The sequence below is a fragment of the Veillonella parvula genome, from assembly GCF_945949885.1.
Taxonomy (GTDB): domain Bacteria; phylum Bacillota; class Negativicutes; order Veillonellales; family Veillonellaceae; genus Veillonella; species Veillonella parvula_B.
Genome location: NZ_CAMFFZ010000009.1, coordinates 1 through 57,671, shown reverse-complemented (window position 1 = coordinate 57,671; position 57,671 = coordinate 1). Strand labels below are relative to the sequence as shown.

The following is a 57,671-nucleotide window of genomic DNA, read 5'->3' as shown; positions in this document are numbered from 1 at the left end:
CTGCTGGTATCGGTGTTGCAGTTAACTTGCTTTCTAACAATACGATTGATATGATACAAGTGACTATTTTGGCTCCAGCTCTACTCTTAATGGGCTCCCAAATCCAATACATGGGTCGATTACTAGGTGTAGTTGAAGTACCTAAAAAGTATTGGCCAATGCTTATGACGATCAGCGTGGTAAATGCATTGATTTCCATGGTTATCATGAAAATATTTGTATAATATCAAGACCACAGAATACTTTAGCACTACTACAATAATTAAAACAAACCAAAAGGCAGTACTAATGTAAAATATAATAGTACTGCCTCTATTCTTTTAACAAGATACCGAATATCTATATCACTATTAATTTATAGAATATGTCTCACTCTCAACATTGCTTAATATGCATAATATACATATTGAATATTCATTCTACGTATGTTTTAATGAAGACAAATACCATTCGTTTATGAAAAATTAAATATTCATCCTTTATTAGAAAAATTCACTATATTTACACTACATAATAGTTCTTTACTACCATGCTTATATAAATCTTAAAACGCATCATGGTAGCTTTTTTATTACGTAAAGGAGTATAGATGTATGAGTAAGGAGAAATTAGAGTTTGTAGAACCAGTTGATACGAACACAGATAATGAGTATTCTAGAGAGCCTGTCCCGTTAGGAGCAAGGAAATCCTGCTTTTCTCTCACCATCGTTTGGACTGGGTTCGTTTTTCTTGTTACTAGTATGATGGCTGGAGGCGGATTAGCTGCGGGGCTGACTTTCAACGAATTACTATTGGCCATGATTCTAGGGAATATTTTCTTATGTATCATCGCAGGGCTAGTGAGTGTAATCGCCTATAAAACAGGCCTTACCTTTGCCCTTTTGACGAGATACAGCTTCGGTCAGGAAGGATCTAGAATTGCCTCTCTCTTCGTACCTATCGTCAATCTAGGTTGGTACACGATTCAAGCGGCTTTATATGGACATTTTATTGCTCAAGTATTCAACCTTTCCTACACAGGCGAAATCATTGCTATGATGCTCAGCGCCGTTATCATGGGTATCTTTGCAGTTCTCGGTATTAAATCACTTGCCGTATTCGGCTATATTGCGATTCCGTCCATCGTATTCCTCTCCCTAGGAACGGCGGCTCGCTCGGTTCAAACAATCGGTGGCTGGCAAGAACTATTTAACTATATGCCATTGCAACCTATCGATTTACTTTCAGGTATTACCATCGTTATCGGTACATGGATTCTTTCCACTGCTACATGTATCGCCGATATTATGCGTTATGGTAAAAGCAAGAAAGATGTTATTACAGCGAGCACAATCGGTCTATTGGGCGGCAATACGTTGATGATTAGCTGCGGCGCTATCGCAGGCGTTGCTATGAATGATGGTGACTTAATCAACGTACTATTAAGCTTTGGCCTCGTGTTCCCAAGCTTACTATTATTGACTACAAATATCTTTACCACAAATGGTGCGAACCTGTATTCCACATCATTGAACCTAGCAAATTCTTTCAAACTAAACAGAAATATTATGCTAGCCGTGCTCATTGCTATCTCTGCATTAGCAACAATGACACAGCCATATAAAATCGACTCCCTCTTTGTATTCTTAAGTACACTAGGCATCATCGTTCCGCCACTATGCGGTATTATCTTAGCAGACTTTTACCTGGTTCATCGCGGAAAATATATCGATTACCACAAAGCGACTTTCAAAAAATGGAATCTAGTTCCATGGATCACATGGGCCATCGCATTGATCTGTGTTAAATTCATATCATTCGGCCTAGCTTCGCTGAACGGGATTGTAATCGGTGCCCTACTGTACGCAGTCATTACGTATATTGTTAAACCTAATGTTGTTAGTGAAAGCAAAGGATGATTATCATGGCAATTCATAAACTATCTGCTATACTAGGCACAATCATTATGGGCATCGGATCCTTTATTACCTGTCTAGCCACAAGTGAAAGCGCCATTACCCTTGGTAACGGCATGCTTGTCGTGAGCATTATTATGATGGGATTTGGGTACTCTAAATGGCAACCTTAAATATAATTTAAACTAACAAAAAAAGAGGCCTACAACTTGTAGGTCTCTTTTTCATGAGGTTCGCGACACCTCATTTGTGCGTCAACCGTGGAGGCTATGCAATCATTTCTTTAGTTCAGAAATAGGAATTGGCCAGGCTTTTAAACCATAGTCTCTTGCCCATAACTTCTTGCCAGTTTTTTTATCAATCCGCCAAGCCCTAAAAATAACATTGCTTTTAAACTTTTGATTTGACAAGGTCAGTCCTCCTTTCATAATAAAATTATGACGGGGCCCCGCACCATTTAAATTATACCATATATAAATATCTCAAAAAATGCAAAAGAGGTCGTAGATTAATCTACGACCTCTAAGGCAAGGACAGAGAGTAAAGAACACAAATTATGTCTTTTAATCCTTATAAATTCCGCGAAAAATCTATAAGCCTCTAGTAACTGACCTAATCAAAAGTTCACCTTTACTATAAGATTAAAAAACATTAATGTCAATTAAAATGTTATCCACATTACAATATATAGTATTGTGGATAAGATTTTCTCTATATAAAGTATGATTATTGCTTATTCAGTATACTTAATAAAACAATAGAACTTTAACTCATAGGTAGTTTTATAAAAATAAACGACTTTATAGATATTAAATTATATCTATAAGTAGAAAACTAATATAAACTAACAATTTAATATCTAATCGATTAGTAATTAATAATGTCTCCAATCCAACGAATCCAAGCTCTTATCGTACCAGAACGTCTTTTGTAAGTTGCATTACTATATGGCAATCCTGTTTTAGGGTTGATAACACCAGCCCGTTTCATAAAACCTATAATATCACTATCAGAAAGTCTTTCTTTAGATTTACAAGAAGCTTTATATGCTAGATTAAAACTCTTATAAGATAAAATAGTTTCAATTAATTTTATCTGGCGTTGTTTATAGGACATAGAGAACAAAGATTTCCCTAATTTTGTCAATCTATAACAATCATGACCATCTAAATCTAATGATTTTTCTACAAGGCCTAAATATCTTGCTGCATCCAGATAATAAGAAGATTGGCGTGCATCAAATGAATACTCTTCTGTAATAAAGTTCTTTTCCACATCATTAATATAAAGTAATTCACAAATATTAATAACTCGTTCAAAAGAATTAGCCTGTGGGAATTGAATATTTGGCTCCTTATTAAACCGTATATTTCTCAACACTTTTCGTACATCTTCATTTGAAATATTTGTATCTTCTAGGCAATATCGTTTATGTTTCACTAATTCTAAGGAATTATAATGTTGCAAATCATTAAACCTATATTCATAAAGATAAAAAATACTATTTGTATAAATTAAAAATATTGGTCGTACTAACTTTCTATCCATTTTTTGATGCCATGTACGAAATGGATAATATAGTTGGCGAATCAAAAAATTATCGGTCAAATCTCGTTTAGCTTCCAGCAAGGCAAGACTATTAATACCTTCATAAGCTGCATCAATTTCAATTTGAGAGTTTTCAACTGTTACAGCTGAATCTTCACCAGTTTTAGCTTCACTAACAACATTCGCATAGAAGGCAAATGACTCAGAACTCATACGACCGGAAACGGTAGGTAATAAGTTTTCATCCTCCAAAAAATCCGCAAAAATGCCCGATATATATGCCATATTCAAAGCTTTGCTTTCACTATTAATAGTTCTTACATCTAGGCTTTTTATATGTTCAGGAGGACTTAAATATGTAATATCTGATGCATCTGATTCAAAATTATGATACGCATTTATATGAGAGATATAATAATCTCCTCGAGTAATTGGTAAAATTGATAAATTATTTTTTATAAATAACTCTGGTCGTGCATCAGAATGATCAAATTTAACGGCTAATCGTGCTTCTTGAAACTCTTTAATCTGATCTGCAGAGATTATAAAATATCCCTTATCATTAATAGCTTTAATAATATTATATTTATTATCTAAGTTGGTCCAAGTTAAATCTATTTTTCGTGCCTTTTTTGTTTTACTCATAATTTCTAACTACAACCTCATCTACACAGCCACGTTTTGATCCTACAGAATTAATAGCACGTTTTGCAGGAACAATAGTAATATTAAAATCACTATAAATATCCTGTATAAATTCTGTTGCAGAGTTCGAAAGCATAAATTTAATGCCAGCCGCATCAAGATTCCGACAACAATCACGTAATGCAATTTGATCTTCTCGACTAAATCCCCCAGCATTATAACCAGTAAAACTAGCTGTTACAGATATTGGATCATATGGGGGATCCAAATAAACAAAACTATTTTCTGGTAAACCTTGAACAGCTTCAAAATAGCTCGTATTCAATATTGTTACGTTAGCAGTTTTAAAGTATTTATTAACAGCACGAAGTGTACTTTCATTAACAATATTAGGTTTTTTATAGCGTCCAAAAGGAGTATTAAACTCACCTGCACTATTTACACGATACAAACCGTTATAGCAAGTCTTATTTAGAAATATAACACGCGCAGCCTTATCAATATCAGTTAATTCATTATAAACCGCTGCATTACGGTCCCAACCTCGGACATCATAAAAGCACTCTTTTGTGTTCTCAAACTGCTCCAACCTTTTAATTAATGCATCTACATTATCTTTAATAGCTTGATAAACCCCAATCAACTCGCTATTAATATCATTGATAATTACGTTCTCTGGTTGCAGTGCAAATAATACAGCACCACCACCAATAAATGGCTCGCAATAGCTCGTATAGGTGTCAGGAAATAGTGGCATTAATCGTTCTAATAACTGACGTTTACCACCAACCCACTTTACCACTGGTGACGCTAAGTCTATTTTCCTCATGCATGCAACCCCTTTCTAAATACTCATATTATTGTAACCTAAATGAGCAAATAAAATCTATAAATTTATGAAGAATAACATTATAATCATAAAAATAAACCCACCCCTGATAGAGGTGGGTTTGCATTAGTATCTACGTTTTATCTTTACTACTCCCGCAGTTTCGTTTATTTTCCTATACGCCTATCCTCCTTTTCCAGATTTCTCTCCACCCTCCTACTTGTACTTTCACCGTCCAACGATTTATCTCGTTAGGTCTCTCCATGCGATAAATAGTTCGGCCACGACTTGAGGGTTTTGGCTGAGTTTGATGCGGGCTAACATTTTTCGCACGTAGTTGCAGTGTTCTAGCATCGCTTCGTTCAGTTTGTGTTTGACATGACGTGGGGATTGGTACACCAAGATCGGTGCAAAGTCCGCCACATGAATATAGCTCGTATCCGGTTCCGGACCTTCCGTAACGATATATTCATAGGGTATAGCCACGTTAAAGAGGCCGTACACCACGTCCTTGCCGATAGGGCGGCGACATTTAATATGCGCAAAGGTTAGATGCGGACCATAGGTCTTAGGCGCGGTATAGCTGCTGCGTCGACCATCGCTGGTCATGATGTAGTTGGGTCTCAGCCCTTCCTGCATCGCCAGCTCTCGCGTAATCGTTCGCATCGGCAGATGGACCATTTCTTCGCGTCCATCCACAAAATAGCACTTCGTACTGTCCCCACCACTAGGTTGATAGGTAGGAATAAAACAAACAATGTGATTCTTTGGATTCGTGTAGATCAAATCCAAATCTTCTCCCTTAGATAGCCGAGCGGCCATCAAATCTGTTAGTTTATCATCTATTGCCATGGAATCCTCTCCAATCTGATCAGGAACATTCCTTTCAACAATACAATGAACACGTGTTCTGTGAAAGCAGATTAGCATGCTTTAATCTGCTGCTGACTTAATTGTATATCAGCCTGTATAATTTGTAAATATATATACAAAACTATAGAAGTTTACGTATAATTAAAGACTTTATGATCTTGTAAAAGTTATATATATCTTGATGTGTCATTATTTTCTCATTTAAATTGAGAATTGCATATTTTATGTATATTCGTTAATCGAGATTAAAAGAAATATGCAATATATAGGATATAAATAAGAAATTAAATTATAATAACTAATGTATATGCAAGTCTTCAAAGTCCGTACTCAAATATCTGCGCAGCTTCCGAATGGCTCGTTCGTGGCGCCGTTGAATGGCTTGGCGGCTGCAGTTCAACTCTTCACTAACCGATACCAAGCTTTGACACTCACCATAGACACGGCGCAGTAGGTCCCGTTGATCAGGAGATAGTCTGCCTAAAGCTCACACTAGACGAGCTCGCAGCCTATGCTCTTCGTCGGCACTCATCACCATATCCGCCACATTCTCGCCAGATGCGAAGATATCCATACCAAAGGCGACTTCTCCATCATCGGTGGTGCGATCTGGGATGTGAATTTCACGGCGATAACGCAATCGCTCCCGCTTCCAGTACCTCATATAACCGTACATGATGCCAGCTTTCACAAAGCCTGGGAACGGTACCGGCCCTTCCAAATCAAAGCTATAAATCGATTCTATGAGGATCGCCCAAAGATAGCTCTCTACGTCCTCGCGGAACTCGCGGTTTCCCATGCGATTCGTATAGTGCAAGATGAGCGGTCGATACCTGCGACAAAGCTCGATTTGTGCCGCATCATGACGAAGCTCGTCAACGGACCACGGCTGATACCCTACCGTCTGAATCCTCATATTCGGCTTTTGACAAATGGACACGAGACTCTTGTCCGACAAGGACGATAAGACCTGATGACCACAGACGAGAGTCTGTAATTTCAACTCCTCTGGAATACTTCGGCTAGACTCATCAGCTTTCGATAATAAAGAATGAGATGGTAATGCCTGTGTTTCTAATTTTTTTGACTGATAGTTGTCATGTTGTAAGTTTGCAGTTTTAATACATGTTCTTTGTACTAAAGGTTCTTCGTTTGTGTATAACATAAATCCCCTTTCCTGCCATGGCATAGCGCTTATGTACACAATACCGCGGAAAGAATTTTTTGACAAATCGGCAATTCCTTGGAATTCCCCTATATTCTGTTATATTTGAGCCTTAATTTCTATCCATAGTACAATATTAGTATGCGAGCAAAAGGGTAATTGCTGAAAATATATAATTACTAAAAATGACACCACATATGTAATGTGGTGTCATTTTAAGAGGAAATATATACTATCATTGGGTAATAGTATTCAATCTGAAATTGTCTGATTAAATCGCAATACACGCGGCTTGGACAAAGTCCTTTAGCTGCGGTTTTACATGATTATAATATACATCAGCGCCATAACCGCGCACGATGTCCCCCCAGTATTTATATACATAGCGGTACCAGAAATGGAACATACTGTTCGTGAAATGGTAATCCGCATACTTCGCATTCCCACGGCTACTTGCCTGAATGCGACCCACGAGCCCCATCGACATAAGATCGTTCAAACGGGATGTAAAGGTGCCACTTTTAATTTGGCTTTCTTGTAAAAGCTCCACGTAGTACGGTCTTTCCAAGCTAGCAAGACCCGTTAAAATAGCATTGGCACCGGTTATATTCTTCATATCTCGATGCAAAATATATTGTGTTTCTTCAAAGAAAGCTCCCGTTACTGAGAAGAACAAATTAATAATATTCGTATCGATGCTTTCACCATTATCAAAGTATTGCACATAAGCAGGTAACCCACCGGTTACGGCAAAGACGGTGCGCAAATCGTCCTTTGCATAGTGAAGGCCCAAGGATTTCATATCAACCAAGGAAAATGGTTTCACCTCGAGATATTCGGACACGAAAGGTCCGATAAGGCTGCGATTGCCAATGATGCGGCCATCGAGCTGTTCCATGCCATTAGCCATCAAAACGATGTTCAAACGACTCGTATCTTTATAAGTTTCTAACAAATCGCGCAAGTGAATTGGAAACTGAGATACAGCCTCTACCAAGGCAGGATAATCATCAATCACCACAGTTTGAGGTGTTTTCACACTACTTTCAAAAAGCCTTACGAAGCCCTCATGCAAGGTCTCTACAGGCTCAAACTTGTCCTGAGCATCAGCAGGAACAAAACGTGCCTCAAGAGCTCTATTTATATCAGCCACATGGACTGATTCATTAGCCATGCGCCCCGCCAAGTATACCGCCTTATGACGGCGTACAAGCTGCGAAGCCACATAGGATTTACCACTGCGATGAGGACCATATACAACACATAAGCTCATTCGGCCCATTGCAATTCGGGACTGGATACTCTCTATAATCTCAGCACGTCCCACAAAATTCATATACTCACCTCCAACTATTTACGGAAATTATTATATCATAATTTTAAATCATTATTAAACTTTTTTCATATAGTTAACATAGCTTTTTATTATGTTAATTTTTTATCCATAAATCAGAGCTTTCATGTGATACGTATTGCCTTACTATCATAAAAGGCCTTATGATTACTTTATTCTCATATACGTTTGATATCAACATATCCTATAAGACATAGTTATATAAGTTATATATGGTAAGCCATATATTTTAATCTATATATATTAAAAATGACGTGCTTACCAAAAGGTATAGCACGTCATTTGCATATAAAGTATATTAAATTGTTACTGAATGTTCTTATACTAAGCTTCTTAATAGTAAATATCTAATTCGTAAATTTCTGATTACATAATCTGATATATCTACATATTTTATGGTTCAATTTGAGTTTGCATTTTCATCAATAAAATGCGCTTAACTGATTCGTTGAGGCGCTCGGTCGTAATCGTTCCATCCGCCACCGCCTGGGTCAGCGCACGATGGACTTCATCGATATGAATCGTATCCGCATCAACAAGAATGAGGTCACTGCCTGCCAAAATAGAGGCCACAGCGTAATCACCTATCTTTTGGTTAGATTGCAAAGCACCCACATCGATACGGTCTGTCATAACGATACCTTTATAGCCAAGCTCCTTGCGAAGCCAACCATCAATAATCGCCTTAGAGGAGCTCGCCAAATTCTCGTTATCGATAGCGGGAATTTGAATATGGCTCATCACGAGCATATAGCTATTCGCCGTCGTCTGTGCAATGAGACGTTTAAAGACGGCTACATCATTATTGCTGAGATACGCTTTCGCCTCATTAGCAGATCCAAAGGACGCATCCCCTAAGGTCACCGCCGGAAAGTAGTTATAAGCGAACCACATATGATTAATTTGGTAACGCTCCACCATGGCAAGGTTTATATAGCCTGCCCACGTGGGATCGGATGTATAGGACATATTAGGTACACCAAGATTAGCATTAGGCCCAATAACTAGGTTAAAACCCATATCCCGCATTTCAATAGCAGATCGCGTGGCCAAGTTGATGATACGATCCATAGGCAATTGCCCCCACCGATTGGGCTTCGGCAACCGCAAGAAACTTTCATTCCCATACAATATGCGATCACGATGTACCCCGATATAGGGTGTCACCATGCTAGAGGTTATCGCCGTTTGCATAATATCGCTGGTGAAAGTTTTCACTTGGTTCTTATTAATAAGATTTTCATTCGTTAGCATAACGCCACTGACACGGTATTTTCGAATCACATCCTTTTGGGATTGTCCTATCGTACTGCCATGAAGGCTGATCATCATCAGCTGACCCACCTTGTCCTCTTGAGACATGGCCGCAATCCAAGTATCCACCTTTTCAGACACCGGTTTGTTGGACTCCATGACGGCACGGTACGATACGGTTCGTACCGTTTCTTGTTCTGTCTGACTCTCATGTTGGCATCCAGTTGTACCAACGACAGCAACTAGTAAGGCAAGGCCACTCAGGCCCCGCCGAAAAAACTGGTTCATCTCTCCTAAAAACTCCTTAATGCTTACGCAATATTATGAATATTATGGGCTTTTTATGTTGCTCTCCCAATGCAACACCCATAATTCCCCCTTTGATCCGTACAGTATATTTTTATATTATACACTAAATGATTCATCTTTTCCTCATAATAAAATAATTTTTTCGTACTGAATTATTATAATAAAGTTATACAGTAAAAATATGTGAATTTTAAATAATTATATAAAAAATCCTACGAATCGTTTAAAAAGTGACCGCACTGTAACAAAGGCTACGTGAGTATCAAGTCACTCATGACCCGTAGGATTCTAATTTTATGTTGTTGTACCCTAAAGCGCTAACTCTACTATGAATTTATAAGCATTTGATTACTTTAACCGCCTGCTGTTGTAAGTAATCGGCTATCATTAACCTTTAAATTTAGGGGATGTTGGACATGTTTCAGGTGTTACGTCTTTACGAGTACCAAGAACCGCGCTACGGTCTGTGTAGTGTGTGTGTAAAAGTTCGTGTGCCTTGTGCCCCAATGGTTCGCCTAAGAAATCTTTGTACAATGTTTGGATTTCTTCATTTTCATAGGACGCAACCCATTTATAGTTTTCGTCAGCTTCGTAAAGGCCGCCGATACGAGCTTCCTTAGTTTTAACCGCTTGAGGCAATTTAGTGCGCGGTTGACCACCGCCACCGATACAACCACCTGGGCACGCCATAACTTCAATGAAGTCATAATGTTTACCGTTTTCTTTCAAAGCATTCAAAAAGTCACGTGTGTTTTTACCACCGTGAACAACGGCAACCGACAATGTTACGTCGTCACCCAATTGAACAGTCGCCTCTTTTACGCCTTCCATACCGCGAACGTCCTCGAGGTGAGTCAACGCATATGGAGGTGGCTCTTTATCAGTGATGAGCTTGTAAGCCGTACGCATCGCTGCTTCCATAACACCACCTGTGTTACCGAAGATGATGGATGCACCAGTTTCCATACCGATTAAATCATCAAATTTAGAATCTTCAATGGCATTGAAATCGAGGTTTTCCTCTTGGATCCAACGGATGAACTCACGAGTTGTGATGGAAATATCTGTATCCATGCCAAGGGAGTCATCATTATGATAACGAGCCGCTGCATTTTCTTCTTCTCGTTTTGTTTCTGCTTTTTTAGCAGTACAAGGGTTTACAGATACGGACACAATGTTGCGAGGATCGATGCCTTTTTTCTCTGCAAAGTACGTTTTAATCATAGCCGCTTCCATAGCGATACAAGAACGTGTAGAAGACAAGTTAGGAATCAACTCAGGGAAATAGATTTCCGCAAAGCGTACCCACGCTGGGCAGCAGCTGGTAAACTGAGGAATTTGACCGCCGTTTTTAAGGCGTTCCACAAGCTCGGATGCTTCCTCCATAATGGTTAAGTCCGCACCAAAGTTAGTATCTACTACATAGTCTGCACCAAGTGCACGCAAGGCACCGACCATTTTGCCTTCCAAGAATGTGCCAGGTTCATAACCGAAGCCTTCACCAATGGCTACACGAACAGCCGGAGCCGTTTGGATAACAACGATTTTCTCAGGATCAGCAAGGGCTGCTTTTACCTTTTCAAGCTCGGATTTAGCATGCATAGAGTCGAATGGGCATGCTGCCGCACATTGACCGCAATGGATACATACAGGCACATCGCCATTTGCATCAAGGTCGTAGTAATCAAGTACGCTCATTACATCCGCACAAGCGCGACGGCATAACGTACAGTTTTTACACTTGGAAATGTCGTGATAAATGGATGGATTGTCTAGTGCAATCGGCACGCGTTTATCGATAAATTCGTATTGAGACATGAGGACCTCCTCTAACAAACTATAACTACCAAACCTATTGGGGCGAAATATGCCAAACTACGGAGCACTGCGCCCAAGCCATACTTCTGCATCTTACCTATAGTATACGCTATAGTGAAAGTTTATACTATGTAGAATTGTTACACTTTTGCACAAAATCTCCGAAAAGTGTAGTTTAAATCACATTTTACCACGAATAGCTAAATAATTCACCTATTTTAAAGGAATTAAAAGCCCGTGAACAGAAACTAACTCCATATAACACAACATATGTTAGGTAAATATAATATATTCCAATGAAAATATAAAAAACGCACGTCCTCCATAGGAGAACGTGCGCAAGTAAAGCTTTCACAAAATCATTCAATCCAAACAAGCCTGTACTGATCAAGAGTGTCTCGTCTGTAGGATTCAATTATTTACCGCCCCAAATAAGTTGGAATACAGCGTACGCAGGCGTACCTGGCTCAACTTTACGGCTATCTTTATTAACTTGTTCCTCTTTCACAACATAACCTTGTGGGTTATAAAGAGTCACCTTAAGATCCTTAACTTCCCGTTTTTTGTGATTGAACTCTTCAGTCACGATGTAGTGGTAACCTTCGTAGTCCATAGCCTTAATGTCCATTACCGCTTTTTTATCGTCTTTTTTAACAGAATCATTGTCGATAGACCAAGTAACACCATTGCTATCAGTGCCTACTGTATACCAATTAGCCGCATCAACACTACCAATACCGCCGATTAATAATGCGCCTGCTGCCAAAACAGCTGCCAATGTTTTTTTCATAATAATACCTCTCAAAGAAAATACAAAAATATACAAACTAGTATATAAGGGAAAACTAAATGTTATATGAAAACTATCTCTATCAACCCACAACATGGTAATTCATCTTCTCTTAATTTCGAAAGAAGCGATAGAAATTTGGCATAAGTTGAGTAACTAACTCTGTCGGTTCATATAAAACAAACTTCTTCACTTTTCTTGCTTTCAATAACTTTGCATCTTTTAAAATTTGTAAGTGTCTCGATACACTTGAATCAGTCATTAATAAAATTTGTGCTAAAGACTGCGTCGTACATGGTTTCTCCAAAATATAGTTCATAATTTGTAGCCGCACTGAATCACTCAAAGCTTTAAAAATAGTAACTAATTCCTCCGGCGTGGAGTTATAGTAACTTGGTTGCTCCATAATATCATAAGTAATAGCAATTCCTTGATTAAAAGGTTCAACAAACAGATGTGGCCAAATAAAATAGCTTGGTAACAATATAATAGAATCGCTATCCTTTAAATGAATCTCTTGGTCAAAAGGTTTAATAATGGATAAGGCATCTTTTTCCCAATGGATTCGATCAATTTGTAAATGATTAAACATCTCTATAAAACCTTTTTCCCTCAAAAATGAAGATTGCTTTTGTATTTCAATTAAAAGCTTTTGCTCAATTGATTTTTCTTTCCAAGTATCATCAAAAATTGATTTTCTATACCAATCAATAAAAGAAAAAAGTCTCCTGTAAACACTTGTAGCATTTCGTCTCAAATCTTTAAGCAATTGATCATTTTCATTTAAAGAAAAATCTTTCCACTCTAGTCCTTTAGCTAATGTTGGAATAAAGGCATTTTCTCTATCATCTACTATTCTCTCCAAATACTCAATTAATCGAATAGTTGAATAATTAGCAAGAAATTCCTTTAAATTTTGTATTTCCTCTTCAATCGTTGTCATATGAGAGCGAAAATTACAAAGCAAAATAGGAGAGACCCCAAGTTCATAAAAAAGTTGGAAATAATGAAGATTCTCATAAAATTCTTCAGTAAGTTTATCTTGTATCTCAATCACCCAGTCAATATTAGTTCCATGATGGCGAGGATTTAGAAGAACATGTAAACTTCTAAAAAGTTCATTTAGAGGGGAATACACAAATTGTATTCTTTGTATCAACGTTTCATTTGTTTTCAAAGCATAATCGCTAAACCGAATTCTAATAGCCATAAACATCCTCCTGAACGATTCGATATTTTTTGAATCGTTTGATTATAGACTTTAGACTTATTATATTATACTTAATAGTTTTAAAGAAAAGGAGAAATCTTTATGAATAAACAATTGCAAGATTTACTCATAACAATTGTTGCAGGTATGGGAATGTTATTATCCACTCTTGATACAGGAATTATCAATATAGCATTACCCTTTTTAAAAGAACAGTTTCAAACTTCAACTGATATTGCAGCCTTCACAATAACTGGTTATACTTTAGCTTTAGCTATCTCTATCCTACCTTTAGGCGTATTAAGCGATAAATTTGGAAAATTAAAAATTTCTTATTTAGGATTCATGCTTTTTGGTCTGAGTTCTCTATTTTGTGGATTAATTAACAATATCAGTTTATTGATTATTGGACGAATTTTTCAAGGCATAGGAGCCGCTGCTTTACAAGCTACTTCTGCCGCACTAATTACAACTTTAGTGTCTGAAAAACGTAAAAATAGCTCTATTGGTATTCTAGGAATTATGATTGGTCTAGGACCCATCCTAGGGCCTTCTTTAGGCGGGATTATACTTTCTTTAAGTTTCTGGCAACTTATTTTTTTGATAAATATTCCTTTTGTAATTCTCGGAATTGCATGTAATAATTTTCTTCTCAATAAACTCTCCGAAAAAAACAACAAACGACAATTAGATATGCTTGGAATTACTATAAACACTCTCATGTTAGTTTCTCTCTTATTAGGATTATCTTTATTAAACAAATCACATCTATTTGTAATTGGTATAATCCTGATACTATCCAGCTTGTTGCTCGGAATTATATTTTACTATGTGGAACTTAATAACAAACACGCACTTATCGATATCAAAGGATTAAAAAATAATCCTCAAGTAATCTCTTACCTCTTTCAAACAGTTACTTTCGGTTTTGCCTCCGCAATGATCTTTTTACTTCCCCCCTTCATTTTTGAACAATCATATCATCTAGAAGTTGGGCAAACTGGATTTCTTGTTCTAGGAGCTCCTACAGGGCTGGTGCTTTTTTCAAGAATATCCAGTAAAATCAATAACGGCAATAAAAATAAGCTATTCAGCCATATTGGTCTAAGTATTATTCTCATATCCTTGATTTTTCTCTTACTAATCAATCCTAACTGGCCTTATCAACTCTTAACATTAGGATTATTCATCTACGGTATTGGTGGAGGATACTTTCAACCTGCTAATATTGCCAGTATTATGCAAGCCAGTCCCATGGAAATCCAAGGAAGTACAGGAGCTTTGCAGCGAATGCTGCAAAATATTGCGATTTCAATCGGTTCAGCTGTTGGTGCAACTTGCTTAAATCTTTGGTCAAATGATTTATTATTAGCAACTCGAATTGGTTGGGGAATTACACTAATTCTGGTTATTATAAGCTTAAAAGAAGTAATTAAATTTTCCCATCATAATAGTTAATACAATCTAATCCAGAGGCTGTAATTAAAACTTAGTTTTAATTACAGCCTCTTTGTCATATCTATTCAATAACACACCTACCTAAAACAAAAGCACACTCACCTTGGAATATTCCCTCTGTATGGAAAAAATGAATCTGACACGATTTAATATGGATATTCGCCCTGTAAGAACACTAATAATATAGAAAGCCCCGAACTATTCTGAAAACGACTTAGGTCACTATGGAGGCTTTCAGGATAGTTCGGGGCTACTTATACGTTCTGAGTATCTAAATAGACAGAGCGAATATCAGCTTCTATTAAATTGTTAGATTATTTTCCCCATAGGGCCTGCATAACTTCCGCCCCCATGGTGTCCGGTTCAATTTTCGTAGGTTTTTGTTTTTCTTTACTGGATAGCAATGCTATACCGGCATTGCTATATACTGTTGTATCAAGTTCTGTCCATGTTTTTTCTTTGCGATCGATCCGTACTGTGTAGATATATGTAAAGCCTTCTACATTGTTGATTTTAACAAGTACTGTGGCCGCATCATCTGTTTTATATACAGAAGAGTTGTCAATAAACCATGCCGCATCGTCAGCATCAGCATCGATATAGTACCAGTCAGCAGCACTAGCTTGACCAAAGCCACCTACAAAGAAAACTCCTGCTGCAAACATAGCAGCTAACCATTTTTTCATTTTTAAACTCCCCAACACTAGAGGCGACCATCTTAGATGGTCGCCCATGGTTACTCAATAGTTAATATAGTGTTTTATATTATTCTACTTCTTCTTCGATTTCAGCGCCTGGAATAACAGCAATACTAGCTACCTTATCGCCTTCGTCGAGGTTTTGTGTTTTCACACCAGAAATAGCTTTGCCTTTCTTCACAGCGATATCGTTCATGTTGAAGCGGATGATTTTGCCTTGCTCAGAAATAAGCATAACTTCATCATCATTATGAACAACCTCTACGGCTACTACGTCGCCTGTTTTGTTCGTAATCTTGAAGTTCTTAGAGCCTTTACCACCGCGTTTTTGCAATGTGTAAGCTTCCGCATCATTGCGTTTACCAAAACCTTCTTCAGAGATAGTAAACACTTGTGCTTCACTTTCATCAGTATTAAGAACACCAGCGCCTACAACTACGTCGCCTGCATTCAATTTAATGCCACGCACGCCGTGAGCCGCCCGTTTCATGAGGCGCACATCATGCTCGCTAAAGCGAATAGCGATACCTAATTTAGTACCAATCAAGATATCTTGGTTACCAGTCGTTACATTAACGGAAATCAAGCGATCGCCTTCGTCGAGATTAATCGCATTGAGCCCTGAACGACGGATATTACGGTATTCTTCAATAGCCGTGCGTTTTACAACGCCAAATTCAGTGACCATAAATAAATTTACATCTTCATGGACACGTTCAAGGTCGATCATAGTCGTAACGGATTCGCCTACCGCGAGTGGCAATACGTTAACCATAGCGGTACCGCGAGAGTTGCGGGAGCCTGCTTCCGGCACTTCGTATGCCTTGAGGCGATATGCACGGCCTGTAGATGTGAAGAACAACAATGTATTATGGGTCCGCACATGCATAATTTGCGTTACATAATCGTCTTCCTTCGTCTTCATGCCGATAACGCCAGCGCCGCCTTTATGTTGGTTGCGATATACGTTCGCGTTCATGCGTTTGATGTAACCTTGCTTAGTCAAAGTAACAACCATCTCTTCATCAGCAATGAGGTCTTCTACATCAAGGTCGGACGTATCGATTGTGATTTCAGAACGACGAGGGTCGCCGTATTTTTTCTTCATATCATCGAGTTCGTCTTTGACGATTTGACGTTGACGCACTTCGCTAGCCAAGATAGCTTTCAAGTCTTCGATCAATGCCAACAATTCCTTGTATTCGTCTTCGATCTTCTCGCGTTCCAAGCCTGTTAAACGGCGTAAACGCATGTCGAGGATGGCTACCGCTTGTTTCTCTGAAAGCCCGAATTTTTGCATTAATGCGTTGCGTGCAATTTCGTCAGTTTGAGAACTGCGGATTGTGGCAATCACTTCATCGATATGGTCGAGAGCAATCAACAAGCCTTCCAAGATGTGTGCACGCGCTTCGGCTTTGTTAAGCTCGAATTGAGTACGGCGTACGATAACGTCTAGACGATGATCTAAGTAGTAACCCAATACTTCTTTCAAATTCAATACGCGAGGATGTCCATCTACGAGAGCTAGCATAATCACGCCAAATGTTTCTTGAAGTTGAGTGTGTTTATATAATTTATTAAGTACGATATCCGGTTGCACATCGGCGCGCAATTCGATAACGATGCGCAAGCCTTGGCGGTCAGATTCATCGCGAAGCGCTGTAATGCCATCGATTACCTTATCACGGCTCAAGTTCGCAATTGTTTCAATTACGCGAGCCTTATTCACTTGGTAAGGAATCTCAGTCACTACGATCTTATGCTTGCCCTTGGACATCTCTTCGATGGTTGCACGAGCACGCATTTTAACGCTACCACGACCTGTGGAATACGCTTTTTTGATGCCGTCTCGGCCCAAAATGAGCGCTCCAGTCGGGAAGTCTGGACCTTTAATAGCGGTCATCAATTCATCTACAGTCACATCCGGATTGTCGATGAGCATCGCTAGGCCATTACATACCTCGTTGAGGTTATGTGGTGGAATATTTGTCGCCATCCCTACGGCGATACCACTGGAACCATTGATGAGAAGATTTGGAATCTTCGCTGGCAATACAGTTGGTTCTTGCAAGCTTTCATCATAGTTCGGCATGAAATCAACAGTTTCCTTGTCGATATCGGCAAGCATTTCCGTTGTAATCTTCGCCATACGTACTTCGGTATAACGCATCGCAGCGGCACTATCGCCGTCAATGGAACCGAAGTTACCGTGACCGTCAACCAAGAGGTAGCGCGTATTGAAATCTTGCGCCAAGCGAACCGTCGCGTCATAAACGGAGCTATCACCATGTGGATGATACTTACCGAGTACGTCACCGACGATACGAGCGGATTTCTTGTACGGTTTATTTGGCGTCATGCCTGTTTCGTGCATCGCATACAAAATACGACGATGTACTGGTTTCAAGCCATCGCGCACATCTGGAAGCGCACGCATAACGATTACAGACATTGCATAATCGATATACGCGTTCTTCATTTCTTTATCAATCTGAACGGGATGAATATTCCCGTGGGACCATTGTTGGTCTGCCACAATCTCACCTCATTTTACTAACACTGATACTAATTCATCATATAATTATAGCATTTTTGCGTATATAACGCTATATTTTGTAAAAGTTTCTTCCCATTACATAGCTCAATTACCCAACTGTTGCACAACTGTAATTAATTCTATAGAATTTACTTTAAAAAGCTCTCCATTCTCTTAGACATCGTTATTGTTGCCTTTGAGGCTACATTAGTTGTCATCGCGTTCATTATGCAAGAAACACAAAAGAAACATCCTATAGTATTGAACGAAAAATAAAATAGCTCATATATGCAAAAGACGTGTAGCTGATACTACACGTCTTTTGCATATATTGTTAATTTCAATCTTAATAATACAGTCGAGATTTACTTATTAACAATGGATACGTACTAAACAATAACTGCTATTTACTTACCCCCCGCTTGTAAACTACTGGCTAGATTACGTTCCAACTGTTGTGTATCCATACTTTCACTACCATAATTTTCTAACAATGTCTCTCGCCAATTTTTGTTTTTACCGAGGAATCGAAACCCTTTTATATACTGGGCCTTCGTTTTATCTACCTCACCTTTAGGTAAGTAATAGAAGGTAACCTTGCGACCATACGAAGCGCTCAATAAGCGTTTATCATTATTTGGCGAGTAGAGATTATAAATCCCCTTTAACACTGCTACCATATCAGCACCCTTCACGGTATCATCTACAAATATAAATTCTCCTTCATCAAATAAAGATACCTCACTCTGTCCAGCACGTCGTTTTAATTTAGAATCCATTAGCATATGCTGCTCATCAACCGTAGCCGTTTGCATACCATACTGTTTAGTTAAATCGCTAACCCTACCATTCAAATGATTCAAATATGCATCAGCATACGCAAAGTCCGTATTAGTTTTTCGCTCGCCACCAGGGGCCGGCAAGGTTGGCCACTTTACTACAGAATTTGTAGTAAAGGAAAAACCATTACTTTCATCATAAAACACATACACATTTCGCTGGAATGGCTTCTCCTTCTCTACCACAGACGACTGGAGAACAAGATTCGGATGCACAACCGAAAACTCCTTCTCCACACTAGACTTGATATCCTCTGGTGTAGCAGGATCACCATTCTCCGTCGTCCAAATGAAAGAACAACCACTCAACACAACACTACAAACACACACCAAAACCAACAACACAAACCTAACAAACAAAGGCATACACAACCACACCTCTCTCCAAATATTCCATGTGTATCAAATAATTCTATCAAATATGTAGCCACAATTATTGATAAAATCAGCTGATTGTTGATACTCTACTTCACTGCCTTTTCCCAATCAGGGGCCTCGCCCCATGCGAAAGGAATAGGGCTTTTGTTGTTAATGGTCGAAGCAACTAGTTAATAGAAAACATAGTTATGGATGGGACAAATTCACATATAACGTTATAAAAAAGGGATTCCCTTATTGATGAGCGACTTAGCTCGCTTTGGAGCGAAGAGATAAGGGACTCCCTTTTTTAACAATCTAGCATATTTGTATTCGGGCCCCATCCATACTATTTTCGGTTATTCGCCATTAACAACAATCACTTAACTAGCGCATCCAATGTATTCATTCGGAAGTCTTCTATTACATCCATAAACGCTTTGTTATGAATAGGATTTTCCGTCATCCCAAATAGGTGGCTTTTACAGTCACAGTCAGAGGATCCAAATTTAGGCACGTCCCATTCGGCAACGCCACGCACCGCATCAGCGAGAGCACATTCTACGTCAATTTTAGTTAAATCTACATCTGCGCTTTCACGAGCAGCCGAGTCATCGTCAGAGAGTTTACCTTTACGCCGTTTCTGAGCAGAAATTGTCATAGCCTGCGGCCGCCCACTAGTACGAATCGGCAAACCCGCTATCATTTCACAGTGTCCGCGGAAGTAATCTAAATGCCAGTGCATTTTCTTCCGTTTTCGTTTATGGCGTTCAATACGTTTCGTTAAATTTGCCTTCGCAGAACCAACGTACATATAGTACCCTGCCTTGAAATGCATCATCCCTTTAGAACCGATTTCGAGATCTAGATCGTGATCGAGGTACATGACCATCACATACACGCCACTATCATGAGCCTCTGTATCGAGAATGCTACTAGGATAGGAACATTCGTGTGTCACCGTAGGCATGGTGAAAGTCTCATCCCACGCCACAGCAACGGCTTTCCAATCTAACGAAGGTGCCACCTCTTTAAAGGTTTTGGCAAATTCCAAATCCGTATGATAATCTGGCAAGAACCACTGCGCTTGGTCCCATTGTACGAGGAATAGAACGCCTGTGTGATAGCCTTCGTTTTGTAATTCTTTCAGATGCAATAAATGCTTGCGGCCTCGCTCTGTAATCGCATCAGGGAACATGGCACCCGTCTTGGAAAACAAGGTGCAGGACTTAACCTCTAGTAAGAACTCATCGCCCTTATCATTAGTGAGGAGTAAGTCAAAACGGGAAGATGTACCGTGTAGTTTAACCGTATACTCTCGTCTTACTACACGCCATATCTCCCAACCAGGGATCAGTTTATTTTCGATTAAATGCTGTGCCACATCGTTGCTGTAGTTTGTATCGAGCATAATCACAACACCCTCACGCTCGATGCCTACCACGCGGTATTTCGTTTTCGCATCCGGCTTGTCGTGAGGCACGATGTACATCGTTACACCAGTGAATAAGAGCTCCCACATGCGTCCTGGGTTAGGCAAATGAGCAAGCACACTTTCACCATTCAAATCTAAAGTCACCACAAAACGATTCGGGCGACCTATATATGTTGCTTTTAAAATAGTATCGTAAAGGACTTTCATCGTTTCTCCTACATCAAAAACATTCTATGTGTCTATTATACGATATGTTACCCTTGGCTTTCATCTATAAACAGTATCATATATAATTATAGTTAGTAACAATCAATAATTAATATTAAAAAGTTCTATTTTTGTAGCTTGGGTTACATTATTGTTTGTTAAAATGGTTTATACTAAGAGCGTCGGGTCAGTATTCTAAATACCCATACTGATCATTACGCCGGGTTTTGATGAGGCATCGCCTAGTTGATCTCATCCCACTTATCCGTATATATGTGCGAAGCTTTCACAAAACCCTAGGGCGTAAATAATTAATATATAAAGAGTTTTATAGATTAACTAAGTAGTTTTAGCCACTATTCTCCGCAGAGAGGGCTCGAGAAAGGATTTAATATGGCACAAATTGCAGCAAATTTACAACGCATAAAAAACGGTCAACGCCGTTATGCAATTACACCTCGCATTCCAGCAGGTTTCATTCAACCAGATCAATTACAAAAATATATCGACGTAGCGAATGAGTTCGGCGCTGTTCTTAAATTAACTGGCAGCCAACGCATTATGATTACGAATTTAAAAGCAGAAGACGTAGATAAAGCATGGGAGATGCTTGGCATGGAGCCAGCATACACTGTATCCAACCGCGTACGCAGCGTAAAAATCTGCCCAGGTACTACCTTCTGTAAACGCGCTAAACAAGACAGCGTACATCTTGGCATGCAAATTGAACGCAAGTACTTGTCCCTTGAAATGCCAAGCAAAATGAAAATCGGCGTATCCGGTTGTCCAAACTCTTGTACTGAAAGCCGTATGAAAGATGTGGGCGTTATCGGTACTGTAGACGGTTGGAATGTATACGCTGGCGGTAGCGGCGGTGCGCATCCTCGCATCGGCGACCTCATCGCAGAAGTTAAAACTGAAAAAGAAGCTCTTGCATTAGTTGATCGAATCATCGCATACTATAAAGAAAACGCACAAATCGAACGCATGGGCGAATTCATCGACCGCATTGGTTTAGAGGCTTTCAAAGCAGCTGTATTGGGCGACCTCGAAGGTGCACCAGCTGAAAGTAAGTCCGAAGAACCAGCTGTGTTCTTGCCTGGTCAAGGTAATGATCCTGAAGTGGAAGCATCACGTCTCGAAGCAGGTTCCCCTATCACTCCAGACACAATTATTCGCGACATCGTTGAAACCTACCCACATGTTGTACCTGTATTACAAGGTATTGGTATGGGTTGCCTAGGTTGCCCATCTGCAACAGCTGAGCCATTATGGCAAGCCGCAGAAATCCACGGTTTTAATGTATACGATTTAGTAGAGAAATTAGAAACAGCACGAAAAGGAGCTTAATATGTCCGCATTCTTAGGTCACATCCATTACTGGTTATATCGCAAAATTCAATTGCTCGTTGAGCGTGAAAATTTGATTTTAGAAAAAACTTCTAAAGTTGTTGATGATTTGGCGGAGGAACTACACTCTATCTCCGTAGATACATACGGCGAACCAATTAATCCAAGCATTCCTTTGGAAAACATCATCGACCACGGCAATATTCACGGCTGGTTAGCTAACCAAATCAACATTGCTTCCGTTCGCGAAGCGGCTTTCATCAAAGACATGCTCGACACAAATTCTGGCGATGAAGCAGTACACGTAGTAACCGCTATCCTCGATGCCTTTGCAGTACAAGGCCAAGCATGTGGCGTTGTGGCTCAAGACAGCCTTGAAGAACACACTGCACCTGCGATTTACAATGCGTTACAAAACTTCTACGTAAATGGCATGCCTTGCGATGGTGGTGACCAAGTGGTTTCTGAAAGCCCAGAAGAATTTACCTGGGTTGGCGACCACAGATTACAAGCAGGCTACTGGCGTACAGCGGGCGTTGACCCTAAATTCATGGCATTAGCCTACCAAACATGGTTCGAAGCTTTTGTGAAAGCTATCGATCCAGCCTTTGAACTTGTAACAACAGAAGAAAACGGTACACGTTTATATACAATTAAGAAATAATAAATACATAACATTTCGTTTGTTTAGGGACTATAAACGAACGAAAACGGACAAAAAAGCGAACGTAAAACTTTACGTTCGCTTTTTATCTTATTATTTATATTCTATAATTACTTAAGAGTATATGTAGTACCACGTCCTAAACCTTGTTTTCTTAAAAAACCTGATTTCACTAATTTATTAACAATTTGTAATACCTTCGTTTTTCCAAATCCAGTATACTCTACTAATTTTCCTGAAGGCAAAGCCTTAAATTGTAGAATATCATATATTTTCTTTTCATCAGCTGTTAATTTATCCAAATTTTGTTCAATGACAGGTAAAATGATTCTTATCGAGTTTTCTGAAATATCAAATTGTGGTTTTATAACACTATTTCTATAAGCCTCTTGAATACGTTGTATACCAGTACCATAACGCTCAATAATGTCTAATCGAAAAAACACATTCCCAATGATAGGATTTCTAAGGGTAGAAATTTGCCCTTCTAAATATTGAGATTCTCCTAATCCTTTTGGTAAACCTCCATGCGATACAATTTCAATATAATCATCAAACATAGAAATTTTAGTATGAGCTGGTATATCCCAAGCACGATGAACCAATGCATTAGCAATAGCCTCTCTAAATGCCGTCTCAGGTATACGTTCATATTGATTACGAGATGATCCTTTTATTTCACTATATTGATAGTAACGTCGATACATGATTAATGCTTCATTATAATAGTTTAATAATGATGTATGTTCAATTGTATTTCTTTCCAAGAAAACACTTATAGACTCACCGAAACGAGCCATATCTATACCAGAGAATGAATTTTCATCCGCTAATAGCTCACCAGCAATAGTATATCCTTCATTCAACCGATATAATTCTAAGGTAATTAGTAGATCTCGAGTTAAAGCAGATATCCCTATAATAGATTTACAAGCATCTTCTAGTACAGTAAATTGTAAATCTTGACGTTTAGAAACTAAACTATCAAATGAAAGATTCTCTCCCTCCATAACTAATCGCTTCAATTCAATTGTATCTACTGGTATTGAAGCACTATCACCACGTCTATATGATTTTCCATTATAAAAATAAGGTGTATCCTTACCTTTTTCCACAGTCAAAGTTATAACATTAGTAGTTTCATCAATATCGAAACTAAAATTAGGAATTGGTATAATACTATCATTAATTTTGTTTTCAATAGATAAACATGCTTCTTTTGGATTATCTATACCAACAATATCCCCATTATCTTTTATTCCAAACCGGATTATTCCTGTTCCATAATTTGCATAAGCACTTACAGTTTTTAAAAATGTATTAGTAACTGATTCTTTAAATTCTAAGGTTTTAGTTTCACGCATATTATCACCCACCTTCTTATATACTATATCATAAAACGGGCGTAAAAACGAACGAAAATATTTTCGTTCGTTTTTACGCCCGTTTTAAATCTATATTATATATATTTCTTTCAAAACTGTAGCTATAGGCACAGCATTGATAAGTAATATCATTTATAATACAATCATAAGGTAATTACACAATGTAAAATTAAGTGTTAGCGTAAGCTTTCAGAACATAAAAAGCTAGAATTAGGAGGTCTATTATGGCAGGCACAGTTAATCAAGAATTAGGTTTATTATTCCAAGGTCCTAACTATGTAATCGTAAAAAAAGGCGGCAAAGCTGGTGAAAAAGTTGAAAAACACAACCACCCAGAAGCTAATGTCATTTTTACAATAGTAAAAGGTAAAGTACAAGTACTTCTTAACGAAACGGAAGAACATGTACTCGTACCAGGCCAAGTATTGGAATTCAACGGCGATAACTACATCCAAGCAACACTTGTAGAAGACAGCGAATTCGTTGTAAACCTCATTCACAAACCTGAATAAAATACCAAAGGACAGTTAATACAAGCAACTGTCCTTTTTATATGGTGTATGTATTAAAAAGAAATAATATAGTTATTAGGTTTTATATAGCTATCTAGTGGTTCAGTTATATCCATAGTTATTAAATACCCACAAGATGGTGCATTAAAGTGACCATTTGTGCAGCCTTTTAGTTTGTTTAAGCTCTCTTCAGTATTTAATACAAGCAGTCTTTGCGGCTGGTAGTTATGAGCCGTAGGTGCTAATCTAGCTACTTCTAACAAAATATCTACCTTCTCTTGCTCCACTGGTCGAGTATCGAATTTTCGAACCGAATACCGCTCTGTGGCTAATGCTTTAAATTCTTTCATTAAATCTCACTCCTTTATCGAATTTATCAAAATATATTTTAAACAGTAAGTATCCCATACAATAAACTACCCCCTATCTGATTACTCAGTTAGGGGGTTTTGTGCTTATTATTTTTTAAGACGGCTAATTACTTCGTTAGTAATGTTTTCGATTTTGCTGTTTGCGTCAGCAGCACGAATTGTGTATGGATCATCCAATACTACGTCCATTTGTTTTTCAACACGGATAGCTTCAACAGTGTTATGAATTGCTTGCATCATAGGTTGAGCAATTTTATTGATTTCTTCGTTTTCTTTTTGAAGCAATGGAGCTACAGTTTTGTTGAATTCTGCTTCTGCTTGTGCAGCGTCTTTAATCTTTTCAATTTCTTGTACTTTTTTTTCAATTTGTGGACGGTATTGAGCGTCTACTTGTTGCATTTTCATATCTAATGCACCATAGCCAGGGTAGCTATTTACTACTTGGCTCATATTTACTAAGCCAATGTTAGCAGCACTTGCTACTGCAGCAGTAGCAGATATAGCACCAACGATAGCTAAGGTAGTCAATTTTTTAGATAATTTCATCTGAAATCCTCCTCGATTAAAAGTGTCACTATACAATCCAATAGTGTACTATTTTTACTATAACAAATCTTGCTAACTTTCACAAGACTATGATAAATAGCATAATAAAGACCTATGAACTACTTATGAAAGTGAGAACTTAAAATAACACCCACAAGCATACTCTGAAACCCTTAAAGCAGTCGATACAGACATATTCAGAACACACATGTGGGCATTTCGGCTTTCACCAATTATTTATAATTTATCATCAAATAATGGTTGATTATTCACCGAATTATTGTTCATCATTTAAATAGATGTATTTATCGGATTTCAATTTAGATACAAGATCAGGCACCAACCCGATAAGGCGATCAAAGCTGCTGCTGTAAGGGTTGCCCTTAATGTTGAACAATTCGATGCGGTCACCTTTAATAACAAGGATTGCACTTGGTTCCATTTTGGCACCACCGCCACCGCCACCACATTCTTGATTTTTATTAGCTGTACTATGGTTCGTACCAGTACCAAAACCAAAGGTTACGTCAACGAATGGAACGAGCGTGGTATCTCCGATTTGCACAGCTTCACCAACTACAGTTTCCACTTTAATCATATTTTTAAACTTCTCAAATAGGACTTCCAAATTCTCTTTTACATTACTGTTCTCCATCACAGTACCTCCGCTTTTTGTGAAAGTATCATAGCTATAATAATACAGCTCATATACTCAATTGACATAATATATCCTTACGCTGTTTGGCCTTGTGCGGTTTTTAGCTTTTCTAGTTGCTTTGCTTCCTTCCGTTTAACCCAGAAGACACGAGCACTTTCACCCAATAGGGAACGCATAGGTTTAGATACCAAAAATCTAGTACCATACCACGCCAATACGGCAAGAATCATACGACCTTTGATATAACCACTGCCTTCAGCTACCCAGTTCACATAATCTATCTCAATAGACTCTGCTTGCTCAGGCCAAATGCTATACAACATAGATGCAATAAGCCCCATCCGATACGGATCGCCAATACCAAATCGGCCCTCTATAGCCATATCACGTGGTTTAGAGTGGTTATAGCATCGTTTCGACACAAGGAATATCTGACGCCACAACTCTGTATTTCTCAAGTGTTTCATGAACCAGAATGTAGGAATTTCAGACTTGAATGATGCTACCGGATCATTAGGATCAGGCTTTCCAAAACGTTGTTTCACAGTCGTTTTAATATCATTTACCTTCGTAAATACCTTTTCCTTGATAGATCCGTCACTATTAAAAGTAACACGACTTACTACTTCATCATCATCTTGAATGTGAGCCGTTGGATCTTGTTGAATCGAGTCATATCGATCAGCACGAGCTTGTGCATCCATATCCTTAGATGCCGCATCAGGTCGTTCAATACGTTCCTTTGGACTAGGTGAAATACCCGCCCCTGGTGATTCATCATCACCAAAGGTTGTACTAGAACCTCGAGAGCTCTTCAAATCATCAAAGCTTGTGCCGCTAGAGCTTGCTGACGGACCTTCTCCGCCTCCTTGCATAGCCTTTGCGAAGACTTCTCCCATGTCGCCATCGTCGTCCATTACCTTATGGTATTCTTCGTCTACTCGATTTTCAAGCCATTGTTCATAATCTTTCACAGGACCGATCTTAAGTACACCTAAAACGTATAATTCCTTAAAAAATGGTTTATTTTGAATGTACGCTAAGTGGAGTGAAAATACGCGCCACAGCCATTTGATGCGCAGCTCGCCACGATACGGTGTACGTCCATCAATTTCGATGCTATATGTGATTGGTGTCAGTAGGATAATTAAGATGAGTGCTACAATAATGGCCAGGATACTGAGGGCCACAATAGCCACTGTACTCAACCACATCACCTCCTTAGGTGTTCCTATGATTAGTTTTCAATACCTTTTCGAGCCATTACGCCTTGAAGGTAGTAATGTTTTATCTCTTTCATTTCCGTTACAAGATCTGCCTCATCGATCAACTCTTGAGGAGCCCCTCGGCCCGTAAATACGAGTTCCGTTTCTGGATGGCGAGCATCGAGTAAAGCTTTAGTTTTATCCCATGTAATGAGTTCAAAGAAGAGAGCCATATTGTACTCATCAAGTACAACGAGATCGTACTCACCACTGCTAATCGCAGCGAGTGCACGTTCATAGCCTTTTTCAATGAGAGCTACATAATCCTTCGGAGGATTACCAGACTCAAAGACAACGACTTCATCGCCCCATTTAGCAAGTTCATCCTTACTCTTCATCCCTTCTTTGATGATAAAGAATGGCTTGCCCACCGTTTCTAACGTTAAATTTGTTAAGGTAGGTAAAATAGTATGTTCACTATATACTTTAGATTTCATAAATTGTAAGAAGAGGACGTTCTTGCCAGCGCCGATAGCACGAATAGCTAGGCCAATTGCGGCAGTCGTTTTGCCCTTGCCTTCACCGGTATAAACTTGTACATAGGCCTTCATAGATATACCTCCGTTCATATACTTTTATTTTACAATATATATATACAAAAAGAAAGAAAAAGAACTTGCTATTAGTGCATTTACACGCATAGCAAGTTCTTTTTTATTAAAATGTATTAGATTATTTACCTCACAATTAGAAAATTGTATAACCATCAATTACAACGCAAGCTTATATTGTGGCTAATGGGGATACAATCATAAGGTCACTAGTTGCTAATTGGCAAGAAAATCATAGGATCTACAGGCGCACTATTGAGGCGTACCTCGTAGTGAACGTGGGCACCTGTACTTTTACCAGTACTACCCATCAAGGCTATGGTTTGACCTTGTTTCACGCTCATCCCTACCGTTACCAATACGGCACTATTATGGCCATAACGAGTAACAAAGCCATTGCCATGGTCGATTTCAACGAGGTTACCATAACCGCCGTTTGTATAACCCGCAAAGGTTACCACCCCTGCCGCAGTAGCTACGATTTGGGAACCATAGTCATCGGCAATATCGATACCTTCATGGAATGCACCAATAGCACCCGTAACAGGATCAACACGGCTACCAAATGGAGATGTAATAACACCCTTACTCGGCCAAATACTAGGTGTCGTACTATTCACAGCACCACCAGAACCAGCGGAGAAGTTGATGGATTGTAATGCCATCAAATCTTGTGCGCCACCATCACGAAGAATATTGCGCATCGTATAGAAGCTAACAAGCAATTTTTGTGCTTCCTTATCCATTTTGGACAGTCGAGCCGATAATTGTGCCGCTGTTAACGTCTGTACTTCGCTATTATCAGCGGCTTCCTGCTTTGGGTCGCTACCATCCCCGCCACCTTGAGCTGGTGTACCAGATTCAGCACCCTTTAACATTTGCTTATTCTCTTCACTAATTTGGTTTAAGTTTTGAATTTTCTTATCCAGAACCTCTGTTTTTTGTTGTAACAATTTCAACTGTTCCGATTGCAATTGCGTTTGTTGTCGTAATTGCACAACCTCAGCCTGACGCACGATGCCCCAAATACCGAGTACCAATGCCAAGACCAATACTACAGAACCAATAATGGCAACGAGTTTCGCTTGTTTGGTAGTTAATGTCAATATGCAGTTGTCACCATTTCTTTCAACTTTGTTTGAAATGAATACCGGTAATTTCAACATAAAACTTCCTTATTTCGAGACGATAGCGCTCGTCAACGCTTCCTCATTGGTACGCTCACCCAACGCTTCGTTCAAACTTTCTAATTCCTCTTGTGAAAGACTTACTAAACTTTTACCTTTCACAATAGGTTTACTAAAAATACGAGATTCATTACGACCGTAAATACTGGAGATACAGATGCCATTATTGTTGCCATCTAGCAAGGTAAGAGCAAAGGACAAATCATTCCCGATATTTTCAAAGGCATTATACTTAATAAAGCCAATTTTTTGTATCGTATTGCTCTGAATATTGCGGATTGCCACTTGCTCGGATAACAAGGACTCAAGGCCCTTCGCAGCATCGCGAATTTCACTAACCTCTACAGATAATTTACGTTCTAGGCTCGCACCATGCTCCCCTTGCATAAAGAAATCGTATTTCTTTTTCAAGCTACCTAAACGGATGTGTAAGATTACACAATATACGAATAACACTATAACAAGAACGATGGTAACCATGCCTATCCACGGTTGAATCGATTCGAACATGTATTTTCCTTCCTATACAATCATCAAAACTCCAACAGTTAATTATACCACTTCTATTGTGAAAGTTAAATGACTGCATGCAATTTAATTTAATATACCTAATATAGATAAACGATACCTATGTAATAATTTATATAACAAGTATGTATGTATCAGATACATATTACAATGCTATGTTTTAGCCCTCTAGTTCGTCAACAAATGGGCTTATTGCTCGTTCTAGTATACCATGTAGGGATGCTATGAGTACACCGTAATTTACGATGGGCGTACCTTGCACAACAGCACATTCAATACGTCGCAACACCTCACGGCGTGTGAGCATACAAGCTCCACAGTGAATAATCAAATCATACCGCGATACATCTTTAGGGAATGCTCCCCCACTAGTGAATTCTAACTGTAAATCTGTATGACCTTGATTCTTTAAAAGATTAGGTATTTTTACAGTCCCAATATCATCGCATTGACGACGATGTGTACAACCTTCACTGATAAGCACCTTGGATCCAGCTTTCAAATTTTTAACAGCCTTAACACCAGTTACTAAATCCTGTAATTTCCCCTTGAACCGTGCCATCAAAATAGAAAAGGACGTCAATGGAATCGAATCGGGGGTCAACTCATCAACCCGATCAAATGCTTGGGAGTCGCAGATTACCATTTTAGGTGGATTCTTAAGAGAGTGAATCATAGCCGGTAATTCTTCTGTTTGACAGACTAATGCTAAGCCTTTGTGATCGAGAATTTCTCGGATAGTCTGCACCTGTGGCAAAATAAGTCGCCCCTTTGGTGCAGCACTATCGATAGGACATACAAGAATAATTGTATCCCCCTCTTCAACTAAACCTTGTAAAAGAGTTTGCTCCCCTTCTACATCAAGTGGTGTTAGCCCACCGAGTAGATCAAGCAACTCTAAGCGCTTAGCATCAGATGTGAAGTCAGCGGAACCAATAACAGTAGCTAAGTCTGATAAGCCTGTATGGGCAGCTATATAGCCCTCCCCCACTATAACTTTTCCGACACTATCTTTAGAATCATCTAAATTGTTTGTAACCTTACTTATATTGTCTACGGATTCTTTTATAGTTCCTTTAGACTCTACTATATTCTCTTTAAGCTCATCTATATCATTTTTATATAAATGCTTATCGAATTTAGTCGAATTAATTTCATTTATAAAAAGTGCGATAGGTACATTATTTTGTTTTAAAAGACCTAACCAATGCATATCATCCGAAGTTGGTTCTTCATCAGTGCGAAGTACATAAACAGCAAGATTGATTTTTTTCAGAACCTCTTCTGTTTTCTCCATGCGCAATGTACCTAATTCAGTTGTATCGTCTATACCAGCTGTATCAGTAATCACCACAGGGCCGAGTGGCAAGATTTCCATAGCTTTACTCACAGGATCAGTTGTAGTCCCTGCCACATCGGACACCAACGATACAGGCTGATCAGTTAGCATATTAATCAATGTAGACTTCCCCGCATTACAACGGCCAAAAAAACCAATATGTATACGATTTGCCTTAGGTGTTTTTTCCATAACCTATCCTCGTTACTTAACCTTCATATATATTGCAAAATATATTATAAAACTTCTTACGCCTTATCTTATTATTTAATAATTCTCTTACATATAGTAAAAGCGCAGCCCATTGACTACGCTTTCACCGTAAAATGTATATTGCTATTATTACTATTGCTATTGCTATTGCTATTGCTATTGCTAGCCAATTATACTCTAAACTCCATTGTTACAGTATCTTCTGTTTGATCTTGACCGTCCATATATGCAATAAGTCTTTCTAATTCAGCTTCAGAGGAGAAAGCAATTTCAATTTTCCCTTGCACTTTTTTGCCTGCACGGAATTTAATATTCACAGGGGACCCTAAACTTAGTTTTAAACGATCCATTAAAGCACGAACTTCTGCCGTATTTTGAGGTTTACCAGCCTTTGCTTTAGATGATTTATTTTGCATAGACTTAACAAGGATCTCGGCCTGTCTAGCGCTTAATTCACCCTCTTTAATACGTTCAGCTGCTTCCATTTGTTGAGCTGCACTTCTTAAAGCTAATAATGGACGAGCTTGACCAACCGTCAAATCACCTTCGATTAAATCCTTTTGTACAGAATCACATAATTTTAAAAGACGAACCATATTAGCAATATATGAACGGCTACGGCCAAGACGAGCAGAAATCATTTCTTGCGTTTGCTTATAGATATCCATCAAACCTTGGTAGGCCAACGCTTCTTCAATTGGATCTAGCCCTTCACGTTGTAAGTTTTCTACAAGAGCAACCTCTGTCATTTCTTCTGTACTATATTTTTTAACAATAACTGGTACTGTTTTCAATCCAGCAATCATAGCAGCACGATAACGGCGCTCACCAGCCACAATTTGATATTTATTTTTTTGTTTACGAACCACAATAGGTTGAAAAATACCAAGATTCTTGATTGATTCGGCCAATGTAGCTAGACTATCTTCATCAAAACTTTTACGTGGTTGATCTACATTTGGAACTAACTCAGAAATCGGCAGTTCATGTATCTCCTTTTCAGGCAATACAGAATCTACAGAGTCAACCTTCATTAAATTCTCAAGGCCCTTTCCCAATCCGGACGCTTTGCTTTTCTTGCTTTTAATTTCTCTTGGCATGCAACTAACCTCTCTCGACCTTACAAATATTTACCAATTATAAATAAGTAAATTTCTTAAACTATCAAAGAACCAATTTATTTAACATTTGATACCTACTTATCACCAGATGCTTACTTAACTTTAAATACTAATTCAGTTTTACTACTTATTTAGCTTTGGATGCTTTAATTACCTCTTTAGCTAATTTCGTATATACATCAGCACCTTTGGATTTTGGATCATATACAATAATTGGCTCCCCATAACTAGGTGCCTCACTTAAACGTACATTACGAGGAATAATTGTTTTATATACTTTATTACCAAAGAATTTTTTTACTTCATCGGCTACTTGAATAGATAAATTTGTACGACCATCAAACATAGTCAATAATACGCCTTCAATTTCAAGATCTTTATTGGATGTTTGTTGTACAATTGTTATCGTTTTAACTAATTGACTAACTCCTTCCAATGCGTAAAATTCACTTTGAATCGGAATCAATACACTATCAGCAGCAGTGAAAGCATTTAATGTTAACAACCCGAGAGATGGAGGACAATCTATAACGATAAAATCATATTTATCTCGTACTGACGCCAATGCTTTTTTCAACATTGTTTCACGTGAAACAACGGAAACTAATTCTACTTCAGCACCAGCTAGTTGAATTGTTGCAGGCGCCACAAATAGGTTTTCAAGCATTGTAGGTTGTACAATATCAGCAATTGGTTCTCCATCAATTAGAACATCATGTACACAGAGCTCTAAATCATCTTTTTCAATACCCAACCCAGAACTAGCATTACCTTGTGGATCCAAATCAACCAGTAGCACCGTCTTGCCTGCATCAGCTAAACAAGCACTCAAATTTACTGATGTTGTAGTTTTACCAACACCACCTTTTTGATTAGTAACAGCTATAACTTTGCCCACTTAATTCACCTCACAGCTTCGTTCAAAATATTTCTTTTCCATTATAACATAAAACAATGCGAATTACGGTATTTATAAATGATGAATTGTAAAATATATTGCGACAAATAAAAAGACTCATATTGGAGATCTCGTGTAAAATGTAAATAACCACAAATACATGACACGGAGGTCTCTAATATGAGCTATATACATCTTACCATAGAAAAACGAAGTCAAATAGAAGTTTTACGAAAAGAAGGATACTCTGTTCGTAGAATTGCTAGCTTAATCGGTGTTCACCATTCTACTGTAGCAAGAGAATTAAATCGCGTTGAAGGTGAATATTCTGCGATTAAAGCACAACAGTTAGCAATTAGTAAGTCTGCTAATAAAGGCAGACCGACAAAGTTAACCCCTCAATTAGCGGCTTTAATTGAATCCAGGTTGCAGCAAACTTGGTCTCCAGAAGAAGTAGTTGGTGCTGAATTAGTTGGAGTTCTAAGCTTTAAGACGATATATTCTTGGATCCATCGTGGTTTTCTTGCTGTAACAGAAAAAGTACTTCGCCGAAAAGGCAAAAAGCCTGGTACACAAGAAAAGCGTGGACGCTTCAATGTGAAAAAGACCATTAAGGACCGATCTCAAGAAGTTGAAAACCGTAAGACTTTTGGTCATTGGGAACTAGACACAATAGTGTCTTCCAGAGGTCAAAGTAAATTTGCTGACGCCTATGCAGCATGGCAACGTGGCTCTAATGAAAATAGTAATGGTTTACTTCGAGAGTTTTTTCCTAAGAAAACCGATTTAGCTAAAGTAACACTAGATAAACTAACAGAAGCACTAGTGCTGATTAATAATCGACCTAGAAAATGCCTTGGGTTTAAAACACCCTTTGACATGTTTAAACATGAGATTAGAAAATTGATTTAATTTTGTCGCATTACTTATTGCAATCCATCAAATCAAATTCTTTATAATTATATATTTACAATATTATTTTTACTTACACTCATAAAGCTTATAGATAAATAGCTTTATCAATATAGTTGCAATACAAAATTTTTTATTGTTTCACGTGAAACATTAAATTAACGTTAAATACATAAAAGCTTCATCGTCAATAACTTTTATGTCCAAAAAAGCATTCTGATATAACTTCAAACTATATCTATATGCTACTAAATTATATGAGAATACAGGTCCTATATACTTTGACAGGTATTATCCATATCTATATACTATTAGTTAGATAGTAATTAGATTAATAATCTTAAGAGTCTAGAAAAATTACTTTATAAGATTTATATACAATTGATAACAGTAAGCACATGCTCTACGGACACGCAGAGCTTTTTATTTTGAAGAGGAGGCGTTTCAATGCCCATCTATAACGGAATGCTTCCTGCCATCGACAAAGCAGAAGTAAAACGATACGCAGGACTTCGTCACGCTGAGGATTTCCCACAAAACTATGTTGACGAAGCATGTAAGGAAATCCAATTATTGGCTACACCTAGAGGTGTATATCAAGAATATGATTACGATGCAGAAACAAAGACTATTTTAAGTAATCCACCCCTAAAAATTGAAGGTTCTATCATCGAAAAACATCTAGAAAAATCTACTAAAGTATACGTATTGGGCGTAACAGTCGGAGAAGATGTAGAAATTCGTAGTGAGCAGTTATTTAAACAAGGTAACTATACGGTAGGTTTATTACTTGATGCAGCGGCGACAACTGCTGTAGAACAGGTAGCTGATCAGGTAAACGAAGTAATCAATACAATTGCTAAAAAACAAGGCTATAAGCCAACCTGGCGTTTTAGTCCTGGTTATGGCAACTGGCCACTAGAGATTCAACCTGAATTAGCTAACATTATTAAAACCGAGCTAATCGGCTTACAAGTTACAGAGAACTATTTATTATTCCCACGTAAATCTGTAACAGCTATCATTGGTTTAATGCCAGCAAACGAAGATATTAAAACAAAAAGAGGTTGTACATCTTGTTCACAACAAGACTGCACTTCTCGTAAGTTACCAGAGAAAGCAACAGTCAGCACCCAAGATGGGGGAGAAGAGGAAGGTAGTAAAACTACAGCCGACGTTTCTGGTATTGCCATGAAAGGGCAACCAATACAATAGTGTTTCACGTGAAACATTTTAATTTAGGATGTTAAAGGAAGATATTTATGTATATATTTGACGGAGCTATGGGCACAATGCTTCAAGCTGCAGGCTTAGAAGAAGGCTATTGCCCAGAACTATTTAATATAGAAAGACCAAAAGTAGTAAAAAATATTCATTCACAATATTTACTTCATGGCAGTGATATAATAAGCACCAATACATTCGGTGCTTGTGGTCTTAAATTAGAAGATTATAACTTGCAAGATCGCGTAAGAGAAATTAATATTGCAGCTGTGAAGGTAGCAAAAGAAGCCATTGCAGAGACGAAACCAGCTGCTCGTGTAGCAGGCTCTATGGGTCCTACAGGTCGTTTTTTACAACCATTAGGCAATATGAGCTTTGACTCCATCTATGATACATATCGTGAACAAGCCGAAGCATTAATCGAGGGTGGCGTAGATTTTATTATTATTGAAACTATCATCGACGTACAGGAAATGCGTGCCGCTTTATTAGCCTCTCTAGATGCTCGTGAAGCAGCGGGAAAAACAAAAGAAGATATTCAAATCATCTGTCAATTTTCTTTCAGTGAAGACGGTCGTACTATTACTGGTACACCGCCAGCAGTAGCAACTACTATCGTAGAAGCTATGGGTGCAGATATCATCGGTATCAACTGTTCTCTTGGACCTGAACAAATTACACCGCTAATCGAAGAGATTGCAAGCGTTACAAACTTACCTATAAGCTGTCAACCAAATGCCGGTATGCCACAATTAATCAACAAGCAAACTGTATTCCCACTTACAGCAGAAGAAATGGGCCCATTGATGCTCGATATCGTTGATGCAGGCGCTAGTTATGTTGGTGGTTGCTGCGGGACGACACCAGTTCATATCCAATCTATTTCCAATGCCGTAAAAGCACATACACCTAAAGAGCGTCGTACTCATATCGAACCGAAAACAATTATTACAAGCCGTACTAGATTGTTAGAATTAGGTCACAATACAAAACCGCTTATCATTGGTGAACGTATTAACCCAACTGGCCGTAAAGTACTTGCTCAAGAATTACGCGATGGTTCTTTCATCCGTGTTAAACGGGATGCATTAGATCAAGTAGAAGCAGGCGCAGATATCCTCGATGTAAACATGGGCGTAGCTGGCATGGATCAATCTCCTTTAATGGAACGCGCTATTTTCGAATTATCGATGCTCGTAGAAACACCTTTATCCATTGATACATTAGACCCAGCAGCTATGGAGGTAGCTCTTAAAAACTACCCAGGCCGCGCTCTTATTAACTCCGTAAATGGGGAGGAGGAGTCCATCACTCAAGTTATGCCTTTAGCAAAACGTTACGGTGCAGCATTGCTTTGTTTACCATTATCCAGTGGTGACCTTCCTGAAAAAGCAGAGGACCGCGTTGCTTTAGCTGAAAGCATCGTAAATCGAGCTTATGACTATGGTCTACAACCACATGATTTATTACTCGATCCATTGGTATTAACACTTGCCAGCGGTGAGGATAGTGCTCGCCAAACATTGCGTACACTACAATTATATAAAGAAAAATTTGGCTTCCCAACAGTAATGGGCTTGTCCAATATTTCCTTCGGTATGCCACAACGTCCATATTTGAATGGTCAATTTTTAACAATGGCCCTTGCATGTGGCTTAACAACACCGATTATGAACCCGTTAAACTATCCAGCCAAAAAAGCCTTTGTGTCTAGCACAACGCTTTTAGGTTGGGACCCAGGTTCTGCTGAGTTCATTAAAGAATACGGCTACGAAGACGAAACAAATGCTCCTGGTAACGCTGCACCTAAAGGTCCAGAGAAAAAATCCTTCGATAGTAATGATCCTTTAGCAAACATCCGCGCTTGCGTAGAGCAAGGGGAGAAGGAAGCTATCGTTGACCTTGTAAAGAAAGCCTTAGCTGACGGCATGGATCCATTAGATATTACGAAAAAAGGCTTATCTGAAGCGATGAACGTAGTAGGGGACAAGTTTGGTTCTGGTAAACTATTCTTGCCACAAGTAATGCTTGCGGCGGAAACAATGCAGGCTGCTTTCAACACCATAAAAGAAATTATTCCTGCTAGTGAAAGCCTAGATAAAGGCACGATCGTTGTAGCTACAGTTAAAGGCGACATCCACGATTTAGGTAAAAATATCGTAGCAGCCTTGCTCGAAAACAACGGTTACAAAATCGTCGATCTCGGTAAAGATGTTGACCCAGAAGTTATCGTGCAAGCCATTAAAGATAACAAAGCGGCCCTCGTAGGTATTTGTTCCTTGATGACGACTACAATGCCACAAATTGACAATACCATCGCTGCTATCCGTGCGGCAGGCCTTAAAACTAAGGTCATGGTAGGTGGTGCCGTAGTATCTCAAGACTACGCAGACCAAGCGGGCGCAGATATCTATGCTAAAGATGGTATCGCTGCCGTTAACCACGCTAACGATTTCTTTGAAACATTAGAAAAATAATAACGAGGTACATGATGACATTAAGAGAAAAACATCAACAAGGGCAGTTTACCATTACTGTTGAATTAGATCCGCCTAAAAGTAGTTCTGCGGAAAAGATTTTTGAACAAGCGGCTCGTTTGAAAGGGAAGGTGGATGCCATCAACATCGCTGACAGCCCAATGTCTAAAATGCGCATGAGCCCAATTTCTCTTTCTTACTTGTTGCAACACAACAAAGAAATCGAAACTATTTTTCACCTTACATGCCGCGATCGCAATATTATCGGTTTGCAATCCGAATTGCTTGGCGCAGCAGCGTTGGGCGTGCACAATATTTTGACCCTAACTGGTGATAAACCAGATAATGGGGACCATCCATTTGCACAATCCGTATTCGAAGTCGATTGTATGGGCTTGCTCAATATCGCTAAGACATTAAATGCTGGCAAAGACCTTGCAGGTAACGACCTAGACGTTCCTACAAACTTTTACATCGGTGCCACTGGTAATCCTGGTGCTCCAGATCTAGAAATTGAACGTCAAAAATTAGCTGCTAAAATTCAAAATGGCGCGCACTTTGTACAAACACAACCAATTTACGATTTAGAACAAGCAAAGCGCTACATCGATAAGATGTCTGAGTTCAATGTGCCTATCATGCTCGGCTTGATTCCACTTAAAAGTTTCAAAATGGCTACATATCTCCATGAAAAAGTACCTGGAATCAACCTTAAACAAGAAATCTTAGACCGAGTAGAAAAAGGCGGCAAGGAAGCTGGTACAGAAATCGCTATCGAAACACTTGAACAAATCAAGAAAATTGCTTCAGGCGTACATATTATGCCTTTAAATGATATCGATACAACCTTATATATTATTGATCACGTATAAGATGTGTGAAACAGGAATACTTTCTTTTCGCCTCCATAGCTAGCTAAGTCGGCTCGAAAAAAGTATTCCTGTTTTTTTACTATCAACTATAGAGGGACAAAAATATATCCACTGTCGTTGTAAACGATAGCATTTAATAGGCTAGCGGAGAGAGGAAAGGAAAAGAGGATACAAATCATAGATTTGCATCCTCTTATTGTATTTGTATACCATTATAAGTTTTTATTAGGTTTTTATGCCATATGTACTAGTAAAGATTATACTAATGGTTTGTCTTTAATGTCTTTTGGTTTCCGTGGGAATTGTTTTGGTGTTTTTCCCGTTTTCTTTATATACAGGATTACTCGTTTATCGTCCAAGGTTGGTAATGTAACGGTTCTTACTTCTTCGATAGTAGCTTTAAGTGTATTAAGGGCTTTATTGGATTCACCAACTTCTTCTTCGTAGATAGCGCCTTTTAAAGCAACCACGTAGCCGCCTTCTTTTACATATGGCACAGTCCATTCTAAAAGAATCGGCAAACGTGCCACGGCACGGCTCGTAGCAATATCAAAGCTTTCACGGTAATCTTGATGACTCAAATCCTCCGCACGTCCGTGTAAGGTAGTACAGTTTGTCAGTTTTAGTTCATCTATAATCAATTCCAAAAAGTTAAGCCGCTTTTTTAAAGAATCGAACAAGGTAACCTTGAGGTTACGATCATAGATAGCCAACGGAATACCAGGAAAACCTGCGCCCGTACCAACATCGATGATAGACATACCAGATTTGATGATTTCAGGATCATAACAGGAGAGGGAGTCAATCATATGCTTAATCACGACCTCTTTCATGTCTGTGATACCCGTTAGATTGAGATATTTATTTGTTTCAATCATATGCACATAATACAAGTAAAAGTCTTTTGCTTGCTCTTCCGTACAGGGCAAACCAAAATGACTCATTTGCTCCATCATATATGAAACAAATTCAGACAGAGGTGCTATAGGCACATCGTATTTTTCTTTCATAAGTACTCCTAATGAATTATCTGATATGTATACGACAATAAGATCTGTAGGAAATATCTTTTAAAAAGTTCATATAAAATGCATGTTATTACATGAATTCATGTTATTGCATGCTATTTTATTTACTTCTGTTGTATTGTTCAAGTTGAATTAATAGAACAGACACGTCCGCAGGGGAGACACCAGAGATACGGCTTGCTTGACCGATGGAGTGAGGACGAATCTTGTTGAGCTTTTGTTGAGCTTCAAGAGAAATGCCCTTAATTTCTGTGTAGTCCCATTCTTTTGGAAGAATTTTTTCTTCTAGTTTGCGAACTTTATCGACTTGGTCCATTTGCTTTTTAATGTACCCTTCATAGGTAATGGAAATATCGACAGCTTCCTCTACGTCAGGTGTATAGCGTTTCAAACCAAATGCATCGGCCACGATAGCATAGGAGAGTTCGTTACGTTTTACCAAGTCATACGCATGAATGCCTGTTTTAATATGTGCAGTGCCCAAGGTTTCAAGCAAGGCTTGCGTTTCTTTGGATGGATTTACAGGTGTGTTTCGTAAAAGCTCCCTCGCTTCTTCAATATTAGCTTTTTTAGCTATAAATTTAGCCCAACGATCGTCTTTTACAAGACCGATTGCACGGCCTTTTTCTGTAAGACGCAGGTCTGCATTATCTTGACGAAGCAATAGACGGTATTCACTGCGGCTTGTCATCATGCGGTACGGTTCATTTGTACCTTTTGTTACAAGATCATCGATAAGAACACCGATGTACGCTTCGGAGCGAGCAAGGATGAACGGTTCCTTCCCTTGAATCCACAATGCTGCGTTGATACCAGCCATGAGGCCTTGAGCAGCCGCTTCTTCATAGCCAGATGTACCGTTGGCTTGACCTGCAGAGTAGAGACCTTCAATATGTTTCACTTGAAGCGCTGGCGTCAATTGCGTTGGGTTCAAGCAATCGTATTCGATAGCATAAGCAGGGCGCATGATTTCAACATTTTCAAGGCCTGGAATGGTACGCAAGAAAGCATATTGTACGTCCATTGGAAGAGAGGTGCTCATACCTTGTACGTACATTTCATTTGTTCCTGTACCTTCAGGCTCAACAAAGAGTTGATGGCGTTCTTTATCGGCAAAGCGTACCACCTTATCTTCGATAGAAGGGCAGTAACGAGGGCCAACGCCTTCGATTTTACCGCTGTACATTGGAGCACGATGAATATTACTATGAATGATTTCGTGCGTTTCTTTATTAGTATAGGTCAACCAACATACATCTTCATTACGATTAATCCATTCATCCATGAAGGAAAATGCGTGATGATGTGCATCGCCTTCTTGAACTACCATATTTTCGAGGTTTAAAGTACGTTTATCTACACGTGCTGGTGTACCCGTCTTAAAGCGCATCAATTCAATACCATTATCGAGTAAGGATTGAGAGAAATGTTCCGCTACGCGTTGACCATTTGGACCGCCCACATAATCGATATCACCGATGAGGATTTTACCTTTCAAATAGGTACCTGTACAAAGAATAATAGCCTTAGCGCCATAAAATTCACCAAGCTCTGTAACGATACCTATTACCTTATCATCCTCAACCTTAAGTTCTGTCACCATGATTTGCTTAACATTGAGATTATCTGTATTCTCCAATGTTTGTTTCATCAAATGTTGGTATTTAATCTTGTCGGATTGGCAGCGCAAAGAATGAACGGCAGGTCCTTTACCCATATTTAGCATACGCATTTGGATAGCTGTAGCATCCGCATTGATACCCATTTGACCGCCTAATGCGTCAAGTTCATAAACAAGATGGCTTTTACCAGGACCGCCAACGGCAGGATTACATGGCATAAGCGCAATGTTATCTAAACTGATGGTCGCCATCAACGTACGATGACCCATGCGGGCAGCGGCGAGAGCCGCCTCACAACCAGCATGACCACCGCCAATGACAATGACATCATAATTATCTACTGTGTACATATATGTTCCTTACTATCTATATAAATCTAGTTAATACTTATTAGTTCTAGAGTCCAGGTCGCTCGCTGGGCATTTTTCTCCGAAAAATTGCACGCTCCGACCAAAGTGACGTTTATTTACCTAAACAAAATCTACTGAATAGTTCGTCAATCATGGATTCTCGGATTGTGTCGCCCGTGATGTCGCCTAATAATTCCCAAGCGCTACGCAGGTCGGTAGCTACAAAATCTACAGGCATGCCCATGTCGATAGAGGAGAGGGCTTGTTCTACTTGAGCCTTCGCTTGTTCCATGAGGCTGATGTGGCGCACATTACTGATCATAGTGCTATTGTCTTGTTTTACGCGACCGCCGTAGACGAGTTCTTGCACCCATTTGGAGAGAACTGCAGAGCCTTCGCCTTCTTTAGCACTGATTCGTTCGATAACCGTAAAGGTTCCGTATTCTTTAATATGTTCGTCTGTAACGATTTGTGCCACATCAGACTTATTAAGGAGTACGATAGTGTTCAAACCGCTCACAGAGGTCAAAATTTCGATTTCTTCAGGGGTTAAAGGAGTAGACCCGTCTATAACACAGAGTACGATATCCGCTTTGTTGATATAATCTCGAGCGCGCTCCACACCGAGGGCTTCCACCGTATCTTGTGTGTCGCGAATACCAGCTGTATCGATAAGGCGCAAGGAAATGCCTTCTACGGTCATATATTCTTCAATACTATCGCGTGTCGTCCCCGGAATATCCGTTACGATAGCGCGATTTTCGCGCAAGAGAGCATTCATAAGGCTCGATTTACCTGCATTTGGACGACCTACAATAACCGTTGTAATGCCGTCGCGAATTAGACGGCCTGTGTTTGCTGTAGACAAGAGTTCATCCATAGCTTTCAAAATAGGCTGCAACTGTTCGCGAACCTCTTGGCTCGTTACATCTTCGATATCCTCCTCAGGATAGTCGATGGTTACCTCTAAATGAGCAATCATGGCGATGAGCTGTTCTCGCACATCTTTTACAAAGGACGAAACAGTTCCATCTAGCTGAGCCACAGCGAGGGAGAGGGAGTCCTCTGTTTTTGCTTCAATAATATCAATGATTGCCTCCGCTTGGGTGAGGTCGATACGTCCGTTCATAAAGGCACGCTTCGTAAATTCACCGGCATCAGCCATGCGCACATCGTGATTTACGAGCAATTTCAAGATTTGTCGAACCGGCACAATACCGCCGTGACACTGAATTTCTACCACATCTTCCGCTGTGTAGGAATGAGGGCCTTTCATTAATAAAACAAGAACCTCGTCGATGGTCTTGTTCGTCGCTGGATCCACAATAGTCCCGTATTGAATCGTTCTATTTTGGCGGTCCATCAAAGGAACGGTGCCCGCGCTCTTGAACAGGCTATTTACAATAGGAAAACTATCCTTGCCGCTGACCCGAATAATACCAACCCCACCGATACCAGGCGGTGTGGCAATGGCCGCTATTGTATCATCTATATACATATGTTTCTCCGTATTTCGATGATCTATCATGCCTTTCATAAACCTTATGAAATCTAGATGCATCGTTTTGATTTACTGCTTTACGATATACTCTATCGATATATTGTATTCATATATTCTATCGATATATCATATGATAATGTCTTCGCCTGTGAAAGTTAAACTAAACCAATCTTACCCGCGCGAAGATTAACTTAGGTTAGCTTTCACCATAACCTAAAGAATAAAGGGAACAGCCCTCAAGTAACGGAGAATACCAGTTACCTGAAAGCTGCACCATTATATTTTATTTTTTGTACGAAATCACAACGTGACGGAATGGTTCATCCCCTTCACTGTTGGTAATAACATTTTTATCCCCTTGAAGGGCGGTATGAATGATTTTACGTTCAAAAGCATTCATCGGTTCTAAAGAAACCTTTTGACGATTGCGTTTCACCTTAGAAGCCAAGCGTTTCGCGAGATTCACCAATGTTTCTTCTCGGCGAGAACGATAATTTTCCACATCTACCACGATATGGCAATGGCCAGATACATCCTTGTGAGCCACGAGATTTGTTAAGTATTGAATAGCATCCAATGTTTGACCATGTTTACCGATCAAAATACCTAAAGCTTCGCCGTGTACTTGGAATGTAATTTTATCTTTCGTCATCATTTTTTCGATAACAACAGTGAGGCCCATTTGTGTAAATATATCATCGAGGAATTGTTTACCTTTTTCAGCAATTTCTTGTTGATCCTCTTTTGAAAGTTCCTTTTTAGAAGGTTTTTCTTCTACAGTACTTTCAGAAGTTTCAGCTGCCGTATCTTGTACTTCTGTTTCGCTTGTTGCCACTGGTTCGGAAGCAATAGCTACAGATTGTTCTTTAACATTAGCTGCTTCTTCTGCAGTAGCAGATTTAGCTAAAGCGGTGAAGAATAAGCGAACAACTGCTGGTTTACGACCAATGCCTAAAAATCCACTAGAAGGTTGTTCTAAGACCTTAGTTTCTACCAATTCTTGACCTTCAGAGGCCAATTGAGCTACACCTTTAGCAATGGCATCTTCAATGGTTTTAGCAGATACATCGATAAATTCCATAGTGCCTCCTATTATTTAGCTTCTAAGCCTTTGTAAATGAAATGTTGTTGTACAAATTGGAACACATTGGATACGATCCAGTAAATAACTAAGCCAGAAGGGAAGTTAAGAGAAATGTAACCAATGAATAGAGGCATAAAGATTGTCATAATCTTTTGTTGTTGCGCAGCAGCACCAGTTGCACCGCTACTAGTTTGACGGGACATAATCCAAGTGGACACCGCACTCAATACTGGCAAGATGTACATAGGATCTGGTTCGCCAAGGCTAGGAAGCCATAAGAAATGTATATAGTTTTGATCGTATGGATAGCTTTGTAAAGCATAGAAGATAGCGATCAAGAATGGCATTTGCACCAATAGAGGCAAGCAGCCCGCTAATGGGTTAACACCCATTTCTTTGTACAATGCACCCATTTCCGCTTGCAGTTTTGCAGGATCATTTTTGTATTTATCTTGCAATTCTTTCATGCGAGGCTGCAACTCTTGCATAGCCTTCATGGATTTGATTTGTTTAACAGTAAGTGGCGCCAAAATCGCTTTAATAACGATTGTTAAAAGGATAATAGCCACACCGTAGCTCGGATAGCCTACCATTTGAGTCAATTGGAACGCATAGGTTACCAATGTGCTCATCAAATTAACGATAGGTTGGAATACACTACTTAAAAATTCCATTGTTTCTCCTTTTCTTACAGTCGAAATCGTCCTTTGCGCATCTATATATCGTTATGGTATGGTCTAAATTTCATCCATACAGATGCTCAGGTATTTCCAAAACTGTGCTAGATAATGATGGTGAAAGTTGCTTTCACAGAACACATCCAGTCTAATCCCAAGTGGGTTAGGGAACTGGATCGTAGCCACCCTTATGGAAAGGATGACAGCGAAGAATGCGTTTTAAACCCATCCAGCTACCTTTCAAAGGACCATATTTTTCGATGGCCTGCAGAGTATATGTGGAACATGTCGGATAATAACGGCAACATCCAGGTTTTAAGGGAGATATGGCGAGCTGATAGAACCTAATTAAAAGTCGTAAAAGCATGGTTATACAGCGTTTCATGGAAACCTCCATATACACAAAAAGGACCAAAGCCTCTAACTTGTGGTCCTATTTATCATTTTGTATCAATAATTTGCTTTTTCGCAAGAGATACAAAATCTCCTTTTCCGCTTTTTCGTAGGTAGCGTTTTTCAGAGGGCCACGTCCAACAATTACGATATGATACCCTTCGCGAATGGCGTGCTGATTGAGGCGATACACCTCTTTCATAAGGCGTCTAGCTCGATTGCGCTCCACTGCACAACCAACCTTTTTACCTGTTACAAAACCAATGCGAGTAGGTTGCTTTGCCACGGGCATACGATACAGTACACACATACGGCCTACTTCGTATTTACCGTGCTTATATACAAGGCGATATTCATTATTGTGCGTCAGTCGTCTTGCTTTATCAAGGCAATAATCCATATGCATTGTCCTTAAGTCCTAAGAATAGAAAAACTTGGCAGCAGCGCCAAGTTTTTTCTCCTGCCTAACAGCTATTATATTATGCAGATAAGCGTTTTCTGCCTTTTGCACGTCTTCTTTTCAAAACGAGACGGCCACCGATAGTTTTCATACGTTCACGGAAACCATGGGTACGTTTTCTCCAAAGAGTATTTGGTTGGTAAGTACGTTTCATTAGTAAAACACCTCCTCGTCATTTTGTATTGTTTTACTTATACCATAACAGGGTAATTATAGAGGTAAAACGTAAATTTGTCAATATAATAAAGGGGTTCTGCTGTGAGTTCTTGTATTTCTGAAAATAATTCTACTACACATTTTATCCTGTAATTGATGTTACGTTTCCAAGGGGAGGAATATAGGGATCCTTTATCGCTCCATACGACGCATAAAGTCGCTCAAAAGGACCCTATATTCCCTCCCTAAGTAAACCCTAATCACATCTTAAACACCACTACACGATGTAAACGTAACATCAATTTATCAGCATACAAGAACTCACAACTTTAATCTTTTTATATAAGATAAATTTACCTTTTGATCTCTAGTTGAAAGGAGGGAGGAATAGATGTGGTTTTCTCCCTCCATACGACACGTAAGTCGGTCAAAAATCCACATCTATTCCTACTCCTAACACACTCTAATGACTACTAATATACCTACCACCAGTATAAAAAGTAGTATCAATATTTATACCAACCTAATAAAAGTCTTTCAGAGTACGGATCTAAGGATGTGTTCAAATTTTACCTTTTATTCTCTGGGGAAGGAGATAGGGATCCTTTATCGCTCCATACGACGCATAAAGTCGCTCAAAAGGACCCTATATTCCCTCCCTAAGTAAACCCTAATCACATCTTAAACACCACTACACGATGTAAACGTAACATCAATTTATCAGCATACAAGAACTCACAACTTTAATCTTTTTATATAAGATAAATTTACCTTTTGATCTCTAGTTGAAAGGAGGGAGGAATAGATGTGGTTTTCTCCCTCCATACGACACGTTTCGGTCAAAAATCCATATCTACACCTAACACTCCCTCTTAGAAAAATCACTAATTTGTCATTTTTTTGATCATTTAGTTTTGATTATCTGAAGGTTAATGCTGTTATGTTCATCAATTACTTTTTCATCTATGAGTATTGTAATCATAATAATTATCTTATAGGAGGAAGGGACTGAAAACTACTTTTTGAGTGACTTACGCGTCGTATGGAGCGATAAAAGTAGTTTTCAGTCCTCCCCCAAAAGTAATTGATGAACTAAATATAAGATAAACACTGATTTATTAACATATTACCCTCAGATAACCAAAAGTTATCCACAGAATAAATGACAAATTCCTGCTTTTTTGGTACAATCATAACTGAAATTAGCAAAAATAATATATTTTTACAGGTTTTTGATGGATAACTTTCGAGGTTATCCACATTTTTTCTCTTTTATCCTATAAAATCTAAAAAGTCAGTATTTATCTAGATAAAATAAACTTATATTTTTACTTATTCACAGGTTATACACAAGTTATTCACAGGAATAATAGATTTTTCCACATCTTTTACAATGGTTATGCACATTATTCCTAAAGTTATACACATTTATCGCAATAGTTATTCACAAGAGGCACGTCATGCAGTCATTTGATTTAAATAATATATGGGAACATATATTGCAAGAGGCGAAAAAGAATATGCAACATTTACCTGATGCATTGTATTTGCGCGTCACGTCATCGTTGATTCCCATGTCTCTCGAAAGTCATTCGATCCATATTGGAGTCATGCAAACATTTGTAAAAAACTTAATCGACCAGCAGCCGCAAATTAGCAAGGCTTTACAAGATGCGATTACCACGGTCATCGGTTCCCATCGAGATATGGTGTTATTCGATTTTAATCAAGAGAGTATAGATACTAATTTTGTTGATGAAAGTCTCATCGATACGCCAGTTGTAGCACCGCCAATGTCTTTACCACCTATAGTAGAGGAAAAGGCTCATCAAGAGGAGTTTTACACACCAGTCTATCAAGATCCTGTCTATATCGACCGCGCGCCAGCACCTGTGGATATTCCAGACGGACTAATGATAGCTACACCAAAGAAACCGACAGAAACAATGTCAACATTGCAGTCTGATAATGTTCCTGTAGACTTGTCATTATCTAATCTCAATCCGGCGTACCGTTTTGATAACTACGTAACGGGCAACGCCAACCGCATTCCTTTTGGAGCTGCTCAAAATGTAGCTGAATTTCCAGGCGGCGACTACAATCCGCTCTTTATCTACGGTCCATCTGGCCTCGGAAAAACACACTTGATGCATGCCATTGGCAATGCTATCAAGGAAAATCATCCACATATGAAGGTCATGTCCATTACAAGCGAAAACTTTATGAATATTTTCGTCGAAACATTGCAGCGCAACCAAGGTAAATTATTCCGCAACACATTCCGCAATATCGATGTTCTCATGATTGACGATATTCAGTTCCTTGAAAGCCGTGAAAGTACGAAAACTGAGCTATTTAATACATTTAATGAACTATTAAATAATAACAAACAAATCGTGCTTACCTCTGATACTATGCCAAATGATATGGAGCAGTTCGAAGATCGTCTTCGCTCTCGTTTCCAAGCTGGCTACATTGCCACAATGGAAAATCCAGATTTAGAAACGCGCATCGCCATCTTCAGATCACTGCTCGAACGTGAATATAAAAAGAACCGCATTATTCGCATCGATAATGATTCAATTAACTATGTGGCATTGCAATTTAGCGAAAACGTCCGCGTGTTGCAAGGTGCTTTCACCAAACTCATCGGTACAGCATCCATCGATCAACGTCTAGAATCTATTGACCTAGAATACACAAAACACGCCTTGGCGGGCCTCGTTCATACAGAAGAGGTAAATATAGTTAATATTGAAAGCATCCAGAATTTTGTAAGTTCCTATTTCAATATTAAAAAGCAAGACCTACTTGGCAAGAAACGAAAAGCCCAATTCGCATTTCCACGACAAATCGCCATGTATCTATGCCGCGATATGATCAATGAAAGCTATCCACAAATCGCAGCAGCTTTCTCTCGTGACCATACAACAATTCTCCATGCGTACGATAAAATAACGAAGGAAATTGAAAAAAACGAAGAAACTAAACGTATAGTAGCAGAAATTAAACAGAAATTAACAACCTGTGGATAACTCTGTGGATATATAGTGAATAACTTTGTGGATATCACAAAACTCGCACTTTGGTGTGAATATGTGGATAAGTAGGTACAAACTATTAACATAGTTATGCACAGCTCATAATTCACACAATTATTGGCGCCGATTCACTTTTACACATATAAACAGACCCCTACTATTACTACTACTAAAACTAAGAAACAATCAGAAAAACAGTAGAAACAGATCTATCGTAGAATATATATAGAGCATCTACAATAGCAAACATAGAATATTACAAACAAAACAAGTAATTATTAGTGCTTCTACAATATATATAAATCGTAATCACAAACAACATATATATTAGAAATAATATAGTAGTTAATAATAAAATCCAATTATACAAATTAATATAAAACTTTCAAAAAGGAGTAACATATGCATATTACATTCCCAAAAGCAAATCTCCAAAAAGCAATCAACGTATTGCAAAAGGTATCTCAAAATAAAACAAGTTCCAACTTACCAGGTGCTATTTACGTAACTACAAAAAATAGTCAAGTAGAATTGCAAGGTAACGACTTTGAACTAGGTATCCGTTTAACAATTGACGGAGACATCAAAGAACCTGGTACTTTAGTAGTAGGTTCCCGTTATTTCCAAGAATTAATTCGTAAATTACCTGGCGATACTATCGAACTTTACAAACCAGAAGACGGAAATTCTTTGACAATCACATCTGGATCTTCCGAATTTAACCTTGTCACATTACATCCAGATGACTTCTCCTTGGTTGAACAAATTCACGACCAAGATCATGTGAATATCGATAGCTTTGCTATGAAAGAACTTATCGATTTAACAAACTACGCAGCAGCTACTGATGAAGATCGTCCTGTATTTACCGGTGCTCTTCTTGAAATCAAAGAAAACGAAGTGACTATGGTTGCTACCGATACACACCGTATGGCTGTTAAAAAAATTACAATTGATGAACCAGCAACGACTCCGATGCGCGCTATCATTCCTACAAAAACGTTAGCTGAAGTATCTCGTTTATTACCAACAGATAATCCAGCCATGATCAATATCATCTGGAATCGTACACAAATCGTATTTAATTTTGAATCTATTTATATTATTTCTCGCTTAATCGAAGGTACATATCCTGAATATGAAAAGGTAATTCCTTCCCAATTCGACTCTAGTGCTGTAATCAATCGCCACGAATTTGCTGGTGCTGTTGATCGCGTATCCTTATTGGCTAAAGACATCAGCTATAACGTAATTCGTTATGATTGGTCTGAAAGCAATGTCACATTGTCTACTCAAAATACTGAAATCGGTATGGCAAAAGAAGACGTAGCTGTTGAATTTAAAGGTACACCTTTCACAATTTCCTTCAATGGTCGTTACATCTCTGATATCTTGCGTCACAGCACAGGAGATAATATTCACTTGTTCTTAAAACAAAATGGTCCTGTTGTCATTCGCCAAGACAATAATCCGAATTATACATACGTAGTAACACCAGTTCGCACAAATGCATGACCTTTATCACATAGGAGAACGTTATGAAAGAGCAACAGCAGGTACCCATTCATACGGAGTACATTCAAATTGATCAGTTGTTGAAGTTAGAAGGCATCATTGAAACAGGTGGTCAAATTAAATCTTTCATCGATGAAGGCATCCTTACCTTGAATGGTCAGGTCGTAACGGAAAAACGCAAGAAATGCCGCGTTGGTGATGTGATTTCTTGTGAAGGTCTCGATGTAGATCTCATAATTACACAAGAGGAGGCATAATCGGTGAGAATTGACTCACTGCAATTATTCCAGTTTCGTAATTATAAGGATGTACAGATACAGTTTAACCCTGAGATTATCGTTCTGCACGGTACTAATGGGGCTGGTAAGACGAATATCCTCGAATCGATTTATGTTGGTACGATTGGTAAAAGCCATCGTACTAACGATACATCGGATATGCTCATGTTTAATGCTGAAGAAGCAGGCATAGTTGTAAAATTCGAGAAAAAAGATACGCCTCAAAAGGTAAATATTAAATTATTCCGCCAAGGGGCCAAGGATATTCGTTTAAACGATACAAAAATATCTCAAAAAGAACTGATTGGTACATTAAATACAGTTATCTTTTGTCCTGAAGACTTACAGCTTATTAAGGGAACTCCGTCTGGTCGTAGGCGTTTCCTAGATATGGAAATATCTCAGACCAGCGCTACTTACTATCATCAATTGATGCAGTATAATCGGTTGTTACAGCAACGAAATGCAGTCCTAAAAGAATATAGGGGAAAGAATAATATTCCTCTTGAAGAATGGGATTTACAGCTAGCAGATATGGCGAGCTTTATTGTAAAGAAACGATTAGAAAGCTTGAAAAAAATCAATTTGCTCATCGATTTGATGAATCGTAAATTGACGGGTGGACTCGAGAATTTAACCATCGGTTATGAACAGCCGTATATGGACAATGGTTCATTAGAATATACAAAGGAAGGCTTTTACGAACGCATCAAAGCAGCGTTGCCGCAAGATCGTCATCGTTTAAGCACTAGTGTAGGTCCTCATCGCGATGATTTAAGATTCTTTTCCGATGTTATGGATTTAAAGAAATTTGGATCGCAAGGTCAGCAACGAACCGCTGTATTGTCCTTAAAGTTGAGTGAGCTTGAGTTTATCAAGTCAGAGGTAGGAGAATATCCAGTTCTTCTCTTGGATGATGTATTGAGCGAACTTGATGAGTCGAGACGAGTGAATTTATTGCAGTTTATTCATAAACGAATTCAAACATTTATTACCACTACAGATATTTACGATTTTAAAGATTTGAAATCCGTTCAATTTATTTCTTGTGAAGGAGGAAAGGTTCAGTATGGACAGCCTTGATCTTTGTTTACCAAAGGCCTTAGCAGAACTGAATTTACTGGAACAATATAAATTAAATACCCTCGTTCACAAGTGGCGTGATGTAGTAGGCGATGTTATCGCTGATCATACGAAAATTGTGTCTATCAAGCCTCCAGACATGGTTATCAGTGCAGATAATTCCATGTGGATGCAGGAATTACAGATGCAAAAACGACGTATCATCGAGGCTATCAATAAATATTACCGCCAAGAGGTAATTACCGATATTCGATTCATCATGAAACGTCAGAGCTATGTGAAAGTAGAAATTAATACGTCTCTCACGATTCCTGATGAACAGATTATTACAAAACGTATTAATTTTGCTAATATCGTGCTTTCAAAAGAAGACGTAGACGCCATCGATAAATCCTTAGAACAAACGGATAACGAAGAATTACGAGCTGCTTTCAGAAAAGTACAAATTACGGCTCGAAAGCGTGAAATATATTTAGAGCAGCATGGGTATCATCGTTGTAAGCGATGTGGCATGCACATGGAATCTAAAAAAGAAATCTGTCCGACTTGTGAATATGAATTGCATCGAAAACATATTAAGGACATTAAGTCTGTTATTAGAAAGTACCCATACTTTAAATACAGCGACTGTCAGCAATTTATACAGTGTACTTTCCCAGACTTTGCAGAAGCGATGCGGGAATCCATATACTTTTACCTGGATAAGATTTATAAAGGATCCATCAATCGCCGTCATATGTTTATGGTGGCCATGCTCATCACTCATAAGAAGCCTGATGAGCTAACGGATCAACATGTTATCAATTTGTGTAATAAATATCGATCAAAGTTCCTCGCTGAAGAGGAACAGCGCAAAATTGATGCTCTTAATGGGACATTAGAAAAGTAGAGGGGGCATTCTTATGTACGTTCATATTGGAGATACCATTTCCGTGCCCATAGAATCCATCATTACGATGGTGCATGCCAAGGGCGGAAAGTCCCATAAAAGTCCTATTCATCACTATGAAACGCTAGAATATATCGCCATGGTACCAGAGGAGCAAATCAAGACATATGTGGTTACTGATGATTGTGTGTATGGATCTGGTATCAGTATTAAGACTTTAATGAGACGGATTGATGAGTTTTATAGTATAATAAAGAGATAAAGTTTAATCCTGTACATGTTTTGTCACTTTATTTCAATCAAGTACAGTATGATAAATTGTTAGGAGGAGTTTGTTTCATGCCTGAACAAAATTATGGCGCTCAGAATATTCAGGTTCTTGAGGGTCTAGACGCGGTGCGTAAACGCCCAGGGATGTATATTGGTAGTACGTCTGCTCGTGGATTGCATCACCTCGTATACGAAGTTGTAGATAACTCTGTAGACGAAGCGCTTGCTGGTTACGCTACACATATCGAAGTATCCATCAATCCAGATAACAGTGTTACCGTTGTCGATGATGGTCGTGGTATTCCAACAGGAATGCATGAATCTGGTATGTCTGCGGTAGAGCTAGTATTAACGAAATTGCATGCAGGTGGTAAATTCGGCGGTGGCGGCTACAAGGTATCTGGTGGTCTTCATGGCGTAGGTATTTCCGTAGTTAATGCGTTGAGTGAATGGACTAAGGTTCAAGTATCTCAAAATGGCATTGTTCAAGAGATTTCCTTTGCTCGTGGTCATAAAACTTCCGAGTTGCACGAAATCGGCAAGGCTTCAGGAACTGGTACTACAGTTATTTTCAAGCCAGATGCAGAAATCTTTGAAACTACCGTATTCAGCTTTGATACATTGAAAATGCGTTTACAAGAATTGGCATTTCTTAACAAAGGCCTTCGCATTACATTGAGCGATTTGCGCCTAGAGGAACCTCGTGTTGAAAGTTTCCACTATGAAGGTGGTTTGATTTCTTTCATTACCTTCTTGAACGAAAATAAAGAAGCAATTAATCCAACTGTTATCAACATTGAAAATACAAAAGATGACGTTGTGGTAGATGTGGCATTGCAATATAACGATAGCTATAGCGAAAACTTGTTGTCCTTTGTAAATAACATCAATACTATTGATGGTGGTACACATCTATCTGGTTTTCGTGCTGCTTTGACTCGTACCCTCAATGATTATGGCCGTAAATCTGGTTTGATCAAGGAAAATGAGTCCAATCTTTCCGGTGAAGACGTGCGTGAAGGTTTGACAGCTGTCGTATCTGTAAAAGTGTTGGAACCTCAATTTGAGGGCCAAACAAAAACTAAACTTGGCAATAGCGAAGTTAAAGGTATTACAGATGTTATCGTTACAGAAGGTCTTAAAACATTCTTTGAAGAACATCCTCAAGATGCGAAGAAAATCATCGAAAAAGCAACGATGGCAAGCCGTGCTCGAGAGGCCGCTCGTAAAGCCCGTGACTTAACACGCCGTAAAAATGCGTTGGAAGTATCTAGCCTTCCTGGTAAATTGGCGGACTGCTCCGAAAAAGATACATCTATGACTGAAATTTATTTAGTCGAAGGTGATTCTGCAGGCGGTTCTGCAAAACAAGGTCGCGATCGTCGTTACCAAGCAATTTTACCATTGCGTGGTAAAATCCTTAACGTAGAAAAAGCACGTCTCGATAAGATTTTGGCTAATAACGAAATTCGCTCCATGATTACCGCTTTTGGTACAGGTATTGGCGATGAATTCGATATTACAAAATCCCGTTATAATAAGATTATCATCATGACAGATGCGGACGTTGACGGCGCTCACATCCGTACATTGTTGTTAACATTCTTCTACCGCTATATGAAACCATTGGTAGAGGAAGGTCATATCTATATTGCTCAACCACCTTTGTATCAAATCAAGAAGGGTAAATCTCATTGGTATGTATACTCTGATGTAGAGTTGACAGCTAAACTTGATGAAGTAGGTCGCGATGGTACTACAATCCAACGTTACAAAGGTTTAGGTGAAATGAATCCTGAACAATTATGGGAAACTACGATGAACCCTGAAAATCGTACGATTCTACAAGTTAGCTTAGAAGATTCTATCGAAGCCGACAAAATCTTTACGGTCCTCATGGGTGATAAGGTAGAGCCTCGTCGTAAATTTATTGAAGATAACGCAAAATACGTGCGTAATCTAGATTTGTAAGAGGTGACCCATGTCTGATAATCATAATAATAACGTAGAGTTTACGTCTAACAAAGATCAACACCTAAAACGTTCCCTAAAGTCGCGTCATATGAATATGATCGCTTTGGGTGGTGCTATCGGTACAGGTTTATTCGTTGCTGGTGGTGAAGTCGTAAGTACAGCTGGCCCTGGTGGTGCTCTTGTAGCTTACGGCCTCATTGGTATCATGGTTTATTTCCTTATGACATCTCTTGGGGAAATGGCCACATATTTACCAATTCCAGGTTCCTTCGGGACTTATGCAAAACGCTATGTAGATCCTGCCTTTGGGTTTGCCTTAGGTTGGAACTACTGGTTTAACTGGGCTATTACCTTGGCTGCTGAAGTATTAGCAGGGGCGCTCATCATGAAATATTGGTTCCCTGATGTGCCTGCCATCGTATGGTCTGCTCTGTTTTTGCTCATTTTATTCGGTTTGAACTATTTATCTACTCGTTCCTTTGGTGAAAGTGAATATGTGTTCTCTAGCATCAAGGTGATTACCGTATTCGTATTCCTATTCTGTGGCTTTATGCTTATCTTTGGCATAGGTGGCACATCTCCAGGATTTGCGAACTGGACCGTAGGAGAAGCTCCATTTGTAGGTGGTTGGGAATCTATTCTCGCTATCTTTATGGTGGCAGGATTCTCCTTCCAAGGTACTGAACTTATCGGCGTAGCCGCTGGTGAAGCGGAAAATCCTGAAAAGAACGTGCCAAAAGCGATTAATACAATCTTCTGGCGTATTCTATTGTTCTATATCGGTGCTTTCACGGTTATCGGTTTCTTGATTCCGTACACAGATCCAAATTTGTTGAACTCTAGTGTAGAGAACGTATCTATTTCTCCATTTACACTCGTATTTGACCGTTTTGGTTTTGCCTTTGCTGCTAGTTTTATTAATGCTATTATCTTAACGGCTGTATTGAGTGCTGGTAACTCTGGTTTGTACTCTTCTACGCGTATGCTGTATGCACTCGCTAAGGAAGGTCAAGCACCTCAAATTTTTGCTAAGTTAAATAAACGCGGTGTTCCAGTGCCTGCGTTAATCTTAACGACAGCAATCGGTTTATTTGCATTCCTTACAAGCTTTATTGGCGAAGGTACAGCTTATACATGGATTGTTAATATCTCTGGTTTATGCGGTTTCATCGCATGGGTTGGTATCGCAGTATCTCATTATCGTTTCCGCCGCGCTTTCATTGCTCAAGGAAGAGATCTTAGTGAATTGCCATACAAAGCGTGGTTATTCCCAGTGGGCCCAATCTTGGCGTTCATTCTTTGCGTCATCATTATCTGTGGTCAAAACTACTCCGCTTTCATAGGTGATACCATCGACTGGTACGGCGTATCCGTTGCCTATATTGGCTTGCCAATCTTCTTCGCAGTGTACCTTGGTTACAAATACATCAATAAAACTAAAGTTGTGCCGTTGAAAGAAGTTAACCTTGATCGTGATTTCGATAGATAACATATAAAATATATTGTAGTCAATTAGAAAGGATACAATTATGATTATTACTACAACTATGCATATTGAAAACAAACCTGTACAAGAGTACAAAGGTATTGTATTTGGTGAAGTAGTAGAAGGACGTAATTTTGTGAAAGATTTCATGTCTGGTATTCGAGATATTGTTGGTGGTCGTAGCGGTAGCTATGAAGATTCTTTGATGAATGCGCGCAAAGTAGCTCTCGACGAAATGTCTCAACGAGCTTCTAAATTGGGTGCTAATGCTATTATTGGCGTATCCTTCCAATATAGCACAGTAGGTGCACAAAATGGCATGCTTATGATTACATGCAATGGTACAGCTGTAGTAGTTTAATAAATAATAGACTAAGTCAGATATAATTATTAATATAATCCTAAGGGAAATAAGTAAATTATAATGTATTATTGTAACTAAAAAACAGCAGGGGAAAGCCCTGCTGTTTTTATATATGATATTTATTAAAAAACCCCCTATAAAAAGTATTAGAAATGAACTGCACCCCAAAAATTGGACACAATTTTTGGAGGTGCAGTTTTTTATGTC

Annotated in this window: 53 protein-coding genes and 1 pseudogene (1 of these 54 running past the window's edge); 20 read left to right on the top strand and 34 right to left on the bottom strand. The window is 38.8% G+C overall.

All coding sequences use genetic code 11. The annotated features are described in order from the left end of the window. From Q7O55_RS04305 to Q7O55_RS04295, 3 genes are all read left to right on the top strand, one after another. Positions 1 to 224, top strand: partial view of a YjiG family protein gene (locus Q7O55_RS04305; protein ID WP_058948320.1) — the end only. Its footprint begins 241 nt before the window's first position; only the last 224 of its 465 coding nucleotides appear in the window; the start codon falls outside the window, past its left edge; it ends in the stop codon at positions 222 to 224. A 369-nt stretch (positions 225 to 593) separates the two neighbouring features. Then, positions 594 to 1,898, top strand: a complete 1,305-nt coding sequence (locus Q7O55_RS04300) for a cytosine permease (RefSeq protein WP_303928704.1) — start codon at positions 594 to 596, stop codon at positions 1,896 to 1,898. A 5-nt stretch (positions 1,899 to 1,903) separates the two neighbouring features. Continuing rightward, positions 1,904 to 2,068, top strand: coding sequence for a hypothetical protein (locus tag Q7O55_RS04295; RefSeq protein WP_165850987.1), 165 nt, complete (start codon positions 1,904 to 1,906; stop codon positions 2,066 to 2,068). 102 nt (positions 2,069 to 2,170) lie between these two features. On the opposite strand, the gene Q7O55_RS04290 is transcribed toward Q7O55_RS04295, so the two are convergent. From Q7O55_RS04290 to Q7O55_RS04240, 11 genes and pseudogenes are all read right to left on the bottom strand, one after another. After that, on the bottom strand, positions 2,171 to 2,305 hold the full coding sequence (locus Q7O55_RS04290) for a hypothetical protein (protein WP_303928703.1): 135 nt from the start codon (positions 2,303 to 2,305) through the stop codon (positions 2,171 to 2,173). Between the two features lie 457 nt (positions 2,306 to 2,762). Then, positions 2,763 to 4,088 carry a hypothetical protein gene (locus Q7O55_RS04285; protein WP_303928701.1) on the bottom strand — a complete coding sequence of 442 codons (1,326 nt, stop codon included), beginning with the start codon at positions 4,086 to 4,088 and terminating at the stop codon, positions 2,763 to 2,765. Continuing rightward, complete coding sequence (locus Q7O55_RS04280) at positions 4,081 to 4,917, bottom strand: DNA adenine methylase (RefSeq protein ID WP_303928699.1); 837 nt, start codon at positions 4,915 to 4,917, stop codon at positions 4,081 to 4,083. Before Q7O55_RS04280 ends, Q7O55_RS04285 begins: the two co-directional genes overlap by 8 nt. Before the next feature lie 243 nt (positions 4,918 to 5,160). Further along, the gene (locus Q7O55_RS04275) at positions 5,161 to 5,769 is read right to left on the bottom strand and encodes a hypothetical protein (RefSeq protein ID WP_004694448.1); all 609 of its coding nucleotides are present in this window, start codon (positions 5,767 to 5,769) and stop codon (positions 5,161 to 5,163) included. A 319-nt stretch (positions 5,770 to 6,088) separates the two neighbouring features. Next, a pseudogene (locus Q7O55_RS04270) lies at positions 6,089 to 6,265 on the bottom strand (sigma factor-like helix-turn-helix DNA-binding protein); the annotation flags it as partial. Between the two features lie 12 nt (positions 6,266 to 6,277). After that, positions 6,278 to 6,955, bottom strand: coding sequence for a sigma-70 family RNA polymerase sigma factor (locus Q7O55_RS04265; RefSeq protein ID WP_303928698.1), 678 nt, complete (start codon positions 6,953 to 6,955; stop codon positions 6,278 to 6,280). Between the two features lie 271 nt (positions 6,956 to 7,226). Continuing rightward, positions 7,227 to 8,291 carry an ATP-binding protein gene (locus Q7O55_RS04260; RefSeq protein WP_303928697.1) on the bottom strand — a complete coding sequence of 355 codons (1,065 nt, stop codon included), beginning with the start codon at positions 8,289 to 8,291 and terminating at the stop codon, positions 7,227 to 7,229. A gap of 411 nt (positions 8,292 to 8,702) precedes the next feature. Continuing rightward, positions 8,703 to 9,851: a glycoside hydrolase family 3 N-terminal domain-containing protein gene (locus Q7O55_RS04255; RefSeq protein ID WP_303928695.1), complete on the bottom strand. Its 1,149-nt coding sequence runs from the start codon at positions 9,849 to 9,851 to the stop codon at positions 8,703 to 8,705. Positions 9,852 to 10,259: 408 nt separating this feature from the next. Beyond that, entirely contained in the window at positions 10,260 to 11,690 is a 1,431-nt protein-coding gene (locus tag Q7O55_RS04250; protein WP_270279088.1) for a [FeFe] hydrogenase, group A, read from the bottom strand. Positions 11,691 to 12,105: 415 nt separating this feature from the next. Next, the gene (locus Q7O55_RS04245; protein WP_156697370.1) at positions 12,106 to 12,480 is read right to left on the bottom strand and encodes a hypothetical protein; all 375 of its coding nucleotides are present in this window, start codon (positions 12,478 to 12,480) and stop codon (positions 12,106 to 12,108) included. A 112-nt stretch (positions 12,481 to 12,592) separates the two neighbouring features. Continuing rightward, positions 12,593 to 13,690, bottom strand: a complete 1,098-nt coding sequence (locus Q7O55_RS04240) for a helix-turn-helix transcriptional regulator (RefSeq protein WP_303928692.1) — start codon at positions 13,688 to 13,690, stop codon at positions 12,593 to 12,595. A gap of 102 nt (positions 13,691 to 13,792) precedes the next feature. On the opposite strand from Q7O55_RS04240, the gene Q7O55_RS04235 reads away from it, so the two are divergent. Continuing rightward, on the top strand, positions 13,793 to 15,148 hold the full coding sequence (locus Q7O55_RS04235; RefSeq protein WP_303928690.1) for an MFS transporter: 1,356 nt from the start codon (positions 13,793 to 13,795) through the stop codon (positions 15,146 to 15,148). Positions 15,149 to 15,462: 314 nt separating this feature from the next. Here Q7O55_RS04235 and Q7O55_RS04230 read toward each other — a convergent pair whose 3' ends face one another. From Q7O55_RS04230 to sfsA, 4 genes are all read right to left on the bottom strand, one after another. After that, a complete protein-coding gene (locus Q7O55_RS04230; protein WP_303928688.1) occupies positions 15,463 to 15,834 on the bottom strand; it encodes a hypothetical protein in 372 nt (123 codons plus the stop codon). 79 nt (positions 15,835 to 15,913) lie between these two features. Continuing rightward, on the bottom strand, positions 15,914 to 18,382 hold the full coding sequence (gene gyrA, locus Q7O55_RS04225) for a DNA gyrase subunit A (protein ID WP_303928687.1): 2,469 nt from the start codon (positions 18,380 to 18,382) through the stop codon (positions 15,914 to 15,916). Between the two features lie 407 nt (positions 18,383 to 18,789). Then, positions 18,790 to 19,533 carry a hypothetical protein gene (locus tag Q7O55_RS04220; protein WP_303928686.1) on the bottom strand — a complete coding sequence of 248 codons (744 nt, stop codon included), beginning with the start codon at positions 19,531 to 19,533 and terminating at the stop codon, positions 18,790 to 18,792. A 424-nt stretch (positions 19,534 to 19,957) separates the two neighbouring features. Further along, positions 19,958 to 21,220, bottom strand: a complete 1,263-nt coding sequence (gene sfsA, locus Q7O55_RS04215; protein ID WP_303928684.1) for a DNA/RNA nuclease SfsA — start codon at positions 21,218 to 21,220, stop codon at positions 19,958 to 19,960. 393 nt (positions 21,221 to 21,613) lie between these two features. Here sfsA and Q7O55_RS04210 point away from each other — a divergent pair, with 393 nt between their 5' ends. Next, on the top strand, positions 21,614 to 22,570 hold the full coding sequence (locus Q7O55_RS04210; RefSeq protein WP_303928683.1) for a DUF1858 domain-containing protein: 957 nt from the start codon (positions 21,614 to 21,616) through the stop codon (positions 22,568 to 22,570). 1 nt (position 22,571) lies between these two features. Next, positions 22,572 to 23,234, top strand: coding sequence for a hypothetical protein (locus Q7O55_RS04205; RefSeq protein WP_303928681.1), 663 nt, complete (start codon positions 22,572 to 22,574; stop codon positions 23,232 to 23,234). 110 nt (positions 23,235 to 23,344) lie between these two features. On the opposite strand, the gene Q7O55_RS04200 is transcribed toward Q7O55_RS04205, so the two are convergent. Further along, positions 23,345 to 24,598: an ATP-binding protein gene (locus Q7O55_RS04200; protein WP_303928679.1), complete on the bottom strand. Its 1,254-nt coding sequence runs from the start codon at positions 24,596 to 24,598 to the stop codon at positions 23,345 to 23,347. A gap of 245 nt (positions 24,599 to 24,843) precedes the next feature. On the opposite strand from Q7O55_RS04200, the gene Q7O55_RS04195 reads away from it, so the two are divergent. Then, positions 24,844 to 25,131: a cupin domain-containing protein gene (locus tag Q7O55_RS04195; protein ID WP_303928677.1), complete on the top strand. Its 288-nt coding sequence runs from the start codon at positions 24,844 to 24,846 to the stop codon at positions 25,129 to 25,131. Positions 25,132 to 25,184: 53 nt separating this feature from the next. Here the strand turns inward: Q7O55_RS04195 and Q7O55_RS04190 are convergent, their stop codons facing one another. The 10 genes from Q7O55_RS04190 to Q7O55_RS04145 form a co-directional block, all read right to left on the bottom strand. Continuing rightward, positions 25,185 to 25,481, bottom strand: a complete 297-nt coding sequence (locus Q7O55_RS04190; protein WP_303928676.1) for a nitroreductase family protein — start codon at positions 25,479 to 25,481, stop codon at positions 25,185 to 25,187. 108 nt (positions 25,482 to 25,589) lie between these two features. Further along, positions 25,590 to 26,048 carry an OmpH family outer membrane protein gene (locus Q7O55_RS04185; RefSeq protein WP_303928675.1) on the bottom strand — a complete coding sequence of 153 codons (459 nt, stop codon included), beginning with the start codon at positions 26,046 to 26,048 and terminating at the stop codon, positions 25,590 to 25,592. A 277-nt stretch (positions 26,049 to 26,325) separates the two neighbouring features. Further along, positions 26,326 to 26,703 (bottom strand): GerW family sporulation protein, encoded by a 378-nt coding sequence (locus Q7O55_RS04180; RefSeq protein WP_303928674.1) that lies wholly within the window; start codon positions 26,701 to 26,703, stop codon positions 26,326 to 26,328. A gap of 77 nt (positions 26,704 to 26,780) precedes the next feature. Continuing rightward, complete coding sequence (locus Q7O55_RS04175; RefSeq protein WP_303928672.1) at positions 26,781 to 27,914, bottom strand: hypothetical protein; 1,134 nt, start codon at positions 27,912 to 27,914, stop codon at positions 26,781 to 26,783. A 29-nt stretch (positions 27,915 to 27,943) separates the two neighbouring features. Then, on the bottom strand, positions 27,944 to 28,522 hold the full coding sequence (locus Q7O55_RS04170) for a cob(I)yrinic acid a,c-diamide adenosyltransferase (RefSeq protein WP_303928670.1): 579 nt from the start codon (positions 28,520 to 28,522) through the stop codon (positions 27,944 to 27,946). A gap of 209 nt (positions 28,523 to 28,731) precedes the next feature. After that, positions 28,732 to 29,688 carry a M23 family metallopeptidase gene (locus Q7O55_RS04165; RefSeq protein ID WP_303928668.1) on the bottom strand — a complete coding sequence of 319 codons (957 nt, stop codon included), beginning with the start codon at positions 29,686 to 29,688 and terminating at the stop codon, positions 28,732 to 28,734. Positions 29,689 to 29,697: 9 nt separating this feature from the next. After that, positions 29,698 to 30,219, bottom strand: coding sequence for a DUF4446 family protein (locus tag Q7O55_RS04160; RefSeq protein WP_012865035.1), 522 nt, complete (start codon positions 30,217 to 30,219; stop codon positions 29,698 to 29,700). Positions 30,220 to 30,397: 178 nt separating this feature from the next. Further along, the gene (hydF, locus tag Q7O55_RS04155) at positions 30,398 to 31,768 is read right to left on the bottom strand and encodes a [FeFe] hydrogenase H-cluster maturation GTPase HydF (RefSeq protein WP_303928665.1); all 1,371 of its coding nucleotides are present in this window, start codon (positions 31,766 to 31,768) and stop codon (positions 30,398 to 30,400) included. Between the two features lie 191 nt (positions 31,769 to 31,959). Next, positions 31,960 to 32,889 (bottom strand): ParB/RepB/Spo0J family partition protein, encoded by a 930-nt coding sequence (locus Q7O55_RS04150; RefSeq protein ID WP_303928663.1) that lies wholly within the window; start codon positions 32,887 to 32,889, stop codon positions 31,960 to 31,962. Positions 32,890 to 33,037: 148 nt separating this feature from the next. Further along, positions 33,038 to 33,808, bottom strand: coding sequence for a ParA family protein (locus Q7O55_RS04145; protein ID WP_303928661.1), 771 nt, complete (start codon positions 33,806 to 33,808; stop codon positions 33,038 to 33,040). A 180-nt stretch (positions 33,809 to 33,988) separates the two neighbouring features. Between Q7O55_RS04145 and Q7O55_RS04140 the strand changes: the two genes are divergently transcribed. The 4 genes from Q7O55_RS04140 to Q7O55_RS04125 all read left to right on the top strand — a co-directional run bounded on the left by Q7O55_RS04140 (position 33,989) and on the right by Q7O55_RS04125 (position 39,293). Then, positions 33,989 to 34,720 carry an IS30 family transposase gene (locus tag Q7O55_RS04140; protein WP_303928658.1) on the top strand — a complete coding sequence of 244 codons (732 nt, stop codon included), beginning with the start codon at positions 33,989 to 33,991 and terminating at the stop codon, positions 34,718 to 34,720. A 447-nt stretch (positions 34,721 to 35,167) separates the two neighbouring features. Further along, the gene (locus Q7O55_RS04135) at positions 35,168 to 35,935 is read left to right on the top strand and encodes a methionine synthase (protein ID WP_303928655.1); all 768 of its coding nucleotides are present in this window, start codon (positions 35,168 to 35,170) and stop codon (positions 35,933 to 35,935) included. Between the two features lie 47 nt (positions 35,936 to 35,982). Next, positions 35,983 to 38,421, top strand: coding sequence for a homocysteine S-methyltransferase family protein (locus Q7O55_RS04130; RefSeq protein WP_303928652.1), 2,439 nt, complete (start codon positions 35,983 to 35,985; stop codon positions 38,419 to 38,421). Between the two features lie 14 nt (positions 38,422 to 38,435). Continuing rightward, the gene (locus Q7O55_RS04125) at positions 38,436 to 39,293 is read left to right on the top strand and encodes a methylenetetrahydrofolate reductase (RefSeq protein WP_303928649.1); all 858 of its coding nucleotides are present in this window, start codon (positions 38,436 to 38,438) and stop codon (positions 39,291 to 39,293) included. Positions 39,294 to 39,550: 257 nt separating this feature from the next. Here Q7O55_RS04125 and rsmG read toward each other — a convergent pair whose 3' ends face one another. From rsmG to rpmH, 8 genes are all read right to left on the bottom strand, one after another. Further along, the gene (rsmG, locus tag Q7O55_RS04120) at positions 39,551 to 40,303 is read right to left on the bottom strand and encodes a 16S rRNA (guanine(527)-N(7))-methyltransferase RsmG (protein ID WP_303928646.1); all 753 of its coding nucleotides are present in this window, start codon (positions 40,301 to 40,303) and stop codon (positions 39,551 to 39,553) included. A 118-nt stretch (positions 40,304 to 40,421) separates the two neighbouring features. After that, positions 40,422 to 42,293: a tRNA uridine-5-carboxymethylaminomethyl(34) synthesis enzyme MnmG gene (gene mnmG, locus Q7O55_RS04115; RefSeq protein WP_303928643.1), complete on the bottom strand. Its 1,872-nt coding sequence runs from the start codon at positions 42,291 to 42,293 to the stop codon at positions 40,422 to 40,424. 112 nt (positions 42,294 to 42,405) lie between these two features. Next, a complete protein-coding gene (mnmE, locus tag Q7O55_RS04110; RefSeq protein WP_303928726.1) occupies positions 42,406 to 43,791 on the bottom strand; it encodes a tRNA uridine-5-carboxymethylaminomethyl(34) synthesis GTPase MnmE in 1,386 nt (461 codons plus the stop codon). Positions 43,792 to 44,077: 286 nt separating this feature from the next. After that, entirely contained in the window at positions 44,078 to 44,875 is a 798-nt protein-coding gene (jag, locus tag Q7O55_RS04105; protein ID WP_303928641.1) for an RNA-binding cell elongation regulator Jag/EloR, read from the bottom strand. 11 nt (positions 44,876 to 44,886) lie between these two features. Then, a complete protein-coding gene (locus Q7O55_RS04100) occupies positions 44,887 to 45,552 on the bottom strand; it encodes a YidC/Oxa1 family membrane protein insertase (protein WP_303928640.1) in 666 nt (221 codons plus the stop codon). Between the two features lie 166 nt (positions 45,553 to 45,718). Continuing rightward, positions 45,719 to 45,940, bottom strand: a complete 222-nt coding sequence (gene yidD, locus Q7O55_RS04095) for a membrane protein insertion efficiency factor YidD (protein ID WP_012865047.1) — start codon at positions 45,938 to 45,940, stop codon at positions 45,719 to 45,721. Between the two features lie 48 nt (positions 45,941 to 45,988). Next, the gene (gene rnpA, locus Q7O55_RS04090; RefSeq protein WP_004692947.1) at positions 45,989 to 46,348 is read right to left on the bottom strand and encodes a ribonuclease P protein component; all 360 of its coding nucleotides are present in this window, start codon (positions 46,346 to 46,348) and stop codon (positions 45,989 to 45,991) included. A gap of 79 nt (positions 46,349 to 46,427) precedes the next feature. Further along, entirely contained in the window at positions 46,428 to 46,562 is a 135-nt protein-coding gene (gene rpmH / locus Q7O55_RS04085; protein WP_004692946.1) for a 50S ribosomal protein L34, read from the bottom strand. Between the two features lie 1,462 nt (positions 46,563 to 48,024). Between rpmH and dnaA the strand changes: the two genes are divergently transcribed. From dnaA to Q7O55_RS04040, 9 genes are all read left to right on the top strand, one after another. Then, the gene (gene dnaA, locus Q7O55_RS04080; RefSeq protein ID WP_303928637.1) at positions 48,025 to 49,599 is read left to right on the top strand and encodes a chromosomal replication initiator protein DnaA; all 1,575 of its coding nucleotides are present in this window, start codon (positions 48,025 to 48,027) and stop codon (positions 49,597 to 49,599) included. 408 nt (positions 49,600 to 50,007) lie between these two features. After that, entirely contained in the window at positions 50,008 to 51,120 is a 1,113-nt protein-coding gene (dnaN, locus tag Q7O55_RS04075; RefSeq protein ID WP_303928634.1) for a DNA polymerase III subunit beta, read from the top strand. 23 nt (positions 51,121 to 51,143) lie between these two features. Next, complete coding sequence (locus Q7O55_RS04070; protein ID WP_105087308.1) at positions 51,144 to 51,377, top strand: RNA-binding S4 domain-containing protein; 234 nt, start codon at positions 51,144 to 51,146, stop codon at positions 51,375 to 51,377. A 3-nt stretch (positions 51,378 to 51,380) separates the two neighbouring features. Next, positions 51,381 to 52,481 (top strand): DNA replication/repair protein RecF, encoded by a 1,101-nt coding sequence (recF, locus tag Q7O55_RS04065; protein ID WP_303928628.1) that lies wholly within the window; start codon positions 51,381 to 51,383, stop codon positions 52,479 to 52,481. After that, the gene (locus Q7O55_RS04060; protein ID WP_012863617.1) at positions 52,468 to 53,370 is read left to right on the top strand and encodes a DUF721 domain-containing protein; all 903 of its coding nucleotides are present in this window, start codon (positions 52,468 to 52,470) and stop codon (positions 53,368 to 53,370) included. Before recF ends, Q7O55_RS04060 begins: the two co-directional genes overlap by 14 nt. Before the next feature lie 13 nt (positions 53,371 to 53,383). Continuing rightward, positions 53,384 to 53,632 (top strand): DUF370 domain-containing protein, encoded by a 249-nt coding sequence (locus Q7O55_RS04055; protein WP_004692940.1) that lies wholly within the window; start codon positions 53,384 to 53,386, stop codon positions 53,630 to 53,632. A gap of 77 nt (positions 53,633 to 53,709) precedes the next feature. Further along, positions 53,710 to 55,611 (top strand): DNA topoisomerase (ATP-hydrolyzing) subunit B, encoded by a 1,902-nt coding sequence (gene gyrB, locus Q7O55_RS04050; protein WP_101928912.1) that lies wholly within the window; start codon positions 53,710 to 53,712, stop codon positions 55,609 to 55,611. A 10-nt stretch (positions 55,612 to 55,621) separates the two neighbouring features. Beyond that, complete coding sequence (locus Q7O55_RS04045; protein ID WP_303928622.1) at positions 55,622 to 57,103, top strand: amino acid permease; 1,482 nt, start codon at positions 55,622 to 55,624, stop codon at positions 57,101 to 57,103. Between the two features lie 40 nt (positions 57,104 to 57,143). Then, complete coding sequence (locus tag Q7O55_RS04040; protein ID WP_303928620.1) at positions 57,144 to 57,461, top strand: YbjQ family protein; 318 nt, start codon at positions 57,144 to 57,146, stop codon at positions 57,459 to 57,461. Positions 57,462 to 57,671: the final 210 nt, after the last annotated feature.

Bases quoted from the DNA above. Each gene is read 5' to 3' on its own strand.
- Q7O55_RS04205 (WP_303928681.1), top strand. From the start codon at position 22,572: ATGTCCGCATTCTTAGGTCACATCCATTACTGGTTATATCGCAAAATT.
- Q7O55_RS04070 (WP_105087308.1), top strand. From the start codon at position 51,144: ATGAAAGAGCAACAGCAGGTACCCATTCATACGGAGTACATTCAAATT.
- yidD (WP_012865047.1), bottom strand. From the start codon at position 45,940: ATGAAACGCTGTATAACCATGCTTTTACGACTTTTAATTAGGTTCTAT.
- dnaN (WP_303928634.1), top strand. From the start codon at position 50,008: ATGCATATTACATTCCCAAAAGCAAATCTCCAAAAAGCAATCAACGTA.
- mnmG (WP_303928643.1), bottom strand. From the start codon at position 42,293: ATGTACACAGTAGATAATTATGATGTCATTGTCATTGGCGGTGGTCAT.
- rpmH (WP_004692946.1), bottom strand. From the start codon at position 46,562: ATGAAACGTACTTACCAACCAAATACTCTTTGGAGAAAACGTACCCAT.
- Q7O55_RS04180 (WP_303928674.1), bottom strand. From the start codon at position 26,703: ATGGAGAACAGTAATGTAAAAGAGAATTTGGAAGTCCTATTTGAGAAG.
- dnaA (WP_303928637.1), top strand. From the start codon at position 48,025: ATGCAGTCATTTGATTTAAATAATATATGGGAACATATATTGCAAGAG.
- Q7O55_RS04170 (WP_303928670.1), bottom strand. From the start codon at position 28,522: ATGAAGGCCTATGTACAAGTTTATACCGGTGAAGGCAAGGGCAAAACG.
- Q7O55_RS04265 (WP_303928698.1), bottom strand. From the start codon at position 6,955: ATGTTATACACAAACGAAGAACCTTTAGTACAAAGAACATGTATTAAA.
- Q7O55_RS04280 (WP_303928699.1), bottom strand. From the start codon at position 4,917: ATGAGGAAAATAGACTTAGCGTCACCAGTGGTAAAGTGGGTTGGTGGT.
- Q7O55_RS04295 (WP_165850987.1), top strand. From the start codon at position 1,904: ATGGCAATTCATAAACTATCTGCTATACTAGGCACAATCATTATGGGC.
- Q7O55_RS04060 (WP_012863617.1), top strand. From the start codon at position 52,468: ATGGACAGCCTTGATCTTTGTTTACCAAAGGCCTTAGCAGAACTGAAT.
- Q7O55_RS04165 (WP_303928668.1), bottom strand. From the start codon at position 29,688: ATGTTGAAATTACCGGTATTCATTTCAAACAAAGTTGAAAGAAATGGT.
- gyrB (WP_101928912.1), top strand. From the start codon at position 53,710: ATGCCTGAACAAAATTATGGCGCTCAGAATATTCAGGTTCTTGAGGGT.
- Q7O55_RS04135 (WP_303928655.1), top strand. From the start codon at position 35,168: ATGCCCATCTATAACGGAATGCTTCCTGCCATCGACAAAGCAGAAGTA.
- Q7O55_RS04130 (WP_303928652.1), top strand. From the start codon at position 35,983: ATGTATATATTTGACGGAGCTATGGGCACAATGCTTCAAGCTGCAGGC.
- Q7O55_RS04250 (WP_270279088.1), bottom strand. From the start codon at position 11,690: ATGTCTCAATACGAATTTATCGATAAACGCGTGCCGATTGCACTAGAC.
- Q7O55_RS04200 (WP_303928679.1), bottom strand. From the start codon at position 24,598: ATGCGTGAAACTAAAACCTTAGAATTTAAAGAATCAGTTACTAATACA.
- Q7O55_RS04245 (WP_156697370.1), bottom strand. From the start codon at position 12,480: ATGAAAAAAACATTGGCAGCTGTTTTGGCAGCAGGCGCATTATTAATC.
- Q7O55_RS04285 (WP_303928701.1), bottom strand. From the start codon at position 4,088: ATGAGTAAAACAAAAAAGGCACGAAAAATAGATTTAACTTGGACCAAC.
- sfsA (WP_303928684.1), bottom strand. From the start codon at position 21,220: ATGAAAGTCCTTTACGATACTATTTTAAAAGCAACATATATAGGTCGC.
- Q7O55_RS04230 (WP_303928688.1), bottom strand. From the start codon at position 15,834: ATGAAAAAATGGTTAGCTGCTATGTTTGCAGCAGGAGTTTTCTTTGTA.
- Q7O55_RS04195 (WP_303928677.1), top strand. From the start codon at position 24,844: ATGGCAGGCACAGTTAATCAAGAATTAGGTTTATTATTCCAAGGTCCT.
- Q7O55_RS04275 (WP_004694448.1), bottom strand. From the start codon at position 5,769: ATGGCAATAGATGATAAACTAACAGATTTGATGGCCGCTCGGCTATCT.
- Q7O55_RS04150 (WP_303928663.1), bottom strand. From the start codon at position 32,889: ATGCCAAGAGAAATTAAAAGCAAGAAAAGCAAAGCGTCCGGATTGGGA.
- Q7O55_RS04300 (WP_303928704.1), top strand. From the start codon at position 594: ATGAGTAAGGAGAAATTAGAGTTTGTAGAACCAGTTGATACGAACACA.
- Q7O55_RS04260 (WP_303928697.1), bottom strand. From the start codon at position 8,291: ATGAATTTTGTGGGACGTGCTGAGATTATAGAGAGTATCCAGTCCCGA.
- Q7O55_RS04040 (WP_303928620.1), top strand. From the start codon at position 57,144: ATGATTATTACTACAACTATGCATATTGAAAACAAACCTGTACAAGAG.
- Q7O55_RS04190 (WP_303928676.1), bottom strand. From the start codon at position 25,481: ATGAAAGAATTTAAAGCATTAGCCACAGAGCGGTATTCGGTTCGAAAA.
- jag (WP_303928641.1), bottom strand. From the start codon at position 44,875: ATGGAATTTATCGATGTATCTGCTAAAACCATTGAAGATGCCATTGCT.
- Q7O55_RS04055 (WP_004692940.1), top strand. From the start codon at position 53,384: ATGTACGTTCATATTGGAGATACCATTTCCGTGCCCATAGAATCCATC.
- Q7O55_RS04185 (WP_303928675.1), bottom strand. From the start codon at position 26,048: ATGAAATTATCTAAAAAATTGACTACCTTAGCTATCGTTGGTGCTATA.
- Q7O55_RS04100 (WP_303928640.1), bottom strand. From the start codon at position 45,552: ATGGAATTTTTAAGTAGTGTATTCCAACCTATCGTTAATTTGATGAGC.
- Q7O55_RS04045 (WP_303928622.1), top strand. From the start codon at position 55,622: ATGTCTGATAATCATAATAATAACGTAGAGTTTACGTCTAACAAAGAT.
- Q7O55_RS04240 (WP_303928692.1), bottom strand. From the start codon at position 13,690: ATGGCTATTAGAATTCGGTTTAGCGATTATGCTTTGAAAACAAATGAA.
- Q7O55_RS04255 (WP_303928695.1), bottom strand. From the start codon at position 9,851: ATGAACCAGTTTTTTCGGCGGGGCCTGAGTGGCCTTGCCTTACTAGTT.
- Q7O55_RS04125 (WP_303928649.1), top strand. From the start codon at position 38,436: ATGACATTAAGAGAAAAACATCAACAAGGGCAGTTTACCATTACTGTT.
- Q7O55_RS04160 (WP_012865035.1), bottom strand. From the start codon at position 30,219: ATGTTCGAATCGATTCAACCGTGGATAGGCATGGTTACCATCGTTCTT.
- Q7O55_RS04140 (WP_303928658.1), top strand. From the start codon at position 33,989: ATGAGCTATATACATCTTACCATAGAAAAACGAAGTCAAATAGAAGTT.
- rnpA (WP_004692947.1), bottom strand. From the start codon at position 46,348: ATGGATTATTGCCTTGATAAAGCAAGACGACTGACGCACAATAATGAA.
- Q7O55_RS04210 (WP_303928683.1), top strand. From the start codon at position 21,614: ATGGCACAAATTGCAGCAAATTTACAACGCATAAAAAACGGTCAACGC.
- hydF (WP_303928665.1), bottom strand. From the start codon at position 31,768: ATGGAAAAAACACCTAAGGCAAATCGTATACATATTGGTTTTTTTGGC.
- Q7O55_RS04235 (WP_303928690.1), top strand. From the start codon at position 13,793: ATGAATAAACAATTGCAAGATTTACTCATAACAATTGTTGCAGGTATG.
- mnmE (WP_303928726.1), bottom strand. From the start codon at position 43,791: ATGTATATAGATGATACAATAGCGGCCATTGCCACACCGCCTGGTATC.
- rsmG (WP_303928646.1), bottom strand. From the start codon at position 40,303: ATGAAAGAAAAATACGATGTGCCTATAGCACCTCTGTCTGAATTTGTT.